We start from the raw sequence: 57,671 nt of genomic DNA, 5'->3' as shown, positions 1-57,671 counted from the left end.
TATGTTGTAAATAAAATTCAATTCCCTGTTTTCTTAGGGAACGGTGCAATTGATGTCCCAGTGCGCCATCCATAGAGGCAATAAGGCTATCAAAATATTCCACAATAGACACCTTAGAGCCCAGGCGGGCGAAAACAGAACCTATCTCAACCCCGATAACGCCGCCGCCAACGACCATTAAATGCCTGGGGATTTCCTGTAAGGCAAGGGCTTCGGTGGAAGAGATTATCCTTTTCTTATCGATTTCAATATTGGGCAGTGAAGCGGGTTTGGACCCTGTGGCAATGATGATTTTATCGGTTGCTATGGTTTCCATTTTGTCTTCGCCCTTAATTTCAATCGTGTTTTTGTCCTTGATGGTGCCGTGGCCTTCATAAACGGTAACCTTGTTCTTTTTCATCAGATACCCAACGCCATTGATGATTTCCTGTACCACATCCTGAACCCTTTGGTTCATTTTCAGGATATCGACATTGGCTTCTTTTACATCAATCCCAAATTTTTCGAATTGATGTTTCAGTTTGTAGTAATGCTCAGAGGCTTCCAGCCAGGCTTTTGATGGGATGCAGCCTACATTGAGACAGGTGCCGCCAAGCGTGCTATACCTTTCTATAATGGCTACTTTTAATCCTAATTGAGCGCAACGGATGGCACTTACATATCCGCCCGGGCCAGATCCTATAATAGTTACATCAAATTTTTCCATATTTTAAAGTTTAAGTTTTTATTTAGCATTTTTTACGACAAATCATCTATTGGACCTACTTTAATGTAAGGAGGCCTTTGCCTTAGCATTTCACCATACTTTCTGATAGATTTTACGGTAACAGCTTTTGGAATTTGTTTTAGATCTCAACCTTCCAGATCATAAAACCATTCTTCCGACTGTTTAATGGCTTCGGTTATTGCTTCTTTTTCTGTAAATTTCCCTTCTTTCATAAGCTCGTTGGCTATTTCAAGGGCCTTCTCCCTAACAGTTGGGTTCAGGGAATCCAGGTCTGTCTTAAAATCTTCAAATGTCCAGTCCATAGTTACTTCTTTTTGTTAAACAATTTTTTCCTGTTTATTGACAGTTTCCCATCTTAAGAGGGCATTTTTTGCTGTAAGCTACTCCTTTACTAAACCAATCCAGGCTTTGGCCGTATCCTTTTCATTTATGTCAAAGTATTTTATTTGAGAGCCTGAAAAGAAATTTAAAACCTTTGTAGTTTTTTCCTGCCATTTTTTATCCCCAACAATAGCCATATTACCGTAGTCGGAAATATGTGCAGCATCTATTTTTAGATCTACCCACAATCCTTCCAAATCGTATCCGTAGAAATCGTGCAGTTCAAAATAAAAATCCACTTTATTATTTTTAGCAATAATTTCATCGATAAGCGGATGCAAATTTTCCACCTCCTCTTTTGAAAGCTTACCGCTCACTTCCACGGCAATGAGGTTGTCCCTATTTGAATTTAAAAGGTTTATCATATACTTTATATGCTTGTCAGGTAAAAAACCTAATAAGCAAAATTGAATTATAATTGTCACGTCGAGCGCAGTCGAGACGTTTTTGTTTATTTTGATTTATACCTCGGCCCTCTCCAGCTATAGCAATTCCCATATCACTCAATGTTGCCGTTGTTGCATTTATTAATTCATTTTGAAGTTCCTAAGTATCCAACTCCTTCCTGTTTTTGGTTTGACTATCCTCCGGCTTTCACAGAATACCTTAAACAACTTCTCCCAGCTCCTGTTGCTTGACGCTCCGGGTCTTCCCCAGACGAAGCACAAGGACACCGGCTATGGCTGCTATAAGTGAAGCGAGCAGGATGCTTATTTTCGCTACCTGAACAAGGTTTTGATCTGCAAATGCCAGGTTTGTGATAAACAGTGACATTGTAAACCCGATACCGGCTATAAGTCCCGTACCTATTATATGCCTCCAACTGAGACCTACCGGTAATTGAGCGAAGCCCATTTTTACGCCCAGATATGAGAAGGCGGTAATGCCGCAAACTTTCCCCAGCACCAATCCTGTTAAAATCCCGAGACCCAGGGAACTAGACAGCACTTCTGAAATTCCAAGACTGAGTTCTACACCTGCATTGGCTAACGCAAAGACAGGAATGATAAAGAAGGCATTGATACCGGTAAGCGCATTTTCCAGCCGCAGTAGGGGAGGGTGGGTGTGTTTGGTGTCACTTCGGATTGTTTCCAGAATATTCTGTTGCTTCTTATCAGTGAGCAGATGGGTATTTACCAGGTCGGTTTTTTCCAACTCCTGCACATGGGATTTTGTCCGTTGCCTATAGTCCTCATTTTGTATCTTAGGTTTTATGGGAATAGTCAGGGAAAACAACACCCCGGCCAGGGTGGGATGTATGCCGGAGTCAAGGAAAGCCAGCCATAATACAATACCCAGTAAAATATACAAAGACAGGTGTTTTATCCCTGCCCTGTTCAGTATTGCTAAAACAAGCAGAGCCCCTCCTGCAATGAGCAGGTTCATCCAGGCTATTTGACTGCTGTAAAAAATGGCAATGACCAGAATCGCACCGATATCATCGGCAATGGCCAAAGCTACCAAGAATATCTTTAACTGCACAGGCACCCGTTTTCCTAAAAGGCCCAGTATTCCAAGAGAATAGGCAATATCAGTAGCCATGGGAATACCCCAACCTTTGACAGTAGGCATGTTAAGGTTGAACAGGAAAAAAAGTATAGCCGGTACAAGCATACCACCAAGGGCAGCAAATATAGGCATGGAAGCTTTTTTAAAATCAGATAACTCTCCTACCATTACTTCTCTTTTCAATTCGAGACCGGCCACCAAAAAGAAGATCACCATCAGCCCGTCATTAATCCATTCTTCCACCGAAAGGGAAATTTCCAGGTGCTCCGGTGCTCCTATAACAATTTCATCACTCAGGTAATGGTGGTATATATCGGCCACATCGGTATTGGCCAACACCAAAGCGACCAAAGTAGCCAAAATGAGCAGAAGACCGCCTGAGGTTTCCCGGTCAAGAAACTTTCGGGCAGTTTCCCTCATGTAACTTACAGGGGTAGATTTCTTTTTTACTTCTTTATCCATTTTTGTCCTTCGCTTGCATGGTTTATTTCAAAAAATTTTACTTCGGCAGATGTAGAAGGTTTCATCAAATCTGTCATCCAATTTTCCCATTTTTCATCCCCTACCATGGCCACTTTTTCAAATTTGTTGGCATATTGTACATCAAATTTCAAAAGTTGTCAAAAGGCTTGTGGGTTTTATAAAATCTGGTATATTTTATTAAAAGTTAACTCTACCATTATTTTAGAATAAGTACAGGAACTTCTGATTTGAAAATCATTTTTCTTCTTAGACCCAGTTCAGTTAGTTTTTCTATAAAGTCATGTTTCCTGTAAAGTAGCGCCAAAATATCTATTGCATTATCTTTCAAAAAACCGGTTATTCTATCTTCAGTTTTCCCTTCGTAAAAAAGGTGAACAGAAACATTCTCCAGATTAAAAAACTCCTTATAATAGTTTCTAATCTCCTGTTCATTAATAATTTCATCTTTACTCTTAGAAAAATGAAATATAAAGAGGCGAGGGTTAAATGCCCTTAATAGATCAGCCAGCACCTTTAGTTCCCTATCAGGTCTCAGGTTATCTGAATCCAGCGCCAGGCAAATTCTTTTTAAACCAAAATTTTCTAAATCTTCCGGTACAACCAGTACAGGGCAGGGTACTTCCTTACTTAATTTCTCACTTGTGGTTCCTGCAAAATAACCTTCTACCTCACCTGCACCTTCTGTCCCCATAATTATTAAACTTGCTTTTTCTTCTGTTGCTAGTTGATAAATAATACCTGAAATTCTTCCTGAGGCTACCATACTCTTATATTTTATTGTCGCGAGACGTGGAAAATTTTCGAGAAATTCCAGCATTTTTTCTTTGTATAATTTCTGATAAGAACTAAAGTTGTCGGGTACCGGATAAACTATAGCCCCATATCCGGCATATTGATAACCTTCAGAATAGGCATGAACAAAGATAATTTCTGAATTTAAAGATTCGGCCACCTTTGTGGCATACTCAACTCCAATTTTGGAACTTTGACTAAAATCAATCGGAACTATTATTTTCATGATTTTTAATTTTAATTATACATGCAGTTTTTCAATTAAATGTTTAAATAAAAGCTTTATTGTTTAATCCACTTTTTGGCAATTTCCTTTTCCTCTAAGTCAAAAAATTTTACTTCGGCAGAGGTAAAAGGTTTCATCAAATCTGTCATCCATTTTTCCCATTTTTTATCCCCTATCATGGCCACTTTTTCAAAATCGTTGGCATGTTGGACATCGAATTTCAAATCTTTCCAAAAGGCTTTTGGTGTCCATCCTTCAAAACCTTCCATTTCAAAATACCAGCGGATTTTTTTATATTTTTCCACTATGTTGTTCAGCAGGGGCAATAGCTTATCGTAATCGGCTTCGGTCAAATTTTCCGTTGCTCTTGTGGCTATTAAATTCCCTTCTGTTTGTCCTAATATTTGTAGCATAACTCCTTTTTTAATTATTATTTAATTTATTCCGTTTTGTAACATTAATTTCAATGGGTTTTTTAAGCTCCTGAATTGCCCTAAGAGGATCATCGGAATTGAAAATACTACTTCCTGCTACAACAGCATCAGCTCCTGAATTCAAAATTTCCTTCACGTTATTCCTGTTAACCCCGCCATCTACTTCAATAAAGGCCTTTGCATCTTTTCTTTGTATAAATTGCTTTAATTCCTTTATTTTTTCCAGTGTTTCGGGAATAAAACCTTGTCCGCCAAAACCCGGATTTACAGCCATTAGGCAAACTGTATCTAAATCTTTGATGACGTATTCCAGGCTTCCTAAAGAGGTATGCGGATTTAAAGCTACCCCTGCTTTACAGCCCAGGCTTTTTATTTGTTGCACCACGCTGTGCAAATGAAGGCAGGCCTCAGCGTGCACAGTAATTTGGTCTATTCCATATTTAGAAAAAACTTCCAGATACCTTTCAGGCTCAACAATCATCAAGTGCAGCTCGATAGGTTTCATAGAGTGCTGCTCAATAGCTTCTAAAACAGGTGTCCCAAAGGAGATATTTGGAACAAACATACCATCCATCACATCCACGTGCAGCCAGTCTGCTTCACTTCTATTAATAATTTCGAGGGTTTTGCCCAGGTGGGCAAAATCTGTCGAAAGAATGGAAGGAGCAACCATAAAATTTTTCATAGAAGTTATGTTTTATTGCCTATTTTGGTATTTAAATTAAACCTTACACACTAAATTTACCTGAAGGAAATTATAAAACAGGTTCCACTACAACCTCTGTTATTACAGAGTTGGAGATAAAACATTCAGCATGTGCTTTATGGTGCATTTTTTCCATTTCTTCTTCATCAGGTATATGTTCACCCGAGAATTCTACTTTGGGCCGTAAAAAAACCCTGGTCACAGCCTGTTTACCATCCTTGTTTTTCTCAACCACAGCAACGGTTTCATCTTTGTAACTCTTTATAATATACTTTTTAAAGGAGGCAATAGCCAGAAAAGTCAATAAGTGACAGCTGGAGAGGGAAGCAGCGAAAGCCTCTTCAGGATTGACAAATTCAGCTTTCCCCAAATACTCCGGAGCTGCAGATGCAGTGATTTCAGAGCCTCCTCCAAAAATCCATTGATGGGTACGTGTATAATTCTTATAGGAGAAATCCTCGGAATCGGGATTCCATTCTAGTTTAACTTTAAATTCTGACATTATTCTCTTGTTTTAAATTATAAAATCTACTTTAGATAGTCTTTTGTTCTATTAGTTATATTCATTGATTTTAAATAATTGTGCCTGGAAAGGAAACCCGGGTTAACTAATACAAAAAGTTCTTAATTTTCTTTAGAGAACTTCCTCATAGTATATTTCTAGTTTTAAATTTGGTTCGCCCTCTATTTCTCTTGTAACACTTCATTTTTTGTTTTTTTACTTTAAGGAAAATATGCGATGCTATAAACACCGCATACCTTTCATTACATTAGCTTAACTGCACATCACCGTGATGATTATGGCATGCTTCCGCACATTCATTACAGGCTTGAGCACATTTCTTACAATGCTCATGATCGTGTTTTGCACATTCTTCAGCACACATCCTGCAAGCTTTTTCACAGATCAAAAGATATTCATGCGCAAGGGCAGAATTTCTCTGTAGCAACCTAGCTGCTTGTATACAAATGTCAGCACAGTCAATGTCCAACGGAATGCATCTTTGCATCATTCCGGTTTCTTCTTCTGCTAAGCTTTGAGCAGCACAGTTTTCACAAGCTAAAGCACAGTTTAGCAAGGTTTGAACGAGTTGTTCATGATTTTCATTTTTCATAATTAAATAGATTTAAATTATATGTAGAACTATTTCTACTAAGGTTTATAATATTTATCCTTTTTCAGCATTATTTTTCATTTTTGAAACCAAATCAAATGCTCCCAATTCCCACTTGCTACGCCGATAAGGGCGGATAATTCCCAAGAATTTCTTCACTAAGCCATCTTTTATTTCTTATAAGCCAATAATCTCAAGGCGTTTCCAACCACTAATAAAGTGGATCCTTCGTGAACAAGTACTGCTATCCCGATGTTGGCAAAGCCAAATATGGTGGCGGGAATTAATAAAGCTACAATTCCCAGGCTTACCCAAAGGTTTTGTTTTATGATAGCTTTGGCTTTCCGGCTCAAACCTATTGCAAAAGGCAGGGTTTCCAGTTTATCTGCCATCAGGGCTATATCGGCGGTTTCCAGGGCCACATCAGATCCTGCTGCCCCCATTGCAATACCCACGGTACTATGTGCCATAGCGGGAGCATCATTCACTCCATCGCCCACCATGGCTACTTTATCCTCCTGTTTCTTTAATTTTTTGATAGCATCTACCTTTTCCTCGGGAAGCAGGCTCCCCCAGGCATCGGTAAGATCAATTTCTTTGGCCACCGCATCAGCCACTTTTTGGTTATCCCCGGTGAGCATGATCATACGTTTAATACCGATTTTTTTAAGCTCCTCCAAGGTTGCTTTAGCTTCTTCCCGAGGAGTGTCCATAAGGGAAATAATTCCAATATACTCCTCATTCCTGCGTATCAACATTGTCGTGTTCCCTGCGGCTTCCTGTTCCCTTACTTTTTCTACGGTTTCTTCTGAAGGCTTTTGATCATCGAGCGCTTCAAAGAGCTCCAAATTCCCCATATACACCTTATCTTCCCCGAGGCTGGCTTTTATGCCTTTTCCTAAAACAGCTTCCATATTACTTGCTTCCGGAAATTGTATGTTTCCCAAGCGTTCTTTTCCGTCCCGTACCACTGCTTTTGCAAGGGGGTGGTCGCTTAAAGCCTCTACAGCTACAGCTGTTTTTAGCAGTTCCTCTTCACTTACGTCCGTTAATGTGATAACTTTGGTGAGCTTTGGTTTGCCTTCAGTAAGGGTACCGGTTTTGTCAAAAGCAATAGCGGTGAGCACGCCAAGATCTTCCAGGGGCCGCCCCCCCTTTATCAGAACCCCACCCCTGGCTGCGCGGGCTACTCCGCTAAGTACAGCACTGGGTGTGGAAATGGCCAGGGCACAGGGACTGGCAGCCACTAAAACCGCCATTGCCCTATAGAAACTCTCGCTAAAGGGTTCATCGAGGACAAGGAAGGCGAAATTCAGCAAAACCACCAGGGCCAAAACCGATGGCACAAAATATTTTTCAAACTTATCAGTCAATAATTGGGTAGGTGATTTCTGTGTCTGGGCTTCATTCACCAATGTCACCAGTCTTGACAGTGTAGAATCCTGAGAGGTTTTTATCACCTTTACTTCCAGGGTACTATTGCCGTTGATGGTTCCCGCAAATACACGGTGTTCATCTTTTATTTCGCTTTCTTTTGAATAATCTTTGTCAGGATCGGGTACGGGGGACTTATCCACAGGGACGCTCTCGCCGGTGATGGGTGCCTGGTTCACACTACTATTGCCATTAACAACAACACCATCGGCAGAAATTTTGGTGTTGGATCTCACTACAACAATATCACCTACCTGAAGCTCTTCAATTTTTACTTCCTGCGTCTTTCCATCTCGTTTTATTAGGGCAGTTTTAGGGGCAAGGTCTGCCAGGGCTGCAATGGATTTTCTAGCCTTGTTCATGGCGTAATTTTCGAGCGCATGGCCCAGGCTAAAAAGGAAGAGGAGCAAAGCCCCTTCTGCCCATTCTCCCAGAACGGCTGCCCCAATTGCCGCGACCAGCATAAGGAAATCAATTTCGAAACCTCCTTTGGCAACCGTTTCAATGGCTTCTTTTGCCGTGTAATAGCCCCCAAAGAAATAGGCGCCTATGTACAAGGCCAGACTTACCCATTCCGGCACAGTTTCCAGGTAGGAAAGGCCAAAACCGGTGCCCAATAAAACCCCGCAAATAATGGAAAAGTACATCTCAGTATTTTTTCCTAAGATACCCCCGTGGTCATGGGCGTGGCCTTCATCTTTAAGCTCTGCCTCCTCGTGGGAATGTTTATGGGTTTCAGCCGTTTCAGGAGGCATTTTTTCATTCTTTTTGGCGGTTTTGATTTTCAGGCCTTCGTTCCTCAGGATTTGATTAAAATCTTTTTCATCGGTTTTAGCCTTTATAAATTCCAGCCTTACGATTCCCGATTCGGATACCGAGGCTTCCATTATCTCCTCTAATCCTCTTAACCCTTTTTCGATTTTCCTTGCATGTCTTGCATGTCGAATTCCCTCAACCTCGAGCAGGCTATGTCCAAATTCATTGGTCAATGATGCCCCTGCCTGTTTTGCGAGTTTTCTAATATGGGCAATGGAAATAATGTCGGGATCGTAATGAAAACAAAGCTGAGGGGTATCATCCTCTTTTTCAGAAGCAATATGTACCTTTTCAATACCTTCCCTGTTTTGCAGGTGATCCATTAGCCTCTGCACACATTGATCGTTCTCATCGGGAATTTCCGGCAGTAGTATTGGCAGTTTTACTTGCGTTTTTTTCATTTTTTCTATCGGTTTTTAATTTTCGCTCTCTAATTGTACAATGCCTTTCCTTTTCCTATATAGGCCAATGCCTCAGGAATATCCAGTTCGCGTGTGCCATTTCCGGTACGGATAAAAAAATGGGACCGATCTTCGTAATTGAGGAATACCGGTGTTTTTGAGGATTGTATGTTTAAATGGTAAATGTCCCTTCCTTTAAATTCGTGAAAAGTTACTTTTATCAAAGGACAAAAGCGGGTGCCCAATGTAACGGAGACCAATTGCATAATATACTGCTCAAATCCGTCCCTGCCAGGCTTCTTCAAGGTTTGGTAATCTTCCTGAAGTCCTAAAATATGGCCTTCATCATCAATGCCAATCAACAGGTTGCCACCTTTACAATTTATAAAGCCGGCTATGGTTTTTGCCACTACGACTTCCAGGGCTTTATTTATTTTTGACTGCCGTAAATCGCAGCGAAGTGTAGATTTAAACTCTACTTCACTGGTTTCGCCCTTAGCTATAAGTGCTTCTATAATATCTGTTTCATTCTTCAATTTGTCAAGCTGAAAGATTTTTTTCCTGGTGTAAAACATCAATGCCAGGCTGATGCCCAAACAACCAAAAAGGAGGTTCTTCAAAATCTGGTCAAAATCCCCGAAACCGGCAATTTGTACAAAAACAATTTCCAGGATATTCCACCAACTGCCCTGGTCGCCCTGATTGTCATACAAAAAAAGGGAAATCCCAAGGGGCTGAACAATAAATACCCCCATCACAAAGCCCACAATAACAGTAAAGAAAAACCCCTTGTTGTTCATCAGACAATTATTTTATTAAATCATATTCAATGGTATTGGACGTTCAATATTTTTGTACCTCACCTTTAGTACTTTTTTTGTTCCCCTTAAGCAATTGCTGAACGATTGTGCATTATCAATTTATTCTTCGGTATTTGTTCTTTACAACCCGCACCTTCTAACCCCCTACACTTTTGGCTTTCAATTTAGGCAAACTCCTTTTCCGTTTTTGTTTCCCTTTTAGGGAAAGGCGCTACAGTTTTATCTAAAATTTTTGTTTCAGAAGTTTCCTTTGTACGGAAATCAATTTTCTGAATTCGCATGGCATTTAATATGGCCAGCAGGGTAACGCCCACATCGGCAAATACCGCTTCCCACATGCTTGCCATTCCAAAAGCCCCCAGGGCCAACACCAAAAATTTTACCCCAAAGGCCAGGCCTATGTTTTGCCAAACAATCCGGTTTGTTGCTTTGCTTATTTTTATAGCGGTAGCGATTTTTGAAGGCTGGTCGTTTTGTACCACCACATCTGCGGTTTCGATAGCGGCATCAGAGCCCAAACCACCCATGGCCATGCCAATGTCGGCAAGTGTGATAACAGGCGCGTCATTGATCCCGTCACCAATAAAAGCCAACATAGCCGATCCTTTTTTTAACCTTTCGACTTCTTTGATCTTTCCTTCGGGCAGCAAACCTCCAATGGCCAAATCCAGCCCAAGCTCCCGGGCCAGTTTCTGCACTACCCTCTCTTTATCGCCGGAGAGCATGACGATGTTTTTCACCCCTAGCTGGCGCAATTCATCTACGGCCAATTTCGCATCTTCTTTGATCTCATCGGCAATGGTAATAAAACCACAATACTTTTCGTTGATGGCCATTACTATCGTTGTTTCCACAAAATCGTCTATTTCCGGATCATAGGGAATATTGAATTTCTTTAACAGCTTAGTGTTTCCAGCCAATATGTTAAACCCTTCTACCTGTCCTTTCATCCCCATGCCTGAAATCTCTTCTGCATGCTCCACCTGGGCCGTTTTATAGCCCAAAGAGACCCAATAGGAGGTCACTGCCCTGGCTACCGGATGGTTGGAGCTGCTCTCGAGGCCTGCCACCAGGTTCAAAATCAACTCCCGGTCAAATTCAAAGGTCCTGATGTGCTGCACTTCAAATATCCCTTTGGTAAGGGTGCCGGTCTTGTCCATCACCACGGTGTCCACCTTCCGCATCTGGTCCAGGTAATTGGAACCTTTAAAGAGAATGCCATTGCGGGAAGCCGCGCCAATACCGCCAAAATATCCCAAAGGAATGGAAATCATCAGGGCACAGGGGCAGGATATCACCAAAAATACCAGGGCCCGGTAAAGCCATTCCCCAAAAATATAGGTTTCCACAAAAAAGTACGGAAGCAAAGTAATGGCCGTGGCTAGCAAAACCACAATGGGGGTATAAACTTTGGCAAAACGGGTGATAAAACGTTGGGTTTTTGCCTTTCGGGAAGCCGCTTCCCGTACCATTTCCAAAATTTTTGAGAGCTTGCTGTCCTCAAAACGGCTGGTAACTTTTATGGTGCCCAGGTCTTCCAAATTCACCATTCCGGCCAAAACCTGTTCCCCCTTGTATTTACGGTCTGGTGCGGGTTCACCAGTAAGTGCCGCAGTGTTGAAAGTGGCCTTTTCAGAAATCAAGATTCCATCAATGGCTACCTTCTCTCCCGGTTTTACCTGGATAATACTGCCAACCGCTACCGTGGACGGGTGCACGATTTTTATGGTTCCGTCTGCTTCCACTACAGCCACCTCCTCGGCCTGGATTTTCAACAAACTTTCAATGGATTTTTTTGCCTTGTTTACCGCGGCCCCCTGGAACAATTCGCCCACGGCATAAAAAAGCATTACCGCCACCCCCTCGGCATACTCGCCCAGCAAAAAAGCGCCTATGGTGGCAATGCCCATCAGGAAAAATTCGCTAAAGATATTTCCTTTCCTTATTTGCCTGATGGCTTTCCACAATACGGGCCCGCCCACGGGAAGATACGCCAGTCCAAAAAGGACAAATTGGAAAGGTGCCGTAAACCAGTTAGAAGCCACAACTTCTTTTAAGACAATACCCACGGCCAAAAGGAGAAAACCGGTAATTGCCAAACCGTACTCCCCATAGGTTTGTAAAAAACCACTTTTAGTTGTATTGGAGGATATCCCCCCATTTGAACATGCACCGCTACCGCAACAATCGCTCATAATATTTTTCTTTTAAATCTTCAAAAACAGCTTATTCCAAAGATATATTTAAAAACCTGCAATGAAATTGCATTTTTCAGCCTGAACATTTGCCGCAAACCCCTTTTACCAATAACGTTGTCTCCACCGGCACAAAGTGTTCCGGCAAGGGCACTTCGGGGACTTTTGATTTGGGCAGGCAAAAGGTTTCCCGGCAGTTTTGGCAATAAAAATGCACGTGCATATCTTTGGGGGCGCACTCACAACCTTCTTTGCACAATGCATATTTGGTTGTTCCGTTCCCGTCCACTATACTGTGTATCAAACCTTTTTCCTCAAAAGTTTTTAGCGTGCGGTACAAGGTAATCCTGTCGGCCTTTTCGAAGACCGATTCCAAATCCTGCAAACCTATCGCGGCTTTTTGCTTTTGAAGGGTTTTGAGGACCAACAAGCGCATGGCCGTTGTCCTTACTTTTTTTGCAGTCAGTAATTCTTCGAGTTCCTTTATTTTAAATTTGTTTTTCACATTAACGCCGTAAATTATGCCTGAAAAGGAAATCCCATTAGTAAGACAAACAGTTAGAACTTCCTTTACAGGACTTATTTTATTGTTGTTGCTCCCCGTCAATCAAATTTCTTTATGGATTTTCCCGTCTTTATTTGAAACGCATCTTCAATATCTGAAACATAAATAATTCCGTCGCCAGGATCCGTTGTCTTTCCATTTTCGACTATGATGTCTATTGCTTTTCGTGCTTCTTCATTTTGGCACACCAGTTCCAGTTTCACTACGGGACTATCTGTAATGCGAAAATCAAGGGAGGGGCTGGCACCTTTGGCTTTGAATGCACCGGTCCCTTCCCCTTGCGAAAGGGTCATGCTATTAAAGCCACTATCACTAAGGGCTTCAACTACTTTTTGTACTCTTTTTGGTTTTATAAATGCTTTTATTTCTTTCATCGCTATAGTTTGTATTAAGGATGAACCCTCTGGGTTAACTAATTAAGACAAACATTATACAGAGAGCCCATCCATTTAAGTTTTTAATTTAATGACCGTGAGAAGTCTGGCTCTTCTTCATTTCTGCTATCAAATAATAAGCATTGTTCCACGCCACCTTTGCACCTTCAGGTAAAGGTTGCAATAATTTAATTTCCACCCATCCTTCATTTTCTTCTCCTGTCACCACTTCCACCGGCTTAAAAGACCACTCGGTTTCCCCGTCCTCCTCGTGCTCTTCAGCAATAAAGATGTAGGATTTGTCTTCTTCCTCAATAATTGCTTCTTTCGGTAAGGCTGTTACTTCTGTTCCTGTGCCCGTAACGATCCTGCCGTTGATGTACATGCCCGGTACCAGGTTTTCTGAATCTTCCTGTATCTCTGCATGCACGTGGACAGCCCTGGGATTCTGTTCAAATTTCTTGCCGATAGAATAAATTTCAGCAGTATAAGTCTGGCCGGGCACTGATTCCATTTGTAACAGGACCTTTTGTCCCTCCTTGACTTTATATACATCTTTGGCAAAGACCATTAAATCTGCATGCACATGTTCGGCGTTGATCACTTCGAATAGCTCGGTTTGGGGATCAACATATTGTCCTACCTGCACACTTACATCTTCAATGCTCCCTTTTATTGGACTGACTACAGGAACATTCTCGACAATATTTCCTTCTCGTATGCCAGCAACATTAAGGTTTAACTGCCTGAGCTGTGATTCAAACCCTTGAACCTCTGCCTGCACAACACGATAATCGGCCTGTGCCTGTTGAAAAAGTTTGCCTGAACCTACTTCTTGTTCATAAAGCCTTTGTTGACGATTAAATTCTTGCTCCAGGTTCTGCAAACGGCTGTAAGCTGTCATATAATCGGTTTGTAACCTGGTGAGGTTAGGATGGGATAGATATGCCAGTACCTTACCTTTGCTTACTTGATCCCCCTCAATGACCTCAATAGAAGTTATATTGGCTCCTATAAAAGCAGTTACTGTAGCTTCATATTGTGGTGGGACTTCCAGTTGTCCGGTAGCTTCTACTATATCGGAAATGGGCCTTGTGGGCAGGGTGTCCACTTTTATTTCCAAACTGTTGAACTTGAGACTGGAAAGATGCACTTCACCCATTCCTCCTCCTTCTTCTCCTTCTTCATGACCTCCTTCTTCTTCTGCAGAATGTTCTTCCTGAGCTTCAGGGGACGCTTCTTCCGTACCTTTGCCTTCTCCGCCATTGCAGGCTGAAAGAAAGCTTACCGTAATGAGCAATGTGAACAGTTTTATAATGTGCTTTTTCATTTTTATATCTTTGTCTATTAATTAATTATCTTATTCTGAAGTATTTATATAATATTCGAGTTGGGAGCGGCTATCAAGATAGCTGCCCAATGCCTGCCAGGCATTCACTTCTATGCGTACGGCATCGCGTATGTTTTGCAGGAAAGTCACATAGTCAATTGCTCCTTCCCGATAAGCGATGATGGCCCCTGCCCGCTGTTCTCTGGCCAAGGGTAGCGCTTCTTCCTGATAGTATGTCCAGGAATTAAGCCACTTCAGGTATTCTTCGCGTGCCTCAGCATAAGCTGTCTTTAGCTCAAACTGCGTCTGCTGTAAATTAGCTTCAGCTATTTCGCGGTTTATTTTTGCTGATTGTGTTCTGCCCAATTCAGGTCCAAAGAACAAAGGAATGCTGATCCCTACCTGATATTGATAAAAGCCGGTTTGGCCGTCAATTTTCTGCCTGCCGTACTGCGCCTGAAATTTCGGAAGAAACTGCGATCGCCTCTCCCTTAGGGTTGCATCAGCCACCTCTATCCTTTGTTCATACACATTGAGCAGGGGATGGTTCCCAAGGGGTTGCAGTAATCCGCTAATGGGCTCATCAAACTGATCGGCAGGAACATTAGGTACCGTGTAAAGTGTGTCACTGGCAAACCACAGGTTGAATCGCTGCAAGGCTCCAAGATAATCCCTATAGGCCTGCTCTTTTTGTATTTCAACTTCATTGCCCTGGTTTACCGTAGCCAGGTATTCAAGTCTCGAGATTGTCTCTGTTTCCAACCTGATCTGTGCAGCTCTCTCAATATCGGTAAAGGCTGAATCCAGACTGTATAAGGTCTCATACTCATTTTTAGCAGCATATACCGACGCCCAGGCCTGACTTACCTCCAGTTCTACTTCAAGAATGGAAAGATCAAGGGCTTCTTCTGCCAGGGCCACCCTTTCCTTCTGCAACTTCAGGCGTGGCGCAATACCAAAGATGTCGATATTCTGTTGCTGAACCCCAATTTGTGTATAGACACCAAGATCAGCATTACTCGAACCACCGCTAATTTCTTCTGCGCCGGTGAATATCTGGGTATTACCAAGGTCCCAGGCCGTTTTCTTTAAAGCCTGCTGACTTTCTATCTCCAGGGCAGCAGCTCTTATTCTCGGAAAAGCCTCTATTGCCCGTTCCTTGGCCTCTTCTAACGAGAGGACTGGCAAAGAATCCTGTTGGACAATTATTTCAGCCTGAGCCGGAGAATTTTTCTGTGAAGAACTGTTTTCCTGTGCCTCTGCAGGGGTGCTAAATCCTAAGAGGCTTCCGACAGAAAGCAATGCCACCACTATTGCAGGGGCTGGTGCAAAGCCATTATTGTTATTACTATTTCTTCTGTTTTTCATATTTTCTATTAAAGTATAAAGGACTGGCAACACCACAAGGGTGAGAAGGGTAGCTGTAAGCATACCTCCAATAACCACGGTTGCTAAAGGGCGCTGCACCTCTGCACCGGCCGAAGAAGAAAATGCCATTGGCATAAATCCTAAAATATCTGTTACCGCTGTAAGCATGATCGGCCTGATTCGTTCTTTCGTACCCATAAAAATCCGGTCTTTGATACTGGTTACGCCTTCTTCTTTTAATGAATTAAAGCGATTCACCAGGACCAGACCGTTAAGTACTGCCACTCCAAAGAGCACGATAAAGCCTACACCTGCAGAGATACTAAAGGGCATGTCCCGGAGCCACAGGGCGAAAACACCCCCAATGGCCGCTAATGGAATGGCCATATAAATCATGATAGACTGCGAGAATGAGCCCAGGGCAAAATACAGCAGCACGAATATCAGCAAGAGAGCGATAGGCACCACAATAATCAGGCGGTCTTTGGCATTTTGAAGGTTCTCAAACTCACCGCCATAAGAAATGTAGTAACCTGGAGGTAAATCCAGTTCGGCACCCAGTTTTGCCTGAATATCATTCACAACCGACTCTACGTCACGGCCCCTCACATTTACCCCAACGTATGTTCTGCGATAGGTGTCGTCTCTGGAAATTTGCATTGGCCCGGGAACAAAGCTGATATCAGCTACTTCATTAATCGGGACTTGGGTACCATTAGGCAGATCAATGTATAAAGTCCGTATATCTTCAATACTCTGTCGGTGCTCTTCATCAAAGCGCACTACCAGGTCGAAACGTCTTTCTCCTTCAAAAACCACTCCTGCCACTCCACCTGCAAAAGCGGTATTTATATATTCATTTATTTTTTCGATTTCCAGCCCGTACTGTGCTAACTTGTCACGATTGTAGCGTACCGTCATTTGTGGGAGACCAGAAGTTCTCTCTGCATTTACATCTCCTGTTCCGGGTACAGTTTGAATAATCTCTGCCATTTCCTGAACCTTAGTGGATAGAACTTCCAAATCCTCGCCATAGAGTTTTACCGCAATATCTTCTCTTACCCCTTCCAATAGCTCATTAAACCTTAGCTCTATAGGTTGGGTAAAAACAAGGTTGACACCTGTGAGGTTTTTATTGAGTAGGTCCTGGATTTGTTCAATGAGTTCCTCTTTTGTGTCAGCAGAAACCCATTTGTCCCTGTCTTTTTCGAGTATGATGTACATATCTGCTATATCCATCGGCATGGGATCAGTAGGAATATCGGCCACCCCAATTCGGGCTGTTGCTGTCTCTATTTCCGGGAAGTTGTCCAAAAGTAAGGTCTCAATTTTTTTAGAGACTTCAATAGATTCATTTAATGAACTACCTGGACGGATTAAAGCTTGCATGGCAATGTCCCCTTCATCCAGCTGCGGAATAAATTCTCCCCCCATCGCGGAAAAAACATAGCCTGCAGCCCCCAATAAAACAATAGATCCTATGATCACCGCAGCTTTGAGGCGGAGGGAAGCTTTTAAGAGCGGAAGGTAAGCACGGTGAATGCCACCAATGATTTTATCACTGACTCTTTCCAGCCAGCGTTCTAACTTGCCATACCAGTTTTTCTTGTTTTCAATCGGCTTCATAAACAATGCCGTCATCATAGGAACGTAGGTAAGGCACAAGATAATGGCACCTATCATTGCAAAACCAAAAGTATAGGCCATTGGCTTGAACATTTTGCCTTCCACTCCTGTTAGGAACAAGATGGGTGTAAACACAATAAGGATGATAACCTGGCCGAAAAATGCCGACCCCATCATAGTGCTTCCGGAATCGTAAGCGACCTCATCCATGACCGCCTGATTAAATTTGACTTTTCCGGCTTTGATCCTTTTATGGATTTCATAAACGGCACCTTCTATAATAATAACCGCCCCATCAATAATTATCCCGAAGTCAATGGCCCCCAGGCTCATTAAATTTGCCCAAACCCCAAACTGCTTCATCAGGATGAAGGCAAAGAGCAAGGACAGCGGAATGGTAGTGGCTGTAATGAGGCCCCCACGCAAACTCCCCAATAGGAATACCAATGCAAAGATTACGATTAAAGCACCTTCCAACAGGTTTTTAGTCACGGTATCGGTTGTTCTTCCAATAAGGGCGCTTTGGTCAATGATGGGCCTTATTTCAAGTCCTTCCGGCAAGGATTCTTCTACCTCCGCCATCCTTTCCTGGACCCTCTGTATTACCGCATTGGGGTTTGAGCCCCTCAGCATCATAATAATACCGCCCACAGCTTCCTCTCCATCCTGAGTAAAAGCACCATAACGCACCTGACTTCCGAAACTCACTTTTTCGGCAATATTTCCAACTGTAACAGGAATCCCGTTTTCATTGGTAACCACTATTTTCCTGATGTCATCTAAAGACTGGATCAGGCCTTCTCCCCGAATGAAGTTGGACATTCTGTTCCTTTCAATGTAGGCTCCCCCGGTATTTACATTGTTCCGGGCCAGGGCCTCGTAAACCTGGGAGATGCTTACATCCAGCGCATTTAATTTCTCAGGACTAATAGCTACTTCGTACTGTTTGATGTATCCTCCAAAGGAATTCACTTCTACAACACCTTCAAGGAGTGTCAGCTGTCTCTTAATAATCCAGTCCTGAATACTTCGGAGCTCCGTAGGAGTATACTCCTCTTCATAATCTGGTTGTGGCTGGATGGTATATTCATAAATCTGTCCCAGCCCGGTGGAAATAGGCCCCATAGTTGGGCTACCAAAGTTTTCGGGAATGGTTTCCTGCAGCTCTGTCAATTTTTCCTGAACCAGCTGCCGGGGCAAATAAGTTCCCATGTCATCTTCAAAGACGATGGTTACCACGGATAGTCCAAAGCGGGAAACAGATCGTAATTCAGTCACCCCGGGGAGATTACCCATTGCCAGTTCGACCGGATAAGTGACAAACTGTTCAATATCTTCAGTACCTAAGCTGGGAGATTGGGTAATCACCTGTACCTGGTTATTTGTAATATCAGGAACTGAACCCAGGTTCACGGTCATCATCGACCATATTCCGGCTCCTATAAGTGCCAATGTTAGCAGTCCTACTATAAACTTGTTGTTTATAGAGAATGCTATAATTTTGTTAATCATTAATAATAGAATTTAATTCAACGTAAATAGATGAGATGGCCATTAAAGAAGTCAATGGCGTAAGGATATAATTATCCTATCACAAAAGTTGAATTATACGCGGGGAGGTTGAAAAATTCCGCCTAGGGCGGCAGAAGAAAACGGAGGCTGGTAAAAAACACTTATACTTTGATCCTCTAAAGGTTCAATTACAGCTAGCTCAAAAGTATCTGAGTTAACAAACGAAAATCCATGAGAACAAACATGATGACCCTGTAAAGGGAGTTCGCCGTCATGTCCATCGTCCTGGTGTCTATTCAAATTTTTCTGATCTCCGTAGTGGTAATCCAGAAATTCAATAAAGCCAATACCAGTGTCTCCTGTTTGTTCATTATAATGTTCAATAAGATTCGGTATCTTCAGTAGTTCACAACACCAATCCATTACTGGTCCCGAAGATTGGAACAAGAAAATGATGGATAGAAAAGTGGTTGCTAATACTTTCATCTGGGCACAAAAGTAATAAAAAAAAACTTGCAATTGGATTGCAAAAGATGAACTTCAAAAAGGAGAGAGAGACTTTGCGGTTTTCTTTTGATAAATTTATATAAAATTTAGAATAGGGAAGACTTAGGAGTAGTTTTACCCGAAACAGTTGTCCCGGAAAAAAAATCAGTGGACCGGAGGTAAATGAACTGAGTCCTTTTTCGTTTTATTTAATAAGTTGCTTAAATAATAAAAAATATATAACTTAGCAGCCTTAAAAATAATTTATGAAACTCGAAATCACCTGTACACGTGCTGAAGCTAACCAAAAGCAGCTTTTAAATTGTCAGGCAACAATTGAAAATTTGGACAATGGTTTCCGGCAAATGACAAAACTCCTCTCTATTGCGGGTAATGATGTGCGTTTAAAGATTCTCTTCCTTTTAGATTTGGAGAATGAATTATGCCCCTGTGATATAGCAGACATTTTGGAAATGAGTGTACCTGCTATTTCACAACATCTTCGGAAAATGAAGGATGCCGGCTTGATTGCCTCCAGAAGGGAGGGACAAACTTTGTATTATTCGCTGGTGAAATCTGAAACCCAAATTTTGAATAATATCTTCACTTCAATTAAATCATTAAAGAAATCTGCTTAAAATGGATACATCCCAAAATAAATCCAATAAAGCCGCTTTAGGCGGGTTAGTAGCAGCTATAGCGGCATCTTTATGTTGTATTGCCCCGGTTCTTGCCCTCGTAGCAGGTACAAGTGGCATGGCGACTACCTTCTCGTGGATGGAACCTTTCCGACCTTATTTAATTGCTCTCACGGTTTTAATCCTGGGCCTGGCCTGGTATCAAAAGTTGAGATCCCGAAAAGAAGCTGAAAGCGATTGCGGATGTGCAGAAGATGAAAAACAATCTTTTTTGCAGACAAAGAAGTTTTTACTGGTTGTAACCTTATTTGCAGGGCTTATGCTGGCTTTTCCAAATTACTCCGAGGTGTTTTACAGCCAGCCCAACAAGGAAATAGTCTATGTCTCACAATCAAATATTGTCAAGGAAATTTTTGATGTACAAGGAATGACCTGCGCAGGATGTGAAGCACCTGTGGAAAATGAAGTCAACAAACTTGGGGGTATTTTATCAGTCAAGGCAAGCTATGAAAATGCCAATACGGTAGTTGAATATGACAAAACAAAAGTAGATAAGGCTGCAATTATTAAAGCCATAAGCAGGACCGGTTATAAGGTAGTAGATAAGTAACCTAAAAAAAGGGCAAGATGAAGCCAGCATGATGCTGGACGCAAAAATGGCAATATTCAGGGAAAGATTAAAAACCTGTGCTGAATTCCCTTGGTTTGTGCCAAAATATAAACACATGAAAAAGTATGATGTTTTTGTAATAGGTTCCGGAATGGCAGGAATGAATGTGGCCAATAAATGTGCTTCTAAAGGACTTAGGGTAGGAATAACAGATGAATTGCCCTATGGTGGTACCTGTGCCCTTCGTGGCTGTGACCCAAAAAAGATCATGCTCGGCCCTACTGAAGCAAAACATCTGGCTGATAATTTATACGAGAAGCAAATTTCTGAAGTACCAGCTATTTACTGGCAGGAAGCAATGAAATTCAAACAGGATTTTGTGGATGCTATGCCGCCTAAAATTGAAAAAGCTTACGAAAAAAACAAAATTAATACATTTCATGACTCAGCTAAATTTATTTCTGAAACTAAATTGAAGGTAGGAAATGAAACTATAGAAGCCGGAAAGATTATAATAGCCACGGGTGCAAAACCGAGAAAGTTGGATATCCAGGGTGAGGAGTATGTTATTAGCAGTACAGATTTTCTTAATTTCAAATCCCTCCCATCCTCTTTGCTGTTTATTGGCGGTGGGTACATCGCTTTTGAGTTTGCACATATGGCTGCCCGTTTTGGCTGTAAAGTGACCATAATTCACAGAGGGAAAAGGCCACTGGAGAATTTTGATCCTTTTATAGTAGATCAATTAACGGAAGCTACCAAAAAGTTAGGCATACAATTAATTCTGAACACCAACGTTACAGCGATTGAAGAGGCTAATGGAGCTTTTCGCGTAACCGGAAAAGGTGAAAGCGGGGAAAAGAAATGGGAGGCTGCGCAGGTGATTAATTCGGCGGGAAGGCTTCCTGCCATTTTTGATTTGAACCTGCAAAAAGCAAATATCGCCTTTAGTAAAAAAGGAGTTGAAGTGAATGAATATTTGCAAAGTACCACCAATTCAAATGTCTATGCTGCCGGGGATGCAGCAGATACAGATGGTATTCCCCTTACACCTGTTGCAGTTATGGAAGGACATATTGTAGCATCCAATATAATAAAAGGCAACACTAAAAAACCAGATTACACCGCCATTCCCACCGTGGTTTTTACGCTGCCCACAATGGCTTCGGTAGGATTATCTGAAGAAGAAGCCACTAAAAAAGGTCTAAACTTTAAGGTAAACAAGGATCGTGTTCCCCACTGGTTTACCGCCAAAAGGATCAACGAGAAAACCTATGCCTATAAGACGCTCGTCGAGAAAGAAACCGGAAAAATTTTAGGAGCACATCTCATTGGCCCACATGCCGAGGAAGTAATAAATCTATTTGCCCTGGCTATAAAAGCGGGATTTACTTCCAAAGATCTGAAAACCATGATCCTCACCTATCCTTCATCAGGTTCAGATGTTGTATATATGGTATGATTAACTAAAAATAATAGAAAAATGAATTCATTTATCACCGAATCAACAATCACTTGCCCTAATTGCGGCCACTTCAAACAAGAAGAAATGCCTACAGATGCGTGCCAGTTCTTTTATGAATGTGAGCAATGTAAAGAGGTTTTAAAACCCAAAGAAGAGGACTGCTGTGTATTCTGTTCTTATGGCTCTGTTGCTTGTCCTCCTATTCAGGAGAATAAAAGCTGCTGTTAAATTCTCTTTTAAAATTTGGTGACCACCCCGGGACATGTTGTAAATTTGAAGAAAAAAACCAAATGATACCACGGGACTTAAGTAAAGACATCAAAACCAGGCTACAGAGCATCAATGGACAAACAAATGGTCTCATAAAAATGTTGGATGAAAATAAAGATCCAGAAAAGATACTGATCCAGTTCAAAGCAGCGCAAAAAGGACTGGATAAGGCGCATTTCCTTCTTTTAGATGAAGTGTATCGTAAAGCGCTGGCGATCACAATTTCAGAAACTGTCGAAGCCTGTCCCGGTAATTGCGGTAATGAAGAGCGAATTGAATTTATTCGCAAACAATTTCCCGATTTGGAACTGAATACGCTTACGAGCAAAATGAAGGAAATTGATGAACTTAAACGAAGATTGGAATCTTATATTTCCGATAATAGATCAGAGTAAAACATTCTTCAAAAATTTGGATTTAATTTAAATACTAAAAAAATCTGTCTTTTAAAAGGCAGATTTTTTTTGGAGACCACCCCGGTTCCGCTCTTATCTTTGAACTGTTCTTTCAAAAGAGCGATAAAACCGATTGTTAATTTAAATTCAAAAAAATGAAAAGACAAATAGAAATATTTACGGCAAATTGTCCGGTATGTGATCCGGTTGTGAAAATGGTGAAAGAGTTGTCCTGCGATAGTTGCGAAATAACCACCTATAATATGGTTGACCAATGTGATGATAAATCTTGTTTAACCAAGATGCAGGAATATGGAGTTAAAAGAATCCCCGCGGTAGCGGTGGATGGCAAACTGCTCGAATGTTGTACAAACAGTGGGATCAGCAAAGAAAAGCTTATCGAAGCAGGAATAGGAAAAGCCAGCTAAGAAAGCCCTCTTACTGAAATTAAAACCTGAAACCTTTTATAATGGCAGCCATTTTGGCTGCCACTTTTGTTTTTAATTGAATTAAGATGTTAAACCTTTACTAATCCTCTTGCCTACCCCCCGGGCTGTGACCCGATCTTTGAAAAGAGGTTCGGCTCTTAATCTTTTATTTCTGATTTCCGAACGCGTCAGGAAATAACTAAAACCATTTAAATTATGAAACCATTAAGTTCAGAAATGCAAAAATGTATTGATGATTGCAACGCCTGTATTACAGCATCTCGAATTTGCCTCGACCAGCACGTTGGAGAGCAGGAAATGAAACGTTGCCTTCAGCTTTGTCTCGATTGTATTGCTTTGTGTGCGGCCTGTGTACAACTACTGGCGAGCCAGTCTCACTATTCAAGCCGTGTTTGCGGCATTTGTGCCGACTTATGTAAAGCCTGTGCAGATGAGTGCGCAAAGTTTGACAGTGAAGTTTGTCAGCAATGCGCAGAAAAATGTCGTGCCTGTGCCGAGAGTTGTAAAGAAATGGCAGCTTAAGAAAAAGTTGTAGGATTTTTTCTCAAAAGGAGCAACTAAAAAGTTGCTCCTTTTTTTAAAATAAAGGAAGCTAACATTAGGATATCACCCTATGTTGGTTTTTATGTTTGAAACTTTATAATTATGAAATGGCGGTTTATTCAAAAAGCCAAATAGATATAACAGCTTTAAAAACTATCAGTAACAATAATACCAATTAATGGACAATCCAAATCCAAAAAAAACTTTAAGCTCTATTTTCGCTCCCCTGGCCATGGCAGCAGGTTTAATATTTTTTCAGGCGTATATGATAGCGCCACTTATTCCTAAACTGGCAACTATTTTTAATGTATCAGAACAGCGGATTGGTCTTATAGTACCAGCTTATATGCTGGCTTATGGAGTTTCAGTCCTGTTTTATGGTTTCCTATCCGATAAATTTGGAAGAAAACGCATACTTCAAATATCCCTACTGGCTTTTATTGTATTAACAGCGACAACCGCCCTGGTGCAATCTGCTTCACAACTCATTCTGTTACGTTTGCTCACGGGTTTAGGGGCAAGCGGTGTGGTGCCAATGGCCCTGGCACTTGTAGGAGATATGTTCAAACCTTCGGAAAGAGGGAGGCCTCTGGGACTTTTATTTGCCGCTATGGAAGGAGGAATGGCTTTAGGTTCTACCGCCGGGATAACGTTGGAACCTTATACAGGCTGGCGTATGTTATTTTTGGCAACTGCCTTCTTGGCCGCTTTGGCATTGTGGATACAGGTAGCCCGAATGGGCTGGAAACAGCAACTTCATAAATCCGGCCAAACTTCATTAAAAAAAATGTTAGGTGGGTTTTACAGGCTACTTGCTTTTCCCCGGGGGCTAAGGACCTATTTATTCGTATTCTGGAATGGGATCTTCCATTCAGGTATTTATACCTGGTTAGGTGTATATTTTGTGCAAAAGTATGATCTGGGCCCACTAGAAATCGGTTTGGCCATTCTAGGTTATGGCTTGCCAGGGTTTTTCTTTGGTTCCCTTATAGGACGCACAGCTGATCGCCTGGGACGTTATCCTATTATCTTAATAGGTTTGGCAACAGCCGCCATAGCAACAGCCAGTCTCGCTCTGGAAATACCCGTTCTTGTGGCCGCCCTTGCAGTCACCTTGATTTCTTTGGGATACGACCTCACGCAACCTCTATTTGCAGGTATAGTAACCGAATTGGGTGGTAAAAAACAGGGTGGACAAGCAATGGGACTCAACGTTTTTGCATTGTTTACGGGCTTCGGCCTTGGGAGCTTATTATTTGGGGAATTATTGAAATTAGGATTAGATCAGGCGTTAATTATTTTTGCGGTTGTACAGGCAGTATTTACGATTGTAGCCGCAAAACTTTTGCAGACAGAAATGAAATTATCAATAAAATGATAAGCTATAACATCCATTTAGATTCTGGTAAGGCCATAACTTTTTTAAGGTGGAGCATTGGCATAATTTTCATCTGGTTTGGGATGGTTAAATTTTTTATTGGTCTGAGCCCGGCAGAAGATTTGGCTTCCTCAACCATTTGTACCCTGAGCGGCCATTTCCTTCCACAAGGAAGTTGTATGCCTATATTGGCTATTTTTGAAAGCCTTATTGGCATATCCTTGTTATTGGGGAAGTTTTTGAAATGGGCTTTAGGCTTATTTTTCCTGCATATGTTAGGAACTTTTTCAACCTTCTTCATTTTTCCCGAACAAATGTTCTCCCATTTCCCATTTGTATTAACTATGAAAGGTCAATATGTAATGAAAAATATAATCATACTGGCAGCAGTGACCAGTATTTGGGCCTCAACAAGAAAAATGGTGTCAATAAGGGATGATCCCAAAAAATAGAATGTGCTGCAAACAATTTTTTAAAGCCTATTTTAAATATAAAATTTTTAGCCTATGAGAACTACAGAAGAAGTATTAAAAGATCATCTGGAACTTTCTAAAAAGGGATCTATAGAAGAGGACCTGCATAGAAACTTTTCCAAAAATTTGATCCTTCTTACTACGCATGGTATTTATAAAGGACATGAAGGACTAAGGGAATTAAATAAAATGCTGATCAAAGATTTCCCTGAAGCGGATTTTAACTATATCAATTTTCTTTTTGAAGATGAAATAGCTTTTCTGGAATGGACTGCAAATTCAGATAATTCACAAATAGATGACGGAGCAGATTCCTACATAGTGCGCGAGGGGCTGATAATTGCCCAGACCATCCATTATACCATCCGAAGGAAGAATTGAGAAAAGAATGTTGCTGATATTTAGATAGGTTAAGCATTAGGATTTCTATAGAGAAAAAAAATAAAATTCAGTTTGCGCACCACCCCCTAACCGCCTTTATTTTTGGCATAGTTAATTTTGTAAACAAATTATAATATGATACGATTACGAAAAGAAATTTTCACGGCATTATTAACCGGAACAGTCCTCGTGTCTTCCGGGAATCCCGCAAGCGCCATGGAGCAGAAAAATGAAAATCAAATTGAATTCAAAACCCAAAAGAATATGAATAAAAAAATCCTACACTTAAAAATTAAAGGCATGCATTGTCAATCCGGCTGTGCCAATGGTATCGACGCAATGCTCAAAGAGCAAAAAGGTATTATTAAAAGTGAAACAAGCTTTGATAAAAGCTCCTCGATTATTGAATATGATCCAGAGCAGATTTCAGAAGAAAAGATAATCTCCCTTATCAAAGACCGGGGGTTTGAAGTGGAAATTGTAACCGAAAAGGGGGCTTCTGTAAACAGATAGAGATACCTGTATAAAAACAATAAAGATGTTTGCTAAAATAAAAGAAGACTTCGTAAGTATAGGATCCCTTTTTACCTCGGTTTCCACCTTACTGTGTTGCGCCCTGCCTTCGCTATTGGTTGCCCTGGGAATGGGAGCGGTGGTGGCAGGATTGGCTTCTGACCTGCCCTGGCTCATAACCATGAGCAAATATAAAGACTGGACCTTCCTGATGGCCGGGATTATGATAGGCTTTAATTTCTGGTTGTTCTACGGAAGAAAAAGAAACCAAACCTGCGAGATCGATGAAAACGGAAATGAAACCGCCTGTGATACAGCAACAAGATGGAGCAAAGCCATTCTTTGGATTTCCTTTGGCCTTTATGTCCTTGGATTGTTTGCTGCTTATTTACTGTTACCCATTCAAAAATTTTTAGGAGTTTAAATTCACAAAACATGAAAAACTATTTTTTAATTTTATTTGTAGGATTATCTATAATAAATACAGCGCAAGCCCAGGGACATGGCCCAATTTATGGATTACAAACCCCCACCCTGGCAAAAGGCGGTATAAACATGAACGCTGCCGGAATGAGCATAGGGACCGAAGACGAGGCTTCTTATATGCTTCGGTATACATTTTTCTATGGCATTACAGAAGATTTACAGGTTACCCTTACCACTCCTACTGTGATTGAGCGTCTGGAAAATGCTCCACGAACCCGTGGAAATAGTATGATGCCTTCTAATGGAGATATTGAGGCTGCTTTGTGGTATCGTTTTTTTTCAAATGCTTTTGGGGTAGGAAAGAGGTTTGAATCCACAGCAATTTTAGGTGTATCTGCCCCTACTGAGGATGTTCGCGGACAGGTGAATGTAGGAAATTCCGTCCATGGAGCTATTTCCACCGGCTATGCCTCCAGGGTTTGGTATGCGTGGTTAGGTGGCGGTTACCAATATTATTTAGAAAAGGACAACGAGCAATTAGGCGATTTACCCTATGCAAGCATGGTGATAGGTTACCGCCCCGATATTTTTATGGGGGATTATCCTAAACCCGACTGGCGGATATTTGTAGAATCACTGGCCGAATTTCCCGGAGATAATAAAGTGAACGGACAATTTTTTTCTACAGATGAACGGAGTAAAAAAGTATTGGTTGGTCCTTCCATTTTAGGACTTACCGGTCCCTGGGGAATTTCCTTCGGGGCATTGTTCCCGGTATACCGGGATTTAATACCGAATACGCCCCGTGAAAAGTATAGGGTCGCACTGAACATAAGTTATTGGTTATAACAGATATTAAAGAGAGAATTTTAAACACAAAAAAAGAGTAAAAATGAAAAGAATAGCATTAATTATCGTAGTGGCAGTGTTTGGAACCATAAGTTCCAACGCCCAAATCACCAAAGTGGATCAGGAAGTTTTTGGAATGGATTGCGCACCTTGTGCCTATGGGCTGGAACGCGGACTCAAAAAAATGGATGGCATAGAAAAGGTACGGGTAAGCTTAAATGATGGCAAAGCTTATTTAGATCTGACTGCAAACAATAATTTAAGCCTGAAACAAATTCAGGAAGAAGTGAAAGTGAATGGATTTTCCGCCAAAAATGCTGAAGTGGTTTTGGAAGGGCAACTTATAAAAGAAGACAACGCTTTAAAAATAAAAGTGAAAAATGAGGAATATTATCTCACTTCAAATACAGGGCAGAGTGTTATAAATTCGCTTCAGCCCGGAACGGTGAAAGTACGGGGAATTGTTCAGGATGAAGAAGATGGGAGTTTAACCGATAAATGGAAAATAAAGATTACGGAAATCCTTTAAAGATATACGAGGCCAGGAAAAAACGCATTACTGGGTGCGGGTATAGTTACCGCAGGAGCTCTTTTTATGGACGCCTGCGGTTTTAAAGTAACCTGAAAAAAAAGCTGTAATTCAAACTGTGGGACAAGACCTGATGTCCAACACTAAAAAAATTATTACCAAGGGTGCAGACGAAAATATTTTCAAGCCACCTACTACTTAAATGGTTGTGCTAAGAGAAATTGAAAATTCAACAGAAAATTAGGAACAAATAACTGTAACTCTCCAAAACTTCAAATAAGCGTTTAATCTTATAAGCTTATGTTAATCCTTTGACCAGCCTTTATAGATTAATTAATTTGGGATTATACTTGATCGTTTAGTAATATAAAATCTAAAGCAATGGGTATAATTAGAGTTATAGAAGTAATTGCTTCGTCAGAAAAAAGTTTGATGATGCGGCTCGAAATGCGGTAAAAGAAGCCTCTAAAAGCGTAAAAAAATATCGAATCTATGTATATTAAGGAGATGGAGGCTAATGTTACAAATAACTGAATTGTTTCTAATGGGTATATGCAGAAGTATCGTTTTACTGCAGACTGTAGAAAAATTTAAGTATAAAATACCCAAAGTAGATGATTTTTACTTTAGGTTAATTTGTATTTTCAAAAATGTGAAATGTAGAAAATGAGAGCCTTGAATATTATATTTTCTTTTGATTTTTAAAGATAGACAGCAATAGCTATTGAAGGACAGGGGTAGTAAGAATCATTTTTTCCTAACAGCCAAAGATCTATTCAAAAGGTGACTACTAACCACTTTTGCTGCTCTTTTTAGCTGAACCTATTTTTGAACTAATAAGCGTACCACCGATTTTAGCCGATTATAATTTCTGGCTGATCAGGTTCCATAATTTTTATATTGTAACCAAACGTAAAGAATGAAAGCATCCGATCTCTTTGTAAAAGCCCTAGAAAATGAAGGGGTAGAATATATTTTTGGAGTACCCGGCGAAGAAAACCTCGATTTCCTGAATTCCATTAAAGATTCGAATATTAATTTGATTATAACCCGCCACGAACAGGGAGCTGGTTTTATGGCAGCTACTTACGGCCGGCTGACTGGAAAACCTGGTGTATGCCTGTCCACCCTGGGTCCCGGTGCCACTAATTTAACCACGGCCGCTGCTTATGCACAACTTGGAGGAATGCCAATGATGATGATCACCGGGCAGAAACCAATCAAAAAATCTATGCAGGGCCTTTTTCAAATAATTGATATTGTGGAATTGTTTCGGCCTATCACAAAATATACTGATCAAATTGTCAATGGCAATAGCATTCCGTCAAAGGTTCGTGAAGTTTTTCGACTGGCCACGGAAGAACGACCAGGAGCAGTACACCTCGAACTACCTGAAGATATTGCCAAAGAAGAAACTGATACGCCGCTTTTTGAAGTAGTACGTTATCGCCGACCTGATGCACCAAAACTGGCAATTCTTGAAGCTGTGGGAATGATAGAGAAAGCTGAAATGCCGCTGCTATTGATAGGTGCAGGTGCTAACAGAAAGCGTACCTGTGAAGCTTTAAAAGCCTTGATTGATAAAACCGGCATTCCTTTTTTTAACACCCAACAGGGGAAAGGTGTAGTGGACGAACGCCACCCTAAATTTATGGGAACTGCTGCACTCTCCAGCCATGACTTTCTGCACTGTGCCATTAACCGCGCAGATTTGATTATTAACGTGGGGCATGATACTATTGAAAAACCTCCTTTTTATATGGAACATGGAGGCACCAAAGTAATTCACATCAATTTCTCTCCCGCACAAGTAGATGAAGTCTATTTTCCGCAATTAAATGTTGTTGGAGATATTGCATCTTCAGTAATTCATATTGCGAAAGAGATTAAAGATATGTCGAATTGGGATTTTTCGTATTACCAAAAAATTAAAGAGAATGTAGAAGAGCATTTGTCGAAATATGCCCGAGATCAGCGTTTTCCACTATTGCCCCAACGTATAGTACACATCGTTCGGGAGGAATTACCCGAAGACGGGATTATTACCCTTGACAACGGAATGTATAAAATTTGGTTTGCGCGAAACTATAAAGCCTACCAACAAAATACTTTGTTACTTGATAATGCGCTCGCGACTATGGGCGCGGGTTTACCTTCAGCAATAGCAACAAAATTGGTGCAACCGGATAAAAAAGTAGTTGCTATTTGTGGCGATGGCGGTTTTATGATGAACTCTCAGGAACTCGAAACTGCGGTACGGCTGAACCTTAACCTGGTTATCATTGTCCTCAATGACAATGCCTTCGGGATGATAAAATGGAAGCAGGAAGGTTTGGGATTCGACAACTTCGGGCTTGATTATCAAAATCCCGATTTTGTAAACCTCGCCGAAAGTTATGGAGCTACCGGATATCGTCCGGATTCGGATGAAAGTTTTAAAGAAATTTTTTCGAAGTGCCTCAATTCTAATGGTGTTCATTTAATTGACCTGCCAATTGATTATTCACTTAATCACAGTATTCTGAACGTATTGCTGAAAGAAAATACCTGTAAGCTTTGAAAAATTCGACAGAGAATTTAGTCCGCAAAAGCAGAATTTAAAATATAGTATATGTTAAAAATAATATCACCCTACGATCAAAAAGTTATTAAGGAAATTCGCCGGGATGGAAAAGAAGCGGCTGAAACAGCTCTTTCTACCGCTTACGATCTATTTCAAAATCGCAAAAGCTGGTTGGAGCCACATGAGCGGATAACAATCCTGTCGAAAGTCGCAGCTCTAATGGAAAATCGTCGTGATGAGCTAACGCAAACGGCGACCCGGGAAGGGGGAAAGCCACTTATTGATTCCAAAATAGAGGTATTACGTGCGATTAATGGAGTACGTTTGGCAGTGGAAAATATTGGTCATGTAAAGGGCGGGCAAATACCAATGGGGTTAACGGCTGCTTCAGAAAATCGTATGGCTTTTACAACGCGGGAACCTATAGGGGTGGTATTGGCAATAAGTGCATTCAATCATCCTCTTAATCTTATTGTCCATCAGGTAGTCACCGCAGTCGCCGTTGGATGTCCTGTTATTGTTAAGCCAGCCCAAAATACTCCGTTATCATGTCTCGCTTTTGTCGATCTTCTGGAAGAAGCCGGCTTACCTGATGGCTGGTGCCAGGCCATTATTTGCGATAATGAGGTAGCCGAATCGATGGTGATTGACAAGAGGGTAAATTTCTTTTCATTCATTGGTTCCGCTAAGGTAGGCTGGTACCTTAAATCCAAGCTCCCGCCCGGAACTCGCTGTGTATTGGAACATGGTGGGGCAGCTCCTGTTATTGTTGAAAAAGATGCAGATATGCATCAATTGATTCCCGCCCTGGTCAAAGGAGGCTTTTATCATGCCGGGCAGGTTTGTGTATCGGTGCAACGGGTGTTTGTAGAAGAAAGCATTTCCGAAGAAGTAGTCGGAAAAATGGCAGAAGATGCTAAAAAACTTATCGTCGGTGATCCTATGGACGAAAAAACAGAAGTCGGTCCACTCATTTCTCCATTTGAAGTCGATCGGGTAGAACAGTGGGTGAAAGAAGCTGTGCAAGGTGGGGCTGGATTAATTTGCGGGGGAAAACGAATTTCCGATACTTGTTATGAACCAACTGTACTGCTAAATCCACCTTTGAATGCTAAGGTATCAACTCGTGAAATTTTTGGTCCGGTGGTATGCGTTTATACCTATTCAAATAGAGATAAGGCTATTGAGATTGCCAATGACCTGGAAATGCATTTTCAGGCGGCTGTATTTACAAAGAATCTTGACATCGCCTTCGATTGCATCAACAAATTAAACGCCACCGCCGTAATGGTAAACGACCACACCGCTTTCAGAGTAGACTGGATGCCTTTTGGAGGAAGAGATGCTTCGGGCATTGGTATGGGCGGTATTAAATACGCAATGCACGAAATGACACGGGTAAAATTAATGGTATTTAAAAGCAATGTTCTTTAGACTAACAGTGGCGAATCTTTAAAAGAAGAAGAAATTCTTAAGTGTTTTCCAACAGCAGTACCCGAGGCCATGTAGCATATTTTCTCGCATTCCCTGCACAATTAGACAATAGGAAGATGCCTCCGTTCTGTCATGTTATACTTTTTGTCAGGATTTTAAAAGCATTACCGTTCCTAAACCACCATCGGCACATATACTCACCACGGCTTTTTTTCCGGCGCCTTTTTGTGCCAGTTCTTTAATAGCTTGGCTTATAATACGTGCCCCGGTCGCGGCAAAGGGGTGTCCTATAGCAATGCTTCCACCATGGGGATTGAGGTTATCCCAGGGGAATGATCCAAAATCAAAAGAAACTCCCGCCTTATCAAGATGGTCCTTATCTTCAAGTAATTGCACGTTTGCTACAACCTGAGCACCAAAAGCTTCATGGATTTCCCACAAATCGATATCCTCGTAACGAAGTTTATGTCGTGCCAATAATCTGGGTATGGCATAGGTTGTGGCCATTAACAGCCCATCTTCCTCAATATTTACAGCAGCAATTTCCCAATCGATAAGTTTTACGGCGTATGAACCTTTTGGGAACTTTTCTTTTCCTTTTTCCTTACATACCCATAATCCCGCTGCACCATCAGTAAGTAATGAAGAGTTCCCTGCGGTAAGTGTGCCATTTCCGGATTCTTTATCAAAAACGGGATTTAAAGAACTTAGTTTTTCGATACTCGTATTTTCCCTGGGTATAGTATCTCCCGTTATCCCGTTTAAAGGCGAAATGAGGTTCTCAAAAAAACCATCATTACGCCCTTTAATATAATTTTGATGGCTTTTAAGAGCTATTTCGTCCTGTGGTTTTCTTTTTATATCAAGCCGTTTGGTAGTAATCTCAGAATGTTCCCCCATACTCAAGCCTGTACTTCTATTAGAAACACTGGGAATAAACAAGCGAATATTTCCAAATTTCAAATCTTTAAGTTTCCCTATTTTTTCCTTGAAACTTTTTGCCTGAAAAAGTCTTCTTAACCAATCTGAAAAATCCTGGTTTAATCCCAACTGGATCCTACTCATACTCTCCGTTCCACCAACCAATGCAATTTGATCCTCATTTATTAGAGAAGCAGCTTCAATCGCAGCCATCATACTGGTACTACAGGCCATTATGGTTGTGAAAGCTGGAATGGTTCGATCCAGGCCGGCATCCATTATAATTTCCCTGGCCAGATTGCTATATCCTAGATTTGGGGCTACAGATCCCCAAATCAATAGGTCAGGAATCAAATTATGGAGAGCGATATTAGCTTTTACCAGGGGTACTGATAAATCAAGAACATCGTAATTTTTCAATGCTCCATCTACTTTTACGAAAGGTGTTCTCAATCCTGAAATCAACCATATAGTTTCATTAGATTTTTTCATAGATGAACTTTTTTAAATTGTGAAAAATTAAAATTAATAAAAATTAATCGTCTATTTACCCCCTTTCTTGTAAAGCAGTAAATACAAGCAGAAATTTAAAAAATATTTCCCGGATGCTGACTTTAGATGAAGTTTATCCATTGAACGATTTTTTTAAATCTTGAGTAGAAAAAATGGGTCACCGTGCTGTTTATTATGAAGTTGATGTTGCCGATGCAGTAGCGGTTGAAGAGGCAGCAGAAAGAATCGAAGAAGAACTTGGTGCAATAGATGTGTGGGTGAACAATGCGATGAACAGCGTTTTCAGTCCGATTAAAAAGATGAAGGCGGAAGAATACAAACGGGTGACCGATGTGACTTATCTGGGACAGGTGAATGGTGCGCTGTCGGCTTTGAAGCGCATGTTGCCAAGGGATAAAGGCTCCATTGTTTTTGTGGGTTCCGCTCTTACTTATAGAGGAATTCCCCTGCAGTCGGCTTATTGTGGTGCTAAACATGCGGTGGAAGGATTTTATGATTCTTTGCGTACCGAACTTTTGCACGACAAAAGCAAAGTAAAAATATCTATTGTTCAATTGCCGGCCTTAAATACCACCCAATTCGGCTTTGTTAAAAGCCGCTTACCCAATAAGCCTCAGCCCATGGGCACTATTTATCAACCGGAAGTGGCTGCAGATGCGATTTTGTTTGCCGCAGAAAATAACAGGCGTGAGATGATGGTAGGTTGGTCTACGGTTAAGGCAATTATTGGGAATAAAATTGCTCCCTGGTATGCTGATCGGGTTTTAGCAAACAGTGCTTTTAAGGGGCAGCAAACAGATGAGCGGGAAGATCCAAACCGGGAGAATAATGTGTGGGAACCAATACCCGGAGATCATGGCGCTCACGGTAATTTTGGGGAAAAAGCAAAAAATTCCAGTACGGTGTTATGGTTAAGTAAAAACAAGAAATACGTGGAAGGGACAATCCTTCTGCTTATTCTTCTGTTGGTTCTGTGGATAATTTTAGATTAATAAATAAAATTGTGCGCAAATTTTTTCCGGAAGTTCTAATCAATGGTGGTCAAAAAATATTACAATAATTGTTCATCAGGTGATAAAGCCTTGTTAAATAGGAGGAATAAACATTGTTCTAATGTAAAAATTTTTAATTTTTACGGTTCCAAGAAATCAATAATTTAATTAAAATTGTACGTGAAAAAAAATATTCTTAAGGCCCTGGAAGAAAAAACGAAACCGATAGAAGTACGTGATGAACTTCTCAACAGTAAAGCAGAAGATATGGTGAGAAGAAGAAAACTCGTATTGCTCTCCGTTCTGGGGCTGATAAATTTTAACGTGATTTCTTTATTACAGTCAGGTGTTATTAAAAAGTTACCGGATATTCCTATTCGGGTATTTGATACAAACAATATAATTACTTCAAAATTTGCCTATATCGCGGGTGTGCCTGATGCTCCTGTAAGCAATGTACTATTTGCTGCGACTATGGTCTTGTCTACTGTTGGTGGAAGTGAAAAAGCAACAAGAAAACCTGTCTTTGATATTCTTTTAGGGGCTGTAGTATTAGGCCACACTATTGGTGCAGGAATTATGCTTTATGATATGCTTTTTAGAAAGAAGAAACTCTGCATGTATTGTCTTGCTGGTGCCGGTGTAATTTTTGCATCCGCTGCTATCATTGAACCTGTGGTAAATAAGAACATTAAAAGGATATTCTAAAGATTAATGGAAATAGAGAGACTTTAAATTTGAAAAGGCAGCACAATTAACAAAGGAACATTTGTGTACAGGTGTCTCCTTTTCCAAGGGTAATATTAATAGGTGGAGGTTGTGAACTAAACATGAGACTCAATATTGCAAGGACTTTGCTAAAACCAGCAAGGAATGCATGGGAGCCTGTGAAGGTTCTTACATAAAAAACACCTTCTTTATTAAAACCGATTCAAAACCCAGTAATGCTGGGTTTTCTAATTAAACACTTTCTCTATGAGTGACTATAACAAAGGAAGTCTAAGTTTAGCCAACGCAGTGGCAATGGGAACTGGAGTAATGATAGGAGCCGGAATCTTCGCACTTCTTGGACAGGTGGCAGAATTATCAGGAGAATATTTCGCCCTATCTTTTATAGTCGGAGGCATAATTTCAGGATTTAGTGCTTATTCCTATATCAAAATGGCCGATGCATATCCTTCTGCCGGAGGTATTGCTATGTTTCTTCAGAAGGCTTATGGTAAAGGAACTATAACAGCCTTTGCTGCATTATTAATGGCTTTTTCCATGATTCTGAATGAAAGTCTCGTTGCTCGAACCTTCGGCACATACACTATGCAACTCTTCAATGGGAATGAAAATAGTTTCTGGGTTCCGGTTCTTGCTGTGGCATTATTAATTACCGCTTTTGTTGTCAATATTTTAGGTAATGAGGTTATTGGCAAAACCGCTATGACCACAGCTGCAATAAAGATTGGTGGCATTCTAATATTTGCAGTGGGAGCCTTATGGGCAGCAGAATTTAGTATTGGCTCGGCATTACCATCAGGTGGTCCTGAAAATGAAATTATAGATTACATCGCCTCACTTGCTCTTACCATACTAGCATACAAAGGATTTACCACTATAACCAACAGTGGAGGAGAAGTGAAAAATCCTCATAAAAACGTGGGGCGTGCAATTGTTTTATCACTAATAATTTGTGGAGTAGTGTATTTTATGACGGCCTGGGCGGTAGGAGCAAATCTTAGCATCCCTGAAATTGTTCAGGCAAAGGACTATTCTTTGGCAGAGGCTGCGCGTCCTTTATTCGGGAATTACGGTCTTTGGTTTACAGTGGGAATCGCCATAGTTGCAACTATTACTGGAGTTATCTTCAGTATTTTTGCTGTCTCCCGGATGACAGCAATGCTGACGAACATGAAATTGATCCCGCACTCACATTTTGGAATGCCAGGAAATGTTCAGCAACACATGCTGGTATACATCGTAGTTCTGTCTATTACTCTTACTGTCCTTTTTGATCTTTCGGGTATTGCTGCGATGGGAGCTATATTTTATCTTTTCATGGATATTATTATTCATGTAGGGGTGCTTAAACATATGAAAGAAAAGGTCAAAGCAAATCCCGCAATTGTAATTACAGCTATTGTTTTAGATTTCGTTGTATTGACAGGATTTATTTGGGTTAAGGTTCAAACGAATATTTCGGTAATAATCGTTTCTGGGGTTTTTATTGTAATAACTCTCTTTGGTGAAAAAATATTTCTGGAAGGGGCTAAAAAAGAGGGTAATGAGGGTGGTCAAAATAAACATCAAAGGGATCAACAAGGGAAATAAATCTTATATAAAGCTATCGGCAAACGTAGTGTAATAAAATGAAGGATAGATCAAAAATTAATTACGTTCTCTAAAGCTTCATCCGTATCCTTGTGAACAAAATTAGCTTGGTATTGAATAGTTGTTGTAACGGAAGAATGCCTGTATAGTTTCTGAAGCATTTGAATAGGTATTTTGTCACCAGAAATATTGCCAAAGCTATGCCGGGCAATGTGCATACTCATATTCTTATTTATTTTTAATTTTAAAGATACTTTTTTAAGATGCCTGTTCAGGTTTCTGGTTATGGTTTGAGTTCTTGTAGAGACCTTCTGGGCATTGTTTAAATCTACTTTTTCGAGGTAAGGAAAAATAAGATCATTCTTTGCTGCTATCTCTTTTCTGTAAAATTTAAATATTTCTTTCGCTTTATCAGGAATTTTTAAGGAGACTAGTTTACTATTTTTATTCATTCGGTAATACAAACGCCCATCCTTAACATCCGACCATTTTAATTGTAAAACATCGCCAACTCGTATTCCAGCAAAGTAAAAGCTTGTTAACCATACATGAAGAGCCTTTTGCTGTGCTTCGGTTACATCTTTCGTTAATTCCAGTTTCTGAATTTCTTCTGAAGTGAGGCCTATTTTTTGGGTTTCGGGAATTTTAATCTGAACTTTTCCTTTTCCAAAAGGATATCTACCTCTATCAACTATGGATTCAGATATAGCTAAGTTATAAATAGTCCGTATTAAAATAAGGTAGTTTACCACTGTTCGCGGAGAACGTTTTTTATCGTGAAGAAGATAGGCTTCAAATTTTTTCAATAAGGATACATTAAGCTCATTAAATGATAGTTGGCTTCTGCCTAAGAATTTTTTAAATTTTTTGAGTCGACCAACTTCAGTATCATATTGATGAAATTTTCCTCGGTTTTGCAAGTTTTTGAGGTGGATTTCTGCTACTGCAAAAAAATCAATTTTCTTATCTCCGGCTATTTTCTTTCTAATAGAAGAAACAGTCTGATAATCAAGGTTTGTTTCAGCTTCAATAACCTTGGTGTTTGCTTCGGATGTCTTTATCAGGATAAAATTATTAATAACGTTTGCGTTAGGATGAGATTTTCTAACGCATCTATTTTTTTCATCCCAATACTTTTCCTCTATATATTGACCAGTTCCGAGATAGGAACTTTTTCTGTCTTTAGTAATCCTAATTGCTATTGGAAAATGGCCTTCAGGATTCTTTTTTTTACGAAGTACTGCTTTAACTGTTGCCATAATAAATGCTTAAGTTTATAAAGATAAGAAAAAACAGGTACAACATAGGTACAACATTTATTGATTTTAATTGATATTTTTTAATATTGGATATAATGTTTTATGCCATAAATAATTGAAAACCAGTATATATATGTTGTATTGGATTGTTAAGGTAAAACACTCATAACCCGAAGGTCACAGGTTCGAGTCCTGTTCCCGCTACTAGCAAAGACAAGGCTTCACAGAAATGTGAAGCCTTTTTTTATTTCATATAGTACAGAATAAGTACAGAATTTGGCTTTTTTAAAAACTTTATATCTTTTACTATCAACTGAATTCATTTGATGCTATATTCTATTGATTTGCTAGAGGACCAAACAATTGCCCTACATGTTTTCTTCTGAAATATAATCGTTAGGATGGTATTCCGTTCTCATTTCTCAATTCTTCTGAGTCAAATCTGACATAAATCTTACTACAAGAGGATAATTCATTTTCATAAACCACTCAGCCCATTCCCCTAAATTCCGCAGAAAAAGCTCCATTACGGGAAATACGGGATCATTCAAAAAATCTTGGACACAACTTCAAAGCTTCCGATTTCCATTTCGCTACCCCTGCCGAAAAGGCAGGAACGCTACATTCCCAATCTCCATCTTTAAAATTAAGTCCGCTTTAAACCCTGCTAAGAATAGAATTTCGGTTTTTCATAGCCCGTTCAGCACATTCCCACTTCATTCCGCAGAAAAAGCTCCATTGCGGGGAAAGAGCTTCACTATAAAAGTCTTGGACACCATCCCCAATTTCTCCTTTCCATTTCGTTAGCGCTTCCCGCTATGCTGGGAAGCGCACTTCATTCCAATTCCAAATCGGGAATGGAGTCCGCTTAATCGGATTTCCATCCTTGCTTTTGGCCCCGCTTCCAATGTTTTTGTACTTCACATAAAGACTTTAGACGCACTTCCGCGCCGTCACTGTCCCTTCCCTTTTTTTGTAAGCAAAATACCAACATTTGGAAGTTGAACAGACTGCATAACCGGTCGTGCCTCCCTTTTATAAGTCTTTATCAATTCCAAATATTGAAAATGTATAAGCAACAAAAAAAGGTAACAGCGACGGCACTACGGGAAGTAAATCTAAAATGAACATTATGAAATCGTACAAGAACATCAGAAAGGAAGCGGGGCCAAAAAAACAAAAAAAGGAAAACGCTCAGGATACAATAAGTAAATCGCTTCAAAAAAATATAAACGGAAACTGCCTGAAAGGTTCAGGTAGTCTATTAAGTAATCTTTAATTCTTTTATTATGAGTACTATCAAAAATCACGTACAGCTAATTGGAAACGTTGGTCAGGAACCAACCATTACCAACCTCGAAAACGGTAAAAAAGTAGCCCGTTTTTCACTTGCCACCAATGAGTATTACAAAAACGACAAGGGCGAAAAAGTGCAAAATACGGAATGGCATACCGTAGTCGCCTGGGGAAAAACTGCAGAAATCATTGAGAAGTATGCAGGAAAGGGTAAGGAAATTGGAGTTAGCGGAAAATTGAAATCCCGTAGTTACGAGGATAACGATGGCATTAAGCGCTATGTTACCGAAGTGGAAGCCAACGAAATCCTTTTGTTAGGCGTAAAGAACGGCAATAATTCAATTGAGTAAATTAAAAACAAAGAGGGCGGTACGGTCGAAAGTCTCGCCCTCTTTCATTATTCACCTTTTAAATCAGATCATAATGGAAACCAAAGTTAATGAAATCGCGATAAGTTATAGTGGAAGTTTAAAAGCAAATTTGCTTCCCAAGATAACCTGTTCCCAAAGTGCTGCAGATTTAGCCTACAGCCAATGGAACAAAGATACTATTGAACTGCACGAGACTTTTAAAATAATGCTGCTCAACAATGCCAATAAGGTAAAAGGAATATATGAAACCTCTAACGGAGGAATAACAGGAACTTTAGTGGATGTCCGCATCTTATTTGCCGTACTGTTAAAGAGCTTGACAACGGCAGTTATTTTGGTCCACAATCACCCGAGCGGAACCTTGACACCGAGTGAACCCGATAAACGGCTGACCCAAAAAATTAAAAAGGCAGGGGAATTATTTGATATTAAGGTATTGGACCATTTGATCCTGATACCTGATGGAAATTATTTCAGTTTTGCAGATGAAGGAATCCTTTAAATGGAAAGCTTATGATTTATCTTAATTTTTCAGACCTGACCGAAGAAGCCCAAAACCGACTTTTGGAGAATTCCAAAAAGGATGTGGAACGAAAATTTGGGAATGATATCCGCACGTACGTAAGAGAAAATTATACCTGCTTTGAGACGATGGTAGAGGAAGAAGCATTGCGAAATTTATATTCCTATACTTTCATATTCAACATCTGATTATCTAAACTTTATAGTCCAGCACCTCCAAATTTTTGGAGGTGTTTTTCTGTTCAATTGTCTTCAGTTCAATAAAAATCATTATCTTTATTATGCTGAATTCCAGCATTTAATTTTACGTAGGGTTATCCATTTTTTGACTTTCGCTGATAACCGTACCCATCAAAAAAATACATAACAGGAAATTATTTCCCTGAAACTGGCAATTGGCTTTTGACCAAATTGTACGGAATTTTTGTTCGCCTGTGGCGAACGAAAAGGAGTAGCAAGAGGGTAACACGCGATGCGATGTTAAGCACTCCTTTTCATTTTCAAAATGCTGATATTCAGCAACTTGAAAAAATAAAAAATTCCCGACCTTTCACAATTTGCGACAAATGCCCTGTGAACGCCCATTTTTAGGGGAGGATTTGCGACAAATCGGCCAATTATGGACTCATTTATCGGCATCAGGTTCAAAAAGGAAACGGCAAAACGTTTTCAGGAATTTTCAAGGACACACTTCAAATCGCACACCGAGGCAATGGCAACAATGCTCGATTTTTTCTTCTACAACGAAATTTCCCCAAAGGAAAAATTGGGGCCTACGGGAAGGACAATCGAAGCTTCTTTAAAGAAACGTATAAATGCGGTGATTGCCATTATGAGGGATATGGAAAAGAGCCAGACCAAACCCACCGTCGCAATGTTGGAATCCCTTTTTCAAACCGAAGAACCTAAAAAGAAACCGTTGATTTTGGAAAAGAAAATTATTGAAGAGAAGAAGGAGGTACGTTTTCAGGAAAAGCAAAATAATAAGAATGAACTGTAAATTTTTGAGCTATGTACATTACCATCACACCTCAAAAATTAGGGAACAATTACTCGCAAAGTTCAGCGGATTTTGTGGGCTACCTGGAGAAGGAAAACCAGGATCTGGAACAGGGAGCCCTGCCTGCCGGCAAGGCAGGTATGGAACATTTTTACAATCAATATGATGTTGAAATATCAGCGGATGAAGTTGTAAAGGAAATTGATGGAAATGGTGCCAAACTCAAAAAGACAGAACCGAAATTCTATTCGATTACGGTCAGCCCTTCCAAATACGAACTGAACCGGTTACAGAACAACAGCGAGGATCTAAAAAGATACACCCGAGAACTGATGAAGGACTACGTGGCTTCCTTCAATCGGGAAATCAACGGAAGACCGATTAGCATCGATGATATTAAATATTACGCCAAAATAGAACACCAACGAACTTTTAAGGGAACGGACTGGCAGATTAGGGAAAACCAACCCTTTGCTACCAAAATATTGCAGCTCAAAACAGAAATCAGAAACATTAAAGAGGGGCGAGCTGAAGGCAATATCAAACTATTGCAGAATAAAATTGACCGATTGGAAAAGGAAGCTCCGCACCAACAGGACGGGAAGCGAATTGTCCAGGGGATGCCAAAGGCAGGAAATCAAAGCCATATCCATATCATCGTAAGCAGAAAGGATGCATCCAATACTTTCAGTCTTTCTCCTGGGAGCAAGCATAAGGCCTCGGAAGTCCAGATGCATGGTAAGAATGTAAAACGGGGCTTTGACCGTGATCAATTTTTTGACCGGGCAGAAAAGACCTTTGACAGGACTTTTGTCTATCAAAGAAACTTTGCCGAGACCTATAAGGCCCGAAAGGATTTCATCAAAAATCCTAAAATATATTTTGCATCGCTGATGAAATTGCCCACCAATGAAAGGGCGATTGCTTTTAAAATTATGAAGGAAAGTGGTGTTCCAATGCTACCAAGTATTCCGGTTACACAGGCACAACTGGCAATGAAAGTATTCAACCGCCTGCGCCGTGGTGTGGAAGTGGCTATTAAATCAAGTTCAATAGGTATCTAAAGGAAAAACAATGATGCAACTAACCAATCCCCTACATATACTCTTAATTATCGTTTTGACAGCTTCAGTATTTTATGGACTATATCGGATTTCCAAATATGCCTTTTTCATAAATACTGTGCTGCTTTTGGGACTGATAGCCTATTTGTATTATCCGCATAATACGATAAAAGCACTACTTTATTTAGGTTGTCCTTTATTGTTGGTCAATACGGTATTTTACGTTTTTCTGCATAAACCGGATTTAAAGCAAAATACCTCTGAAAAATATCGGGTAACTTTTAAAACAGACAAGAAAAGTTTTAAAATTGAAAACATCAAACGTGGTGCATCCATTATTGGGTCTGCCGGAAGTGGAAAAACCGAAAGCGTCGTTTACGGATTTTTAAAACATTTCCAGGAACATGATTTCTGTGGGGTTATTCACGATTATAAGGATTTTGAACTTACCGAAATGGCGTACCCGTTATTTAAAAATTCGGATATTCCTTTTCGTATAATCTCCTTTGACAAAATTATTCATAGGGTAAACCCCATTGCACCCCGGTATCTCGAAAACGAAGAAAGTGTAAATGAAATTTCCCGGGTACTTATTGAAAATCTTCTGGAACAGCGGGAATCGGGAACCACGGGAACCTCGAAATTTTTTAACGATGCAGCTGAAGGTTTGATAGGCGGATTGATTTGGAAACTGAAAACATCCTATCCTAAATTCTGCACCTTACCCCATCTAATCGCCATCTATCAATATTTGGACACAGATAGTCTCATAAAGTTTTTAGAGACCAATACCACCTCCAGAGCCATGGCAGATGCTTTCATTAGCGGCAAAGATTCCGAAAGACAGACCGCAGGAGTGAAAAGTACCCTGGCCAATGCTCTGAAACGCATAAGCACACAAAATATTTTTATGGCCCTTTCTGCAGATGAAGTGCCATTAAATATTAATAATCCGGAAAATCCTGCTGTGATTTCAGTAGTGAACAATCCTAAATTTGAGACCTCTTATTCACCTGTGATTGCCACTATAATCCACACGATTATAAAGCAAATGAGTGTGCGTAACTCAAATTCTTCCTTTCTTTTAATGGAAGAAGCACCAACCATTCGGTTGTTAAATATGCACCGCATTCCGGCGACATTAAGAAGTTATGATATAGCAACTGTTTATGTAATGCAGGACAAGATTCAGAATGATATGATGTATGGTGATAAGGCCAGTAAAGCTATTTTAAGTAACCTTTCATATCAGTTCTTTGGGAAGGTCAATGACCCGGACACCGCTAAATATTATGAACGCTTTTTTGAGATCGTCAAAAAGGAAACAACCAGTATCAACCGTGGTTACAGTCTTGATTTTGATACTCGCATTACCACCGGGGAACGGGAAATCCCAAAAATACGGGCTGATGCCTTTTTCCGATTAAGGCAGGGGGAATTTATTACCTATGCGGATGGGGAGGATAAAAAGGTACAGTTTAAGTTATCAGAAATTGAAAGGGAGCTTCCACAAGAGACAAAGATGTTTGCCAAAGCTGATTTAGAAGCTAACTTTGACAGGATCTATGGTGAAGCAAGATCTATTTTTGATTAAAAAAATAACCCAAAATTATCTAGCTTAATGAGAAGACAGTAGATTTGATGATTGTATTGTGGATAAGTGCGAAAAAATTATTACAAGGTTTTTATATTCGGTAATGATAGAATAGAGATTACATCCGCAGGTTCCTTACCGGACGGTTTAAGTAAAAGCGAATTTTTTGAAGGTTTTTCCATCCCCAGGAACAAGGAGCTTATGCGTATTTATAAAGATTTGGACCTGGTGGAGCAATTAGGTTCAGGCATTCCGAGAATATTGGAATATTATGAAACAAATAGCTTTAATTTTTCTGAGAATTTTTTAAGGATGGTTCTGCCTTCAGCAGAAGATGTCCGATTTGATACCCCGCAAGTCACCCCGCAAGTCACCCCGCAAGTCACCCCGCAAGTACAGGACCTTTTAAATGTTTTTAGGGGGGAACACAGTAGAACCGTGTTGCAAAACCACTTAAGACTTTCGGATAGGGAAAATTTTCGAATCAATTATTTAGTGCCAGCTATAGAAAATGGTTTTGTAGAGTTAACAATAGCTGATAAGCCAAAAAGCAGTAAACAGAAGTATAGACTAACTGAGAAAGGAAGAAAAGCAAAACAGGAATGAAATTTACCGAAGCACAATTGGAAGCCGTTTTTGCCACACAGTTGGAACAAGAAGGTTATAAGCATCAATTAGGAGGTAGTATATCACGAAAGGAAGATGAAGTGCTTATTGAGAGTGACCTTCGGGAATTTCTGTTAGCAAGGTATCGGAAAAACAGTATCACCAAAAATGAAGTGGAATCCATCATTCTTAAACTCAAAACTCTTCCGGCTTCAGATCTTTATGAAAGCAATAAAGAGTTTATGCGAATGCTCTCCGATGGTTTTTCTTTAAAGCGGGAAGACCGTTCCCAAAAAGATATCTGGATTTATTTAATTGATTATTCAAAAGAAAACCAGAACACCTATAAATTTGTTAATCAGCTTGAAATCACCGGAACCCAAAAACGTATTCCTGATGGGATTTTATATATTAATGGCATTCCTGTGGTTGTTTTTGAATTTAAAACTGCGATTCAGGAAAACACCACAATTCATGACGCCTATATTCAGTTGACCGTGCGTTACCAAAGGGACATACCGGAACTTTTTAAGTATAATGCATTTTGTGTGATCAGCGATGGCGTAAATTCCCTCTATTTCACCATTTAGACGCCACCATAAAGTACTGGCAGAAACAACTTCAATTACACTATCCAGACCCCAACCAATAAGGGCTGCACTTCCAGAGGTAAATCCTGCAATTAAAGAAACTACGACTTCTATAATATCATAAATAATATTATAAACCTGAATTTTCCTGGCTATTTTTAAATCCTTTTTCCGGTGCTGATTTTTCATTTCGCTGGTTTTAGAATTTTATCCTTTGTAGTCTCACAGCATTCAAAATGGCTAAGAATGCCACTCCCACGTCAGCAAAAACTGCTTCCCATAAAGATGCTACCCCAAATGCGCCAAAAATTAGCACCAGTGCCTTTACTCCAAAGGCAAGGCCAATATTCTGCCATACAATCTGTCGCGTTTTTTTGCCGATCTTAATGGCCGTGCCGATTTTGCCCGGCTGATCTGTTTGTATCACCACATCTGCGGTCTCTATTGCTGCGTCAGAGCCTAAGGCTCCCATGGCCATTCCTACATCGGCTAAGGTGATCACCGGGGCATCATTTATACCGTCTCCTACGAATGCCACCTTTTTCCCCTGTTTCTTTAGTTCCTCGACCTTAGCCACCTTGTCCTGAGGCAGTAGTCCACCGTATGCTTTGTCGATCTTTAACTGTCGCGCTACTTTTTGAACAATAGAATCTTTATCGCCAGAGAGCATTACAATATTATCAATACCATACTCCCGAAGTTGCTTTATGGCTAACGCCGCATCTTCTTTAATTTGATCGGCAATAGTTATGTAACCTTCATATTTACCATCCATTGCTACCACAACAATCGTTTCCACTATTTCCTCTATCTCCGGGGCATAGGAGATGTTGAACTTTCGCAACAATTTCGCGTTCCCGACCAAAAGTTCTTTCCCGTCTACCGTTCCTTTTAATCCGTGTCCGGCAATTTCTTCTACGTTCTGCACTTTCAGCTGTTTGAAAGCGTTCCCGGAGTGTTCTACAACTGCCGAAGCAATAGGATGGGTGGACTTGCTCTCCAATGCCGCTGTCAGAGCCAAAAACCGGTCCTTTTCCAGACTTTGGACTTTTACCTCCTGTACTTTAAACACTCCTTCAGTGAGTGTTCCGGTTTTGTCCATTACCACGGTATCTACCTTTGTAATGAGGTCGAGAAAATTGGAGCCTTTAAAAAGAAGACCGTTGCGGGAAGCGGCGCCTATACCTCCAAAATATCCCAGGGGAATGGAGATTACCAGGGCACAGGGACAGGAGATCACCAAAAATACCAGGGCCCGGTATAGCCAATCCTCAAAAATATAAGCGTCGACAAAGAAATAGGGCAGCAACGCCAGACCTATGGCGAAGAAAACCACGATCGGAGTATAAATTTTTGCAAAGCGGGTGATGAATTTTTGGGTTTTTGCTTTCCTCCCACCTGCTTCTTCAACGAGTTTGAGAATTTTTGATAAAGCACTGTCTTCATAACCGGAAGTTACTTTTAGCTCAACCAGCTTATCTAGGTTTATCATCCCTGCAAGCACTGTCTCTCCTTTTTTCTTGGTATCAGGTTTTGATTCTCCTGTAAGGGCGGCAGTATTAAAGGAGGAGCTTTCACTAAGCATTTCTCCGTCAAGCGCTACTTTCTCCCCGGGTTTGATCTGGATGATTTCCCCAATGTTCACATTCTTCGGATTAACAATTGAAACTTGTCCATTCTTGATCAATGTAACCTCCTCGGGACGATTATCAATAAGAGCTTTTATTGAGCGACGGGATCGTGCAACCGCTGCTTCCTGAAAATGTTCTCCAATCACGTAAAACAACATTACGGCAACTCCTTCTGCATATTCTCCAATATAAAATGCCCCGAGAGTGGCAATGGTCATAAGAAAAAATTCATTGAAGATATTTCCTTTTGCGATGTTGGTCACAGCATGTTGTACAACTTTCCCGCCAACGAGAACATAAGCAACACCAAAAACAATTAAGCGCAGATATCCTTGAAACCATTCCACATCAAAAAAGTCCAGCCCAATACCAAACAGTAAAAGTATCAAGCTTACTATAGTCGGAATAAAGGAAGATCTTTCTTCCTCATTTTTACCTGCTCCATTATGCTGAGGTGGACAACAGCTATCTTCACCTTTTTCAGGTTTTGGTCCGGGTTCTTCAGCCGTTCTGGGAGAAGTAATTGTTGGATCTTGTAATTCTGCGTCTTTATAGTCCTTGTCTTTCGCCATAACTTCTTATTAAAGGTCTTTCAATAGAAAAAGCCAATCCATTAAAACTGGCATTTTCCTATCTAATAATTAATTACAGGAACGAAATTAATCTATATAGTCCTGCAACGGAAGTGCATTTTTTCCTGATGGATGTGCTTTAGAATCGCAAAGTTTAAAAATGCTTATTCCTTATTGCATTTGTCACAGGTTCCTTTGACTACCAAACTGGCGTCAGTTGCTGTAAAACCCGGCGGAAGGTTAATATGCGGAATCTTAGTTTCAGTTAAACATTGGGTTTCTTTACAAATTTCACAGTGAAAGTGAAGATGAAGATCGCTGTCGAGCTCACAATTACAGCCCGCCTCACAAAGTGCATACTTAGATACTCCACTTCCATCTTCTATGACGTGAACAATTCCGCTATTTTCAAAAGTTTTAATGGTACGGTAAATAGTTGTTCTTTCACTTTTTTCAAAAGCTATCTCTATATCAGCTAATGTTACAGCCACTTGTTTCTGTGCCAAAAACTTGAATATAAGCATTCGCATAGCAGTGGGTCTCACATGCTTCTCTTCTAAAAATTTTTCTATAGCTTTCATAGTTTAATCGTCATGACCTGTTTCCCCTTTCTTCATTTCTGCAATAAGGTAATAAGCATTGTTCCACGCCACCTTTGCATCTTCAGGTAAAGGCTGCAGTAACTTAATTTCTACCCAGCCTTCATTTTCTTCTCCTGTGATCACTTCCACCGGTTTAAACGACCATTCGGTTTCCCCGTTCTCCTCGTGCTTTTCAGCGGTGAAGATGTAGAATTTTCCTTCTTCCTCAATAATGGCCTCCTCCGGCAAAGCCGTCACCTCCGTACCGGTGCCTGTAATAATCCTGCCGTTGATATACATACCGGGAACAAGGTTTTCTGTTTCCTCCTGTATCTCTGCATGGACGTGAATAGCTTTGGGATTTTGCTCGAACTTTTTACCGACGGAATATATCTCAGCAGTATAAGATCTTCCTGGTATGGATTCCATTTGAAGTAAAACTTTTTGCCCTTCTTTAATCTTGTATACATCTTTTGCAAATACCATTAAATCGGCATGTACATGTTCGGTATTAATCACTTCGAATAGCTCGGTTTGAGGATCAACATATTGTCCTATTTTCACACTAACATCTTCAATGTTCCCCTGGATTGGACTTACCACAGGTATATTCTCATTAATATTTCCTTCTCGTATCGACGTAACATTTAGGTTTAACCGTCTTAGCTGTGACTCCAACCCCTTGACCTCTGCCTGTACCACCTGATAATCGGCCTGTGCCTGTTGAAATAATTTACCCGAACCAACTTCCTGTTCGTACAGCCTTTGCTGGCGATTAAATTCTTGTTCCAGGTTCTGCATACGACTGTAAGTTGTCATATAATCAGTCTGTAAACTTGTGAGGTTAGGGTGGGAAAGATACGCCAGGGTTTGGCCTTTTCTAACTTCATCGCCCTCAATAACTTCAATAGAAGTAACGTTGGCACCTAAAATTGCAGTTACTGTCGCCTCATATTGTGGCGGTACTTCCAGTTGCCCGGTCGCTTCCACTATCTCGGAAAGCGGACGGGTGGGCAGAGTGTCCACTTTTATGCCCAGACTATTAAACTTGAGTTCGGAGAGATGCACTTCTCCCATACCGCCTTCTTCTAGAGCCTGCTCTTCCTGAGCTGCAGTTTCCCCTTCTTCGCCTCCTCCATTATTACAAGCAACAAAAAAGCTTGTTGCAATAAATAGGGTGAACAATTTTATAAAATGTTTTTTCATTTTTTTATTCTTTAGCTATTAGTACCGATTTATTCTGAAGTGTTCATAAAATACTCAAGTTGGGAGCGGCTGTTGAGATAATTTGCTAATGCCTCCCAGGCATCAATCTCTATTCGTACAGCATCCCTTATATTTTGTAGAAAAGTGACATAATCAATTGCTCCTTCCCTATAGGCAATGATTGCTCCTTCCCGCTGTTCGACGGCTAATGGAAGCGCCTCCTCCTGATAATATCTCCAGGAGTTAAGCCATTTAAGGTATTCCTCGCGCGCTCTGGTGTAAGCTGTTTTAAGCTCCAGTTGGGTTTGTTGTAAATTTGCATCAGCTATCTCACGATTTAATCTGGCAGATTGTGTTCTCCCTAGCTCAGGTCCAAAGAACAAGGGAATACTGATGCCCACCTGATATTGATAAAAGCCCGTTTGGCCGTCAATTTTCTGCCTACCGTACTGCGCCTGAAATTTTGGAAGAAACTGCGCCCGCCTTTCCTTAAAAGTTGCATCAGCCACTTCTACTCGTTGCTCAAATACATCCAGGAGGGGATGATTGCCGAGAGGTTGTAATAATTCGGAAATGGGCTCATCAATCTCTTCGGCAGGAACGTTAGGTACCGTATAAAGAGTGTCACTGGCAAACCACAGGTTGAATCGCTGTAAGGCTTTAAGATAATCCCTGTATGCCTGCTCTTTTTGAATTTCAACCTCATTGCCCTGGTTTACGGTGGCCAAATATTCCAACCTTGAGATTGTTTCTGTTTCCAGCCTTATTTGTGCAGCCCTTTCGATATCGGTAAATGAGGAATCCAGGCTCCGCAGTGTTTCATATGCATTTTTAGCAGCATATACCGAAGCCCAGGCCCGACTTACCTCCAGTTCTACTTCAAGAATGGAAAGATCAAGGGCTTCTTCTGCCAGGGCCACTCTTTCTTTCTGCAACTTCAGGCGCGGGGCAATTCCGAAGATGTCAATATTCTGTTGCTGAACTCCAATTTGTGTATAAACCCCGAGGTCAGCATTATCCGAACCACTACTAATTTCTTCCGCACCGGTAAATAACTGGGTATTACCAAAGTCCCATGCCGTTTTCTTTAAGGCCTGCTGACTTTCTATCTCCAGGGCAGCGGCTCTTATTCTCGGAAAAACTTCAATTGCCCGCTTCTGGGCCTCTTCTAAGGTTAAGGTTTGTAGTGAATCCTGCTGCTGAACTGTCTCAGACTGCACCGGAATATTTTTCTGTAAAAAATTATTTTCCTGTGCCCCTGCACGGGTGCTAAAACCTAAAAGGCTTCCGACAGAAAGCAATGCCACCAATATTGCCGGAGCTGGTGCAAAGCCATTACTATTATTACTACTTCTTCTTCTGTTTTTCATATTTTCTATTAAAGTATAAAGCACAGGTAACACCACCAGGGTAAGGAGGGTAGCTGTGAGCATACCACCTATAACCACCGTTGCTAATGGCTGCTGCACCTCTGCTCCTGCTGATGTGGAAAATGCCATAGGCATGAACCCTAAAATATCGGTTGTAGCCGTGAGCATGATCGGCCTGATTCGTTCTTTGGTACCTATTAATATCCGATCCTTAATACTTGTTACTCCTTCTTCTTTTAATGAATTGAAGCGATTCACCAGCACAAGTCCGTTTAATACTGCAACTCCAAAGAGCACGATAAATCCTACACCTGCCGAAATACTAAAAGGCATGTCCCGAAGCCAGAGGGCAAAAATACCCCCAATGGCAGCTAATGGGATGGCCATATAGATCATGATAGATTGCGAAAAAGATTTAAGTGCAAAATAAAGTAGTACAAAAATCAGGAAGAGGGCGATAGGAACAACAATGGAGAGTCGGCTTTTTGCACTTTGAAGATTTTCAAATTCTCCACCATATTCAATGTAGTATCCCGGGGGTAAATCCAGTTCGGCATCCAGTTTTGCCTGAATGTCATTGACAACAGACTCGACATCGCGCCCCCGGGTGTTCACCCCAACATAAGTTCTTCGATAGGTGTCGTCACGTGATATCTGCATCGGTCCGGGCACATAACGTATATCGGCTATTTCATTGATAGGAATTTGAGTACCATCGTCAAGATCAATGTATAAAGTTCTTAAATCTTCAATACTTTGTCGGTGTGCTTCATCAAAGCGAACCACCAGGTCGAAACGCCTTTCTCCTTCAAAAACAACCCCGGCTACTCCGCCTGCAAATGCAGTGCTTATGTACTCATTGATTTTTTGAATATCCAGATCGTATTGAGCGAGTTTATCCCGGTTATAACGCACCGTCATTTGTGGGAGACCAGACGTTCTTTCCGCATTCACATCTCCGGCTCCGGGAACGGTTTGAATAATCTCTGCCATTTCCTGGACCTTTGTAGAAAGTACCTCTAAATCCTCCCCATAGAGCTTTACTGCAATATCTTCTCTTACCCCTTCCAGAAGTTCATTAAACCTCAGCTCTACCGGCTGAGTGAAAACAAAGTTGACACCGGTAAGGTTTTTATTGAGTAGTTCTTCGATTTGTTCAATGAGTTCCTCTTTGGTTTCAGCAGATACCCATTTGTCCCTGTCCTTATCGAGAATTAGATACATGTCTGCTATATCCATCGGCATGGGATCTGTAGGAATATCGGCCACCCCGATACGGGCTGTTACCGTTTCAATTTCAGGGAAGTTTTCCAGTAGCAAAGTTTCTATTTTTTTGGAGACTTCTATGGATTCAGTCAGCGAACTACCGGGTCTGATCAAAGCCTGCATGGCAATGTCCCCTTCATCTAACTGAGGAATAAATTCTCCCCCCATCGTGGAAAAAACATAACCTGCAGCCCCTAATAAAACAATAGATCCTATGATTACCGCTGCTCTAAGGCGAAGGGAAACTTTTAAAATCGGAAGGTAGGCACGATGGATACCACCAATGATTTTATCACTAACTTTTTCCAGCCAGCGCTCCAACTTGCCATACCAGTTTTTCTTGTTTTGAATCGGCTTCATAAATAATGCAGTCATCATAGGAACGTAGGTAAGGCACAAGATGATGGCACCTATCATTGCAAAACCAAAAGTGTAAGCCATTGGTTTGAACATTTTGCCTTCCACCCCGGTAAGGAATAAAATAGGTGCAAACACAATCAGGATAATAATTTGACCAAAAAATGCCGACCTCATCATAGTGCTTCCGGAGTCGTAAGCTACCTCGTCCATTACAGTCTGATTAAACTTGGCTTTTCCGGCTTTAATCCTTTTATGGATTTCATAAACGGCACCTTCTATGATAATAACCGCACCATCAATGATTATCCCGAAGTCGATGGCACCCAGGCTCATCAGGTTTGCCCAAACGCCAAACTGCTTCATAAGAATAAAAGCAAAAAGCAGAGAAAGAGGAATGGTGGTAGCAGTAATTAAACCTCCGCGCAAGCTACCAAGAAGAAAAACCAAAGCAAAAATTACAATTAAGGCTCCTTCCAACAGGTTTTTAGTCACAGTATCGGTTGTTCTGCCAATTAGCATACTTCTGTCAATGATGGGCCTGATTTCAAGTCCTTCCGGCAAGGATTCTTCCACCTCTGCCATCCTGTCTTTTACATTCTGTATCACTGCATTAGGATTGGAACCTTTCAGCATCATAATAATACCCCCCACAGCTTCCTCTCCATCCTGGGTAAAAGCACCATAACGCACCTGACTTCCAAAATTCACTTCTTCGGCTATATCTCCAATCGTAACAGGAGTATTATTTTCATGGGTAACCACTATTTTCCTGATGTCATCTAAGGACTGGATCAGGCCTTCTCCCCGAATGAAGTTGGACATTCTGTTCCTCTCAATGTAGGCTCCACCGGTATTTACATTATTCCGGGCCAGGGCCTCATACACCTGAGAGATACTTACATCCAGCGCGTTTAATTTTTCAGGGTTGATGGCTACTTCGTACTGCTTGATTGATCCACCAAACGAATTGACTTCCACAACCCCTTCCAGCAGGGTTAACTGCCTTTTTACAATCCAGTCCTGAATACTGCGAAGCTCAACAGGAGTATATTGCGTCTCAAAACCGGGTTGCGGCTGAATGGTATATTCATAAATCTGTCCTAGCCCGGTAGAAATTGGACCCATCGATGGGCTACCAAAGTTTTCCGGAATGGTTTCCTGCAGTTCGGTCAATTTTTCCTGAACCAGCTGTCGGGGTAAATAAGTGCCCATGTCATCTTCAAAAACGATAGTTACCACCGAGAGTCCGAAGCGGGAAATAGACCGTAATTCAGTCACCCCAGGAAGATTACCCATTGCCAGTTCGACCGGATAAGTGACAAACTGTTCAATATCTTCAGTACCTAAGCTGGGAGATTGGGTAATAACCTGCACCTGATTATTTGTAATATCAGGAACCGAACCCAGGTTTACGGTCATCATAGACCATACTCCGGCTCCAATAAGTGCCAATGTTAGCAAACCTATTATAAACTTATTGTTTATAGAGAATGCTATAATTTTGTTAATCATTAATAATAGAATTTAATTCAACATAAATAGATGAGATGGCCATTAATGAAGTCAATGGCGTAAGGATATAATTATCCTATCACAAAAGTTGAATTAAACGCGGGGTGGTTGAAAGTGAGAAAAGGCAATTTCTTTGCCGACACGCTCTCCAAACAAAGGTGTCAAAAAAGGTATTTTTGGTTCAAAAATTTCGAAGGCACTGGGAGTGCTTCTCACCAAATGGATATGACAGCAGTGACACTGGCAAAAAGGAGGACAGTCATCAGAAGTCCCCTGCTGGTCTCCCGGCTGATCCTGGTATATTTCCATACTAACGGAGACAGTATCCTGATTTTCAGACACGGCTGTATCATCACAGGGTATAAAGTTTAGCCCCAGGAAATAAACGGATAATATGACTGCGAAAAATTTCACATTGCAAAGGTATTAAAATATGAATGCACAGGAAGTGCAATTAATAGATAGATGAGCTAATGAAAGGTTACTTAACCTAAGTTTAGAAACGGTGGCAGGCTTGTACATATTAATGTTGTGTTTAAAATGGCAATTACGGGAGGGAGAAGCCTAATTTTGAAATTCCTTCAGTAATAAAGATTGCCCCATCTAAGTTTTCCATCTAACCACTTTAGCGATGGTTTTACGGAAATTTCATTATTGAGTACTTTCTTTTACATCACAGTAACGGCATTGAGAATGGAAAACAAAGGGATTTATATACCAGCCATCCAGAAAGATATTTTCTATCTCAATGGGAATTTATTCTACATCCTATCCTACTTTTTTATCCTTAATTATCAGCGACAAAAATGATTCAGCGATTTTCTTTATTTTTTCCTCCAGATAACTGATTAGTTGAATTAAAATGATGCCATTTGTAAAATAAAAAATAGTCCTACACCCTCGGATGTCAAAAATAATTAGCCGAACAAAATATTTCATGTATTTAAGTACTTGCTTAAATAATTTTTTACCTTTGTTTTATGGAAGAAAATAGTTGCATACGGAAAGAGGCCGATTTGAACCAAATCAAACGGTGTAAAGAACAAATATCAGAAGTTGAAGAGGCAGTAGGTGCCTTAACCAATAAGCTCTCTTTAGTAAGTAATAGCGTAAGATTAAAGATTCTTTATGTCCTTCAGGCAGAGGAAAGGTTATGTGTTTGTGATTTAAGTGATATTCTGAACATGACCATACCAGCAGTTTCGCAACACTTGCGAAAGTTGAAGGACAGGGATTTTGTAAAATCGGAAAAGGAAGGTCAAACAATCTTTTACTCGCTACGGGATGACCATCGGGAACTTCTTGCTCCTTTTTTTAATTTGTTGAATCGGCAACCTGAAGCCATATGAATGCTAAAAACAGTTTACTTGGAGTGGGAATTTTAACTGGTATCTCCAGTTCCCTTTGTTGCATAACTCCCTTACTTACTATAGTAGCAGGAACGGGAACCATGGCAGGTGCATTTGAATGGTTGGAGCCTTTTAGATGGCCTCTTGTCGTGATTTCCCTTTTTGCTTTGGCTGTTGCCTGGTATCTTAAGATTAAACCTGTCAAGGTTGAGGATTGCGGTTGCGACACAGAATCTCGAACATCATTCTTCCAATCCAGAACATTTTTGGGTGGAGTGACTGTTTTTGTTGCCTTGAGTTTAGCATTTCCTTACTACGCAGAAGCTTTTTATCCTTCCAATGAAAGAGAAGTTGTGTTCGTGCAGGAGAAAAACATTCAAACCATGGAATTCTTAGTGAGCGGTATGACCTGCGCAGGATGTGAGGGTCATGTAAAATCCGAAGTTAACAAGCTGAATGGTATTGTTTCCTGCAAAGTATCTTACGAAGATGGTAACACGGTTGTCGAATTCGATAATACACGTACTAATGTTCAAGAGGTAAAAACGGCTATTGCACGAACAGGATATAAAGTAACAGAAATTAGAAAACAATGAAACAATATGATGTTATAGTAATAGGTTCAGGTATGTCGGGTATGACCGTTGCGAACAAGTGTGCTTCCAAAGGATTAAAAGTAGCTATGACAGATGAGCTACCCTATGGTGGAACTTGTGCTCTTCGTGGTTGTGACCCAAAAAAGATAATTATTGGTGCTACCGAAGTGAGAGACTTCGCTCAACGTCTGGTAGGAAAGGGTATTAATACGGTTCCTCAAGTAGAATGGAAGGACATTATGGCCTTTAAACAGGAATTTGTAGATGCAATGCCTGAAAAAATTGAAAAAGGATACAAACACAACGGTATCGACACCTATCATGGTGCCGCTCGCTTCATCGGTAATGATTCAGTCCAAATTGAATCGGAAGTTTTAAAGGGAAGCAAGATTGTTATTGCAACTGGAGCGCGGCCACGCCAGCTAAAGTTTGAAGGTGGTGCCCATGCATTGACAAGTACGGATTTTTTAAACCTGAAGGAATTTCCAAAATCTATAATTTTTATAGGTGGTGGATACATTGCCTTTGAGTTTGCACATATAGCTAAGCGATGTGGAGCAGAAGTTACCATCATACATCGGGGACCTCGGCCATTGGAGAATTTTGATAAGGATATAGTTCACCATTTGTCGGAGGCCACCAGAAAACTTGGAGTAAAATTGGTGCTCGAAACGAACGTCACGAGAATCAAAAAGGACACAATAGGTTATACGGTAATTGGTGAAACAAATGGTTCCGAAACAGAGTTTACAGCTGAAGCTGTTTTCAACAGTGCGGGAAGAGTACCACATATTGATGACTTGAACTTGAAGAAGGCTTCTGTAAATTATAACAAGAAAGGAATTGAGGTCAATAAGTACTTACAAAGTACCTCCAATCCATCCATATATGCTGCTGGTGACGCTGCCGATACTGATGGGCTTCCATTAACCCCGGTAGCTGTTTATGAAGGTAATATCATTGCTTCCAACATATTAAAGGGTAAAAATAAGAAACCGGAATATCCACCTATGCCGTCAGTTGTCTTTACCCTACCACCTATGGCTTCGGTAGGTCTGACTGAAGTGGAAGCGGAGAAAGCTGGGTTAAATATCAAAGTGAACAGTAAGGCAGTTCCAGGGTGGTTCAATGCTAAACGTCTTAACGTTCAGGAATATGCTTATAAAACCATAATAGACACTGATAAAAGTACTTTGGTGGGAGCTCATCTCATTGGTCCGGGGGTAGAAGAAACGATTAACTTTTTCTCACTTGCGATGTACAAAGAGGTGCCAGTACGAGACTTAAAGAAAATGATTTATGCCTATCCGACAATGGGCTCGGATATCACATCAATGTTATAAACATACCTATGGAAACTATTTTAAAATCTGTTTTGACGTGTTCTAATTGCGGCCACTCCAAGCAAGAAGAAATGCCAACAGATGCCTGCCAGTTTTTTTATCAATGTGAGCAATGTAAAGAGGTTTTAAGGCCCAAAGAGGGTGATTGTTGTGTGTTCTGTTCATTTGGAAGTATTCCCTGTCCTCCTATTCAGGAGAATAAAAGTTGCTGTTAAATTCCCTTTTATAATTTGATTTCCACCCGGGGATATGTTTTTAAAATTAATAGTCTCCGGTAAAAAATCAAGATCGTTCCGCCAAAGGCAAAACGGCAAGAGAGAGGAAGTAAGACTAGGTTTTAATTATCTGATAAACAGATGGTTATAGCGTAAATATTTTTTACAACAGGCTAATTATCAGCAGAATTTATAATGCTTTAAAAGCAAGCTGTATAATTGAAAATACTCTTCAATGCCTCATTCATCAGGGATTTTAGCTGTTACCCAAAAAAACCCGGCTACAGAGCATTAATATAGTTCTTAAGAGGGAGAAGAATTGTCGTAGTCTTGACGGTATATTGAGGTTCGCCGAGATGCCGCTCAAAAGAGTTTCAGTATAATGAAACTAAGAATGCTTATTTCA

At 40.6% G+C, this 57,671-nt stretch carries 56 protein-coding genes (1 of these 56 running past the window's edge); 30 read left to right on the top strand and 26 right to left on the bottom strand.

Translation table 11 applies throughout. The annotated features are described in order from the left end of the window. From lpdA to RM549_RS16310, 18 genes are all read right to left on the bottom strand, one after another. On the bottom strand, window positions 1-706 hold the 5' portion of the coding sequence (lpdA, locus tag RM549_RS16395; protein ID WP_311686768.1) for a dihydrolipoyl dehydrogenase. 698 nt of this gene lie to the left of the window's left edge; only the first 706 of its 1,404 coding nucleotides appear in the window; it begins with the start codon at window positions 704-706; its stop codon lies off the left edge, out of view. A gap of 146 nt (window positions 707-852) precedes the next feature. Beyond that, window positions 853-1,029 carry a hypothetical protein gene (locus RM549_RS16390; RefSeq protein WP_311686766.1) on the bottom strand — a complete coding sequence of 59 codons (177 nt, stop codon included), beginning with the start codon at window positions 1,027-1,029 and terminating at the stop codon, window positions 853-855. A 78-nt stretch (window positions 1,030-1,107) separates the two neighbouring features. Next, window positions 1,108-1,473, bottom strand: coding sequence for a SpoIIAA family protein (locus RM549_RS16385; RefSeq protein WP_311500660.1), 366 nt, complete (start codon window positions 1,471-1,473; stop codon window positions 1,108-1,110). Window positions 1,474-1,714: 241 nt separating this feature from the next. Further along, window positions 1,715-3,079, bottom strand: coding sequence for a Na+/H+ antiporter NhaA (nhaA, locus tag RM549_RS16380; RefSeq protein ID WP_311500661.1), 1,365 nt, complete (start codon window positions 3,077-3,079; stop codon window positions 1,715-1,717). Beyond that, window positions 3,064-3,231: a SpoIIAA family protein gene (locus RM549_RS16375; RefSeq protein ID WP_311500662.1), complete on the bottom strand. Its 168-nt coding sequence runs from the start codon at window positions 3,229-3,231 to the stop codon at window positions 3,064-3,066. The genes nhaA and RM549_RS16375 overlap by 16 nt, the downstream gene beginning before the upstream one ends. A 65-nt stretch (window positions 3,232-3,296) precedes the next feature. After that, a complete protein-coding gene (locus RM549_RS16370) occupies window positions 3,297-4,118 on the bottom strand; it encodes a universal stress protein (protein WP_311500663.1) in 822 nt (273 codons plus the stop codon). A 56-nt stretch (window positions 4,119-4,174) separates the two neighbouring features. Further along, the gene (locus RM549_RS16365) at window positions 4,175-4,531 is read right to left on the bottom strand and encodes a SpoIIAA family protein (RefSeq protein WP_311500664.1); all 357 of its coding nucleotides are present in this window, start codon (window positions 4,529-4,531) and stop codon (window positions 4,175-4,177) included. A gap of 10 nt (window positions 4,532-4,541) precedes the next feature. Next, a complete protein-coding gene (rpe, locus tag RM549_RS16360; RefSeq protein ID WP_311500665.1) occupies window positions 4,542-5,237 on the bottom strand; it encodes a ribulose-phosphate 3-epimerase in 696 nt (231 codons plus the stop codon). A gap of 70 nt (window positions 5,238-5,307) precedes the next feature. Beyond that, window positions 5,308-5,760, bottom strand: coding sequence for an OsmC family protein (locus RM549_RS16355; protein WP_311500666.1), 453 nt, complete (start codon window positions 5,758-5,760; stop codon window positions 5,308-5,310). A 268-nt stretch (window positions 5,761-6,028) separates the two neighbouring features. Continuing rightward, window positions 6,029-6,373 (bottom strand): four-helix bundle copper-binding protein, encoded by a 345-nt coding sequence (locus RM549_RS16350; RefSeq protein ID WP_311500667.1) that lies wholly within the window; start codon window positions 6,371-6,373, stop codon window positions 6,029-6,031. 170 nt (window positions 6,374-6,543) lie between these two features. Continuing rightward, window positions 6,544-9,024: a heavy metal translocating P-type ATPase gene (locus RM549_RS16345; RefSeq protein WP_311500668.1), complete on the bottom strand. Its 2,481-nt coding sequence runs from the start codon at window positions 9,022-9,024 to the stop codon at window positions 6,544-6,546. Between the two features lie 29 nt (window positions 9,025-9,053). Beyond that, window positions 9,054-9,824, bottom strand: coding sequence for an AlbA family DNA-binding domain-containing protein (locus RM549_RS16340; RefSeq protein WP_311686762.1), 771 nt, complete (start codon window positions 9,822-9,824; stop codon window positions 9,054-9,056). Window positions 9,825-10,009: 185 nt separating this feature from the next. Continuing rightward, a complete protein-coding gene (locus tag RM549_RS16335; protein ID WP_266069679.1) occupies window positions 10,010-12,040 on the bottom strand; it encodes a heavy metal translocating P-type ATPase in 2,031 nt (676 codons plus the stop codon). 76 nt (window positions 12,041-12,116) lie between these two features. After that, the gene (locus RM549_RS16330) at window positions 12,117-12,545 is read right to left on the bottom strand and encodes a Fur family transcriptional regulator (RefSeq protein ID WP_311686760.1); all 429 of its coding nucleotides are present in this window, start codon (window positions 12,543-12,545) and stop codon (window positions 12,117-12,119) included. A gap of 98 nt (window positions 12,546-12,643) precedes the next feature. Continuing rightward, window positions 12,644-12,979 (bottom strand): P-II family nitrogen regulator, encoded by a 336-nt coding sequence (locus tag RM549_RS16325; protein WP_168025987.1) that lies wholly within the window; start codon window positions 12,977-12,979, stop codon window positions 12,644-12,646. A gap of 88 nt (window positions 12,980-13,067) precedes the next feature. Beyond that, on the bottom strand, window positions 13,068-14,309 hold the full coding sequence (locus tag RM549_RS16320) for an efflux RND transporter periplasmic adaptor subunit (RefSeq protein WP_168025988.1): 1,242 nt from the start codon (window positions 14,307-14,309) through the stop codon (window positions 13,068-13,070). 30 nt (window positions 14,310-14,339) lie between these two features. Beyond that, a complete protein-coding gene (locus tag RM549_RS16315; RefSeq protein WP_168025989.1) occupies window positions 14,340-18,815 on the bottom strand; it encodes a CusA/CzcA family heavy metal efflux RND transporter in 4,476 nt (1,491 codons plus the stop codon). A 93-nt stretch (window positions 18,816-18,908) separates the two neighbouring features. Further along, window positions 18,909-19,301: a hypothetical protein gene (locus RM549_RS16310; protein ID WP_266069680.1), complete on the bottom strand. Its 393-nt coding sequence runs from the start codon at window positions 19,299-19,301 to the stop codon at window positions 18,909-18,911. A 266-nt stretch (window positions 19,302-19,567) separates the two neighbouring features. Between RM549_RS16310 and RM549_RS16305 the strand changes: the two genes are divergently transcribed. The 8 genes from RM549_RS16305 to RM549_RS16275 all read left to right on the top strand — a co-directional run bounded on the left by RM549_RS16305 (window position 19,568) and on the right by RM549_RS16275 (window position 25,049). Next, window positions 19,568-19,939, top strand: a complete 372-nt coding sequence (locus RM549_RS16305; RefSeq protein ID WP_266069681.1) for an ArsR/SmtB family transcription factor — start codon at window positions 19,568-19,570, stop codon at window positions 19,937-19,939. A 1-nt stretch (window position 19,940) separates the two neighbouring features. Beyond that, on the top strand, window positions 19,941-20,549 hold the full coding sequence (gene merTP / locus RM549_RS16300) for a mercuric transport protein MerTP (protein ID WP_311686756.1): 609 nt from the start codon (window positions 19,941-19,943) through the stop codon (window positions 20,547-20,549). Between the two features lie 115 nt (window positions 20,550-20,664). Then, entirely contained in the window at window positions 20,665-22,011 is a 1,347-nt protein-coding gene (locus RM549_RS16295) for a dihydrolipoyl dehydrogenase family protein (RefSeq protein ID WP_311686754.1), read from the top strand. 21 nt (window positions 22,012-22,032) lie between these two features. Then, complete coding sequence (locus tag RM549_RS16290) at window positions 22,033-22,242, top strand: GDCCVxC domain-containing (seleno)protein (protein WP_311686752.1); 210 nt, start codon at window positions 22,033-22,035, stop codon at window positions 22,240-22,242. A 62-nt stretch (window positions 22,243-22,304) separates the two neighbouring features. Next, window positions 22,305-22,679: a metal-sensitive transcriptional regulator gene (locus RM549_RS16285; protein ID WP_311686750.1), complete on the top strand. Its 375-nt coding sequence runs from the start codon at window positions 22,305-22,307 to the stop codon at window positions 22,677-22,679. 155 nt (window positions 22,680-22,834) lie between these two features. Next, window positions 22,835-23,107 carry a thioredoxin family protein gene (locus RM549_RS16280; protein WP_311686748.1) on the top strand — a complete coding sequence of 91 codons (273 nt, stop codon included), beginning with the start codon at window positions 22,835-22,837 and terminating at the stop codon, window positions 23,105-23,107. 216 nt (window positions 23,108-23,323) lie between these two features. After that, the gene (locus RM549_RS19590; RefSeq protein ID WP_489752692.1) at window positions 23,324-23,650 is read left to right on the top strand and encodes a four-helix bundle copper-binding protein; all 327 of its coding nucleotides are present in this window, start codon (window positions 23,324-23,326) and stop codon (window positions 23,648-23,650) included. Window positions 23,651-23,849: 199 nt separating this feature from the next. After that, entirely contained in the window at window positions 23,850-25,049 is a 1,200-nt protein-coding gene (locus tag RM549_RS16275; protein ID WP_311686746.1) for an MFS transporter, read from the top strand. A 4-nt stretch (window positions 25,050-25,053) separates the two neighbouring features. On the opposite strand, the gene RM549_RS16270 is transcribed toward RM549_RS16275, so the two are convergent. Continuing rightward, window positions 25,054-25,350 (bottom strand): hypothetical protein, encoded by a 297-nt coding sequence (locus tag RM549_RS16270; protein ID WP_311686744.1) that lies wholly within the window; start codon window positions 25,348-25,350, stop codon window positions 25,054-25,056. Window positions 25,351-25,555: 205 nt separating this feature from the next. Here RM549_RS16270 and RM549_RS16265 point away from each other — a divergent pair, with 205 nt between their 5' ends. The 7 genes from RM549_RS16265 (at window position 25,556) to RM549_RS16235 (ending at window position 32,217) form a co-directional block, all read left to right on the top strand. Beyond that, window positions 25,556-25,903: a nuclear transport factor 2-like protein gene (locus tag RM549_RS16265; protein WP_311686742.1), complete on the top strand. Its 348-nt coding sequence runs from the start codon at window positions 25,556-25,558 to the stop codon at window positions 25,901-25,903. 135 nt (window positions 25,904-26,038) lie between these two features. Next, window positions 26,039-26,416, top strand: coding sequence for a heavy-metal-associated domain-containing protein (locus RM549_RS16260; RefSeq protein WP_311686740.1), 378 nt, complete (start codon window positions 26,039-26,041; stop codon window positions 26,414-26,416). A 25-nt stretch (window positions 26,417-26,441) separates the two neighbouring features. Further along, window positions 26,442-26,840: a hypothetical protein gene (locus RM549_RS16255; RefSeq protein WP_311686738.1), complete on the top strand. Its 399-nt coding sequence runs from the start codon at window positions 26,442-26,444 to the stop codon at window positions 26,838-26,840. Window positions 26,841-26,851: 11 nt separating this feature from the next. Beyond that, complete coding sequence (locus RM549_RS16250) at window positions 26,852-27,691, top strand: hypothetical protein (protein ID WP_311686737.1); 840 nt, start codon at window positions 26,852-26,854, stop codon at window positions 27,689-27,691. A 43-nt stretch (window positions 27,692-27,734) separates the two neighbouring features. Further along, the gene (locus tag RM549_RS16245; RefSeq protein ID WP_311686735.1) at window positions 27,735-28,220 is read left to right on the top strand and encodes a heavy-metal-associated domain-containing protein; all 486 of its coding nucleotides are present in this window, start codon (window positions 27,735-27,737) and stop codon (window positions 28,218-28,220) included. Window positions 28,221-29,139: 919 nt separating this feature from the next. Then, window positions 29,140-30,780: an acetolactate synthase large subunit gene (locus RM549_RS16240; RefSeq protein WP_311686733.1), complete on the top strand. Its 1,641-nt coding sequence runs from the start codon at window positions 29,140-29,142 to the stop codon at window positions 30,778-30,780. Window positions 30,781-30,831: 51 nt separating this feature from the next. Further along, on the top strand, window positions 30,832-32,217 hold the full coding sequence (locus RM549_RS16235) for an aldehyde dehydrogenase family protein (protein WP_311686731.1): 1,386 nt from the start codon (window positions 30,832-30,834) through the stop codon (window positions 32,215-32,217). 147 nt (window positions 32,218-32,364) lie between these two features. Here the strand turns inward: RM549_RS16235 and RM549_RS16230 are convergent, their stop codons facing one another. Continuing rightward, window positions 32,365-33,630, bottom strand: a complete 1,266-nt coding sequence (locus RM549_RS16230; RefSeq protein ID WP_311686729.1) for a thiolase family protein — start codon at window positions 33,628-33,630, stop codon at window positions 32,365-32,367. A gap of 173 nt (window positions 33,631-33,803) precedes the next feature. On the opposite strand from RM549_RS16230, the gene RM549_RS16225 reads away from it, so the two are divergent. The 3 genes from RM549_RS16225 (at window position 33,804) to RM549_RS16215 (ending at window position 36,962) form a co-directional block, all read left to right on the top strand. After that, window positions 33,804-34,643: an SDR family oxidoreductase gene (locus RM549_RS16225; RefSeq protein ID WP_311686727.1), complete on the top strand. Its 840-nt coding sequence runs from the start codon at window positions 33,804-33,806 to the stop codon at window positions 34,641-34,643. Window positions 34,644-34,823: 180 nt separating this feature from the next. Next, window positions 34,824-35,351: a vitamin K epoxide reductase family protein gene (locus tag RM549_RS16220; RefSeq protein WP_311686725.1), complete on the top strand. Its 528-nt coding sequence runs from the start codon at window positions 34,824-34,826 to the stop codon at window positions 35,349-35,351. Window positions 35,352-35,618: 267 nt separating this feature from the next. Beyond that, window positions 35,619-36,962, top strand: a complete 1,344-nt coding sequence (locus RM549_RS16215; RefSeq protein WP_311686723.1) for an APC family permease — start codon at window positions 35,619-35,621, stop codon at window positions 36,960-36,962. Window positions 36,963-37,012: 50 nt separating this feature from the next. Here the strand turns inward: RM549_RS16215 and RM549_RS16210 are convergent, their stop codons facing one another. Beyond that, the gene (locus RM549_RS16210) at window positions 37,013-38,221 is read right to left on the bottom strand and encodes a phage integrase SAM-like domain-containing protein (RefSeq protein WP_311686721.1); all 1,209 of its coding nucleotides are present in this window, start codon (window positions 38,219-38,221) and stop codon (window positions 37,013-37,015) included. A 1,289-nt stretch (window positions 38,222-39,510) separates the two neighbouring features. Between RM549_RS16210 and RM549_RS16205 the strand changes: the two genes are divergently transcribed. From RM549_RS16205 to RM549_RS16170, 8 genes are all read left to right on the top strand, one after another. Further along, the gene (locus RM549_RS16205) at window positions 39,511-39,867 is read left to right on the top strand and encodes a single-stranded DNA-binding protein (RefSeq protein ID WP_189602817.1); all 357 of its coding nucleotides are present in this window, start codon (window positions 39,511-39,513) and stop codon (window positions 39,865-39,867) included. A 73-nt stretch (window positions 39,868-39,940) separates the two neighbouring features. Beyond that, on the top strand, window positions 39,941-40,390 hold the full coding sequence (locus RM549_RS16200) for a JAB domain-containing protein (protein WP_168025956.1): 450 nt from the start codon (window positions 39,941-39,943) through the stop codon (window positions 40,388-40,390). Window positions 40,391-40,401: 11 nt separating this feature from the next. Beyond that, on the top strand, window positions 40,402-40,599 hold the full coding sequence (locus RM549_RS16195) for a hypothetical protein (protein WP_189602825.1): 198 nt from the start codon (window positions 40,402-40,404) through the stop codon (window positions 40,597-40,599). 430 nt (window positions 40,600-41,029) lie between these two features. Beyond that, entirely contained in the window at window positions 41,030-41,410 is a 381-nt protein-coding gene (locus tag RM549_RS16190; protein ID WP_189602826.1) for a BfmA/BtgA family mobilization protein, read from the top strand. An 11-nt stretch (window positions 41,411-41,421) separates the two neighbouring features. Next, complete coding sequence (gene mobB / locus RM549_RS16185; protein ID WP_311686718.1) at window positions 41,422-42,474, top strand: MobB family relaxase; 1,053 nt, start codon at window positions 41,422-41,424, stop codon at window positions 42,472-42,474. A gap of 13 nt (window positions 42,475-42,487) precedes the next feature. After that, window positions 42,488-44,068, top strand: a complete 1,581-nt coding sequence (locus RM549_RS16180) for a type IV secretory system conjugative DNA transfer family protein (RefSeq protein ID WP_189603395.1) — start codon at window positions 42,488-42,490, stop codon at window positions 44,066-44,068. A 66-nt stretch (window positions 44,069-44,134) separates the two neighbouring features. Next, on the top strand, window positions 44,135-44,674 hold the full coding sequence (locus tag RM549_RS16175) for a Fic family protein (protein WP_311686716.1): 540 nt from the start codon (window positions 44,135-44,137) through the stop codon (window positions 44,672-44,674). Then, window positions 44,671-45,264 (top strand): type I restriction endonuclease, encoded by a 594-nt coding sequence (locus RM549_RS16170; protein WP_311686714.1) that lies wholly within the window; start codon window positions 44,671-44,673, stop codon window positions 45,262-45,264. The genes RM549_RS16175 and RM549_RS16170 overlap by 4 nt, the downstream gene beginning before the upstream one ends. Window positions 45,265-45,463: 199 nt before the next feature. Here RM549_RS16170 and RM549_RS16165 read toward each other — a convergent pair whose 3' ends face one another. The 5 genes from RM549_RS16165 to RM549_RS16145 all read right to left on the bottom strand — a co-directional run bounded on the left by RM549_RS16165 (window position 45,464) and on the right by RM549_RS16145 (window position 54,176). Next, window positions 45,464-47,467, bottom strand: a complete 2,004-nt coding sequence (locus RM549_RS16165) for a heavy metal translocating P-type ATPase (RefSeq protein ID WP_189602850.1) — start codon at window positions 47,465-47,467, stop codon at window positions 45,464-45,466. Between the two features lie 164 nt (window positions 47,468-47,631). Then, a complete protein-coding gene (locus RM549_RS16160; RefSeq protein WP_189602851.1) occupies window positions 47,632-48,048 on the bottom strand; it encodes a Fur family transcriptional regulator in 417 nt (138 codons plus the stop codon). A 3-nt stretch (window positions 48,049-48,051) separates the two neighbouring features. Then, window positions 48,052-49,254: an efflux RND transporter periplasmic adaptor subunit gene (locus tag RM549_RS16155; protein ID WP_311499744.1), complete on the bottom strand. Its 1,203-nt coding sequence runs from the start codon at window positions 49,252-49,254 to the stop codon at window positions 48,052-48,054. Between the two features lie 29 nt (window positions 49,255-49,283). Continuing rightward, window positions 49,284-53,762 carry a CusA/CzcA family heavy metal efflux RND transporter gene (locus RM549_RS16150; RefSeq protein WP_311686711.1) on the bottom strand — a complete coding sequence of 1,493 codons (4,479 nt, stop codon included), beginning with the start codon at window positions 53,760-53,762 and terminating at the stop codon, window positions 49,284-49,286. 93 nt (window positions 53,763-53,855) lie between these two features. Next, complete coding sequence (locus RM549_RS16145; protein WP_311686710.1) at window positions 53,856-54,176, bottom strand: DUF6660 family protein; 321 nt, start codon at window positions 54,174-54,176, stop codon at window positions 53,856-53,858. Window positions 54,177-54,742: 566 nt separating this feature from the next. On the opposite strand from RM549_RS16145, the gene RM549_RS16140 reads away from it, so the two are divergent. Genes RM549_RS16140 through RM549_RS16125 form a run of 4 tightly spaced genes read left to right on the top strand, consistent with a single transcriptional unit; the run spans window position 54,743 to window position 57,265 of the window. Next, entirely contained in the window at window positions 54,743-55,111 is a 369-nt protein-coding gene (locus RM549_RS16140; protein ID WP_189602855.1) for an ArsR/SmtB family transcription factor, read from the top strand. Continuing rightward, on the top strand, window positions 55,108-55,707 hold the full coding sequence (gene merTP / locus RM549_RS16135; RefSeq protein WP_189602856.1) for a mercuric transport protein MerTP: 600 nt from the start codon (window positions 55,108-55,110) through the stop codon (window positions 55,705-55,707). The genes RM549_RS16140 and merTP (RM549_RS16135) overlap by 4 nt, the downstream gene beginning before the upstream one ends. Next, a complete protein-coding gene (locus RM549_RS16130) occupies window positions 55,704-57,050 on the top strand; it encodes a dihydrolipoyl dehydrogenase family protein (RefSeq protein ID WP_311686707.1) in 1,347 nt (448 codons plus the stop codon). The genes merTP (RM549_RS16135) and RM549_RS16130 overlap by 4 nt, the downstream gene beginning before the upstream one ends. 8 nt (window positions 57,051-57,058) lie before the next feature. After that, window positions 57,059-57,265 (top strand): GDCCVxC domain-containing (seleno)protein, encoded by a 207-nt coding sequence (locus RM549_RS16125; RefSeq protein ID WP_229793613.1) that lies wholly within the window; start codon window positions 57,059-57,061, stop codon window positions 57,263-57,265. Window positions 57,266-57,671 lie beyond the last annotated feature (406 nt).

This window comes from Autumnicola patrickiae (assembly GCF_031846525.1).
In the GTDB taxonomy this organism is placed as follows: Bacteria; Bacteroidota; Bacteroidia; order Flavobacteriales; family Flavobacteriaceae; genus Autumnicola; species Autumnicola patrickiae.
This window is presented reverse-complemented; position numbering and strand designations above follow the sequence as displayed.

Bases quoted from the DNA above. Each gene is read 5' to 3' on its own strand.
- RM549_RS16230 (WP_311686729.1), bottom strand. From the start codon at position 33,630: ATGAAAAAATCTAATGAAACTATATGGTTGATTTCAGGATTGAGAACA.
- RM549_RS16215 (WP_311686723.1), top strand. From the start codon at position 35,619: ATGAGTGACTATAACAAAGGAAGTCTAAGTTTAGCCAACGCAGTGGCA.
- rpe (WP_311500665.1), bottom strand. From the start codon at position 5,237: ATGAAAAATTTTATGGTTGCTCCTTCCATTCTTTCGACAGATTTTGCC.
- RM549_RS16290 (WP_311686752.1), top strand. From the start codon at position 22,033: ATGAATTCATTTATCACCGAATCAACAATCACTTGCCCTAATTGCGGC.
- RM549_RS16320 (WP_168025988.1), bottom strand. From the start codon at position 14,309: ATGAAAAAGCACATTATAAAACTGTTCACATTGCTCATTACGGTAAGC.
- RM549_RS16385 (WP_311500660.1), bottom strand. From the start codon at position 1,473: ATGATAAACCTTTTAAATTCAAATAGGGACAACCTCATTGCCGTGGAA.
- RM549_RS16190 (WP_189602826.1), top strand. From the start codon at position 41,030: ATGGACTCATTTATCGGCATCAGGTTCAAAAAGGAAACGGCAAAACGT.
- RM549_RS16340 (WP_311686762.1), bottom strand. From the start codon at position 9,824: ATGAACAACAAGGGGTTTTTCTTTACTGTTATTGTGGGCTTTGTGATG.
- RM549_RS16335 (WP_266069679.1), bottom strand. From the start codon at position 12,040: ATGAGCGATTGTTGCGGTAGCGGTGCATGTTCAAATGGGGGGATATCC.
- RM549_RS16200 (WP_168025956.1), top strand. From the start codon at position 39,941: ATGGAAACCAAAGTTAATGAAATCGCGATAAGTTATAGTGGAAGTTTA.
- RM549_RS16125 (WP_229793613.1), top strand. From the start codon at position 57,059: ATGGAAACTATTTTAAAATCTGTTTTGACGTGTTCTAATTGCGGCCAC.
- RM549_RS16170 (WP_311686714.1), top strand. From the start codon at position 44,671: ATGAAATTTACCGAAGCACAATTGGAAGCCGTTTTTGCCACACAGTTG.
- RM549_RS16350 (WP_311500667.1), bottom strand. From the start codon at position 6,373: ATGAAAAATGAAAATCATGAACAACTCGTTCAAACCTTGCTAAACTGT.
- RM549_RS19590 (WP_489752692.1), top strand. From the start codon at position 23,324: ATGAAACCATTAAGTTCAGAAATGCAAAAATGTATTGATGATTGCAAC.
- RM549_RS16260 (WP_311686740.1), top strand. From the start codon at position 26,039: ATGATACGATTACGAAAAGAAATTTTCACGGCATTATTAACCGGAACA.
- RM549_RS16355 (WP_311500666.1), bottom strand. From the start codon at position 5,760: ATGTCAGAATTTAAAGTTAAACTAGAATGGAATCCCGATTCCGAGGAT.
- RM549_RS16155 (WP_311499744.1), bottom strand. From the start codon at position 49,254: ATGAAAAAACATTTTATAAAATTGTTCACCCTATTTATTGCAACAAGC.
- RM549_RS16370 (WP_311500663.1), bottom strand. From the start codon at position 4,118: ATGAAAATAATAGTTCCGATTGATTTTAGTCAAAGTTCCAAAATTGGA.
- RM549_RS16265 (WP_311686742.1), top strand. From the start codon at position 25,556: ATGAGAACTACAGAAGAAGTATTAAAAGATCATCTGGAACTTTCTAAA.
- merTP (WP_311686756.1), top strand. From the start codon at position 19,941: ATGGATACATCCCAAAATAAATCCAATAAAGCCGCTTTAGGCGGGTTA.
- RM549_RS16205 (WP_189602817.1), top strand. From the start codon at position 39,511: ATGAGTACTATCAAAAATCACGTACAGCTAATTGGAAACGTTGGTCAG.
- RM549_RS16165 (WP_189602850.1), bottom strand. From the start codon at position 47,467: ATGGCGAAAGACAAGGACTATAAAGACGCAGAATTACAAGATCCAACA.
- RM549_RS16390 (WP_311686766.1), bottom strand. From the start codon at position 1,029: ATGGACTGGACATTTGAAGATTTTAAGACAGACCTGGATTCCCTGAAC.
- RM549_RS16210 (WP_311686721.1), bottom strand. From the start codon at position 38,221: ATGGCAACAGTTAAAGCAGTACTTCGTAAAAAAAAGAATCCTGAAGGC.
- RM549_RS16245 (WP_311686735.1), top strand. From the start codon at position 27,735: ATGAAAAGAATAGCATTAATTATCGTAGTGGCAGTGTTTGGAACCATA.
- RM549_RS16130 (WP_311686707.1), top strand. From the start codon at position 55,704: ATGAAACAATATGATGTTATAGTAATAGGTTCAGGTATGTCGGGTATG.
- RM549_RS16285 (WP_311686750.1), top strand. From the start codon at position 22,305: ATGATACCACGGGACTTAAGTAAAGACATCAAAACCAGGCTACAGAGC.
- RM549_RS16275 (WP_311686746.1), top strand. From the start codon at position 23,850: ATGGACAATCCAAATCCAAAAAAAACTTTAAGCTCTATTTTCGCTCCC.
- nhaA (WP_311500661.1), bottom strand. From the start codon at position 3,079: ATGGATAAAGAAGTAAAAAAGAAATCTACCCCTGTAAGTTACATGAGG.
- RM549_RS16325 (WP_168025987.1), bottom strand. From the start codon at position 12,979: ATGAAAGAAATAAAAGCATTTATAAAACCAAAAAGAGTACAAAAAGTA.
- mobB (WP_311686718.1), top strand. From the start codon at position 41,422: ATGTACATTACCATCACACCTCAAAAATTAGGGAACAATTACTCGCAA.
- RM549_RS16235 (WP_311686731.1), top strand. From the start codon at position 30,832: ATGTTAAAAATAATATCACCCTACGATCAAAAAGTTATTAAGGAAATT.
- RM549_RS16295 (WP_311686754.1), top strand. From the start codon at position 20,665: ATGAAAAAGTATGATGTTTTTGTAATAGGTTCCGGAATGGCAGGAATG.
- RM549_RS16250 (WP_311686737.1), top strand. From the start codon at position 26,852: ATGAAAAACTATTTTTTAATTTTATTTGTAGGATTATCTATAATAAAT.
- RM549_RS16195 (WP_189602825.1), top strand. From the start codon at position 40,402: ATGATTTATCTTAATTTTTCAGACCTGACCGAAGAAGCCCAAAACCGA.
- RM549_RS16160 (WP_189602851.1), bottom strand. From the start codon at position 48,048: ATGAAAGCTATAGAAAAATTTTTAGAAGAGAAGCATGTGAGACCCACT.
- RM549_RS16270 (WP_311686744.1), bottom strand. From the start codon at position 25,350: ATGAAGAAGGTTGAAAAAGTTCCTAACATATGCAGGAAAAATAAGCCT.
- RM549_RS16150 (WP_311686711.1), bottom strand. From the start codon at position 53,762: ATGATTAACAAAATTATAGCATTCTCTATAAACAATAAGTTTATAATA.
- RM549_RS16365 (WP_311500664.1), bottom strand. From the start codon at position 4,531: ATGCTACAAATATTAGGACAAACAGAAGGGAATTTAATAGCCACAAGA.
- RM549_RS16140 (WP_189602855.1), top strand. From the start codon at position 54,743: ATGGAAGAAAATAGTTGCATACGGAAAGAGGCCGATTTGAACCAAATC.
- RM549_RS16180 (WP_189603395.1), top strand. From the start codon at position 42,488: ATGCAACTAACCAATCCCCTACATATACTCTTAATTATCGTTTTGACA.
- RM549_RS16280 (WP_311686748.1), top strand. From the start codon at position 22,835: ATGAAAAGACAAATAGAAATATTTACGGCAAATTGTCCGGTATGTGAT.
- RM549_RS16225 (WP_311686727.1), top strand. From the start codon at position 33,804: ATGGGTCACCGTGCTGTTTATTATGAAGTTGATGTTGCCGATGCAGTA.
- RM549_RS16345 (WP_311500668.1), bottom strand. From the start codon at position 9,024: ATGAAAAAAACGCAAGTAAAACTGCCAATACTACTGCCGGAAATTCCC.
- RM549_RS16310 (WP_266069680.1), bottom strand. From the start codon at position 19,301: ATGAAAGTATTAGCAACCACTTTTCTATCCATCATTTTCTTGTTCCAA.
- RM549_RS16315 (WP_168025989.1), bottom strand. From the start codon at position 18,815: ATGATTAACAAAATTATAGCATTCTCTATAAACAACAAGTTTATAGTA.
- RM549_RS16255 (WP_311686738.1), top strand. From the start codon at position 26,442: ATGTTTGCTAAAATAAAAGAAGACTTCGTAAGTATAGGATCCCTTTTT.
- RM549_RS16305 (WP_266069681.1), top strand. From the start codon at position 19,568: ATGAAACTCGAAATCACCTGTACACGTGCTGAAGCTAACCAAAAGCAG.
- RM549_RS16240 (WP_311686733.1), top strand. From the start codon at position 29,140: ATGAAAGCATCCGATCTCTTTGTAAAAGCCCTAGAAAATGAAGGGGTA.
- merTP (WP_189602856.1), top strand. From the start codon at position 55,108: ATGAATGCTAAAAACAGTTTACTTGGAGTGGGAATTTTAACTGGTATC.